The organism is Streptomyces lucensis JCM 4490, assembly GCF_014650035.1.
Lineage (GTDB): Bacteria > Actinomycetota > Actinomycetes > Streptomycetales > Streptomycetaceae > Streptomyces > Streptomyces lucensis.
The window spans coordinates 25186-82046 of the sequence record NZ_BMUE01000018.1; the positions used below are offsets into that span (position 1 = coordinate 25186).

54 protein-coding genes (1 of these 54 running past the window's edge) are annotated in these 56861 nt (G+C 71.9%); 15 read left to right on the forward strand and 39 right to left on the reverse strand.

Annotated features, from left to right (window positions below; translation table 11 throughout):
• Nucleotides 1-728 precede the first annotated feature (728 nt).
• A complete protein-coding gene (locus IE177_RS35280) occupies nt 729-1778 on the reverse strand; it encodes a DUF4190 domain-containing protein (RefSeq protein WP_229816335.1) in 1050 nt (349 codons plus the stop codon).
• A 155-nt stretch (nt 1779-1933) separates the two neighbouring features.
• Here IE177_RS35280 and IE177_RS29870 point away from each other — a divergent pair, with 155 nt between their 5' ends.
• On the forward strand, nt 1934-3004 hold the full coding sequence (locus IE177_RS29870; protein WP_190018603.1) for an adenosine deaminase: 1071 nt from the start codon (nt 1934-1936) through the stop codon (nt 3002-3004).
• Between the two features lie 36 nt (nt 3005-3040).
• A complete protein-coding gene (locus IE177_RS29875; RefSeq protein ID WP_190018604.1) occupies nt 3041-3805 on the forward strand; it encodes a glycerophosphodiester phosphodiesterase in 765 nt (254 codons plus the stop codon).
• Here IE177_RS29875 and IE177_RS29880 read toward each other — a convergent pair.
• Nucleotides 3750-4274: a hypothetical protein gene (locus IE177_RS29880; protein ID WP_190018605.1), complete on the reverse strand. Its 525-nt coding sequence runs from the start codon at nt 4272-4274 to the stop codon at nt 3750-3752. The genes IE177_RS29875 and IE177_RS29880 overlap by 56 nt on opposite strands.
• Nucleotides 4275-4483: 209 nt before the next feature.
• Between IE177_RS29880 and IE177_RS29885 the strand changes: the two genes are divergently transcribed.
• From IE177_RS29885 to IE177_RS29905, 5 genes are read left to right on the forward strand one after another with little or no spacing between them, the layout of a single operon-like run.
• Nucleotides 4484-5677 (forward strand): exo-beta-N-acetylmuramidase NamZ family protein, encoded by a 1194-nt coding sequence (locus IE177_RS29885; protein WP_190018606.1) that lies wholly within the window; start codon nt 4484-4486, stop codon nt 5675-5677.
• A 23-nt stretch (nt 5678-5700) separates the two neighbouring features.
• Nucleotides 5701-6681, forward strand: coding sequence for a GNAT family N-acetyltransferase (locus IE177_RS29890; RefSeq protein WP_190018607.1), 981 nt, complete (start codon nt 5701-5703; stop codon nt 6679-6681).
• Nucleotides 6678-8018: an ABC transporter substrate-binding protein gene (locus IE177_RS29895; RefSeq protein WP_229816336.1), complete on the forward strand. Its 1341-nt coding sequence runs from the start codon at nt 6678-6680 to the stop codon at nt 8016-8018. Before IE177_RS29890 ends, IE177_RS29895 begins: the two co-directional genes overlap by 4 nt.
• A complete protein-coding gene (locus IE177_RS29900) occupies nt 8012-8974 on the forward strand; it encodes a carbohydrate ABC transporter permease (RefSeq protein WP_190018608.1) in 963 nt (320 codons plus the stop codon). Before IE177_RS29895 ends, IE177_RS29900 begins: the two co-directional genes overlap by 7 nt.
• Nucleotides 8971-9840, forward strand: a complete 870-nt coding sequence (locus IE177_RS29905; protein WP_190018609.1) for a carbohydrate ABC transporter permease — start codon at nt 8971-8973, stop codon at nt 9838-9840. The genes IE177_RS29900 and IE177_RS29905 overlap by 4 nt, the downstream gene beginning before the upstream one ends.
• A 9-nt stretch (nt 9841-9849) precedes the next feature.
• Here IE177_RS29905 and IE177_RS29910 read toward each other — a convergent pair whose 3' ends face one another.
• The 3 genes from IE177_RS29910 to IE177_RS29920 all read right to left on the reverse strand — a co-directional run bounded on the left by IE177_RS29910 (nt 9850) and on the right by IE177_RS29920 (nt 13171).
• A complete protein-coding gene (locus IE177_RS29910) occupies nt 9850-10230 on the reverse strand; it encodes a hypothetical protein (RefSeq protein ID WP_190018692.1) in 381 nt (126 codons plus the stop codon).
• Between the two features lie 107 nt (nt 10231-10337).
• Nucleotides 10338-11531, reverse strand: coding sequence for a polyamine ABC transporter substrate-binding protein (locus IE177_RS29915; protein ID WP_190018610.1), 1194 nt, complete (start codon nt 11529-11531; stop codon nt 10338-10340).
• A 200-nt stretch (nt 11532-11731) separates the two neighbouring features.
• Complete coding sequence (locus IE177_RS29920; RefSeq protein ID WP_190018611.1) at nt 11732-13171, reverse strand: gamma-aminobutyraldehyde dehydrogenase; 1440 nt, start codon at nt 13169-13171, stop codon at nt 11732-11734.
• A 206-nt stretch (nt 13172-13377) separates the two neighbouring features.
• Between IE177_RS29920 and IE177_RS29925 the strand changes: the two genes are divergently transcribed.
• From IE177_RS29925 to IE177_RS29955, 6 genes are all read left to right on the forward strand, one after another.
• Complete coding sequence (locus IE177_RS29925; protein ID WP_190018612.1) at nt 13378-13899, forward strand: Lrp/AsnC family transcriptional regulator; 522 nt, start codon at nt 13378-13380, stop codon at nt 13897-13899.
• 19 nt (nt 13900-13918) lie between these two features.
• Complete coding sequence (locus IE177_RS29930) at nt 13919-15283, forward strand: aspartate aminotransferase family protein (protein ID WP_190018613.1); 1365 nt, start codon at nt 13919-13921, stop codon at nt 15281-15283.
• Nucleotides 15284-15480: 197 nt separating this feature from the next.
• Nucleotides 15481-16230 carry an ABC transporter ATP-binding protein gene (locus tag IE177_RS29935; RefSeq protein ID WP_190018614.1) on the forward strand — a complete coding sequence of 250 codons (750 nt, stop codon included), beginning with the start codon at nt 15481-15483 and terminating at the stop codon, nt 16228-16230.
• The gene (locus IE177_RS35285) at nt 16212-17945 is read left to right on the forward strand and encodes a hypothetical protein (protein ID WP_229816337.1); all 1734 of its coding nucleotides are present in this window, start codon (nt 16212-16214) and stop codon (nt 17943-17945) included. The genes IE177_RS29935 and IE177_RS35285 overlap by 19 nt, the downstream gene beginning before the upstream one ends.
• A 128-nt stretch (nt 17946-18073) precedes the next feature.
• A complete protein-coding gene (locus IE177_RS29950; protein ID WP_190018615.1) occupies nt 18074-18481 on the forward strand; it encodes a VOC family protein in 408 nt (135 codons plus the stop codon).
• 213 nt (nt 18482-18694) lie between these two features.
• Nucleotides 18695-19384 carry an LAETG motif-containing sortase-dependent surface protein gene (locus IE177_RS29955; RefSeq protein ID WP_308431599.1) on the forward strand — a complete coding sequence of 230 codons (690 nt, stop codon included), beginning with the start codon at nt 18695-18697 and terminating at the stop codon, nt 19382-19384.
• A 100-nt stretch (nt 19385-19484) separates the two neighbouring features.
• Here IE177_RS29955 and IE177_RS29960 read toward each other — a convergent pair whose 3' ends face one another.
• The 14 genes from IE177_RS29960 to rpsB all read right to left on the reverse strand — a co-directional run bounded on the left by IE177_RS29960 (nt 19485) and on the right by rpsB (nt 35118).
• Entirely contained in the window at nt 19485-20282 is a 798-nt protein-coding gene (locus IE177_RS29960) for a maleylpyruvate isomerase family mycothiol-dependent enzyme (protein WP_190018616.1), read from the reverse strand.
• 24 nt (nt 20283-20306) lie between these two features.
• Nucleotides 20307-21329 (reverse strand): ABC transporter ATP-binding protein, encoded by a 1023-nt coding sequence (locus IE177_RS29965; protein WP_190018617.1) that lies wholly within the window; start codon nt 21327-21329, stop codon nt 20307-20309.
• Nucleotides 21329-22930 carry an ABC transporter permease gene (locus IE177_RS29970; protein WP_190018618.1) on the reverse strand — a complete coding sequence of 534 codons (1602 nt, stop codon included), beginning with the start codon at nt 22928-22930 and terminating at the stop codon, nt 21329-21331. Before IE177_RS29970 ends, IE177_RS29965 begins: the two co-directional genes overlap by 1 nt.
• Before the next feature lie 38 nt (nt 22931-22968).
• Nucleotides 22969-24051 carry a thiamine ABC transporter substrate-binding protein gene (locus IE177_RS29975; protein ID WP_190018619.1) on the reverse strand — a complete coding sequence of 361 codons (1083 nt, stop codon included), beginning with the start codon at nt 24049-24051 and terminating at the stop codon, nt 22969-22971.
• A gap of 225 nt (nt 24052-24276) precedes the next feature.
• Nucleotides 24277-25383, reverse strand: coding sequence for a dual-specificity RNA methyltransferase RlmN (gene rlmN / locus IE177_RS29980; protein WP_190018620.1), 1107 nt, complete (start codon nt 25381-25383; stop codon nt 24277-24279).
• Between the two features lie 106 nt (nt 25384-25489).
• Nucleotides 25490-25873: a DUF6086 family protein gene (locus tag IE177_RS29985; RefSeq protein WP_190018621.1), complete on the reverse strand. Its 384-nt coding sequence runs from the start codon at nt 25871-25873 to the stop codon at nt 25490-25492.
• 98 nt (nt 25874-25971) lie between these two features.
• Nucleotides 25972-27870 (reverse strand): CYTH domain-containing protein, encoded by a 1899-nt coding sequence (locus IE177_RS29990; protein ID WP_190018622.1) that lies wholly within the window; start codon nt 27868-27870, stop codon nt 25972-25974.
• Nucleotides 27871-28038: 168 nt separating this feature from the next.
• A complete protein-coding gene (locus IE177_RS29995) occupies nt 28039-28752 on the reverse strand; it encodes a hypothetical protein (RefSeq protein ID WP_190018623.1) in 714 nt (237 codons plus the stop codon).
• Nucleotides 28753-28958: 206 nt separating this feature from the next.
• Entirely contained in the window at nt 28959-30185 is a 1227-nt protein-coding gene (locus IE177_RS30000; RefSeq protein ID WP_190018624.1) for a cytochrome P450, read from the reverse strand.
• Nucleotides 30186-30390: 205 nt separating this feature from the next.
• Nucleotides 30391-31527: a phosphatidate cytidylyltransferase gene (locus tag IE177_RS30005; protein WP_190018625.1), complete on the reverse strand. Its 1137-nt coding sequence runs from the start codon at nt 31525-31527 to the stop codon at nt 30391-30393.
• Nucleotides 31527-32084 carry a ribosome recycling factor gene (gene frr, locus IE177_RS30010; RefSeq protein WP_190018626.1) on the reverse strand — a complete coding sequence of 186 codons (558 nt, stop codon included), beginning with the start codon at nt 32082-32084 and terminating at the stop codon, nt 31527-31529. The genes IE177_RS30005 and frr overlap by 1 nt, the downstream gene beginning before the upstream one ends.
• Before the next feature lie 181 nt (nt 32085-32265).
• Nucleotides 32266-33024, reverse strand: coding sequence for a UMP kinase (gene pyrH, locus IE177_RS30015; RefSeq protein ID WP_190018627.1), 759 nt, complete (start codon nt 33022-33024; stop codon nt 32266-32268).
• A gap of 203 nt (nt 33025-33227) precedes the next feature.
• Entirely contained in the window at nt 33228-34064 is an 837-nt protein-coding gene (gene tsf / locus IE177_RS30020) for a translation elongation factor Ts (protein ID WP_190018628.1), read from the reverse strand.
• 151 nt (nt 34065-34215) lie between these two features.
• Nucleotides 34216-35118, reverse strand: a complete 903-nt coding sequence (gene rpsB / locus IE177_RS30025) for a 30S ribosomal protein S2 (RefSeq protein ID WP_190018629.1) — start codon at nt 35116-35118, stop codon at nt 34216-34218.
• 275 nt (nt 35119-35393) lie between these two features.
• On the opposite strand from rpsB, the gene IE177_RS30030 reads away from it, so the two are divergent.
• Entirely contained in the window at nt 35394-35990 is a 597-nt protein-coding gene (locus tag IE177_RS30030) for a murein hydrolase activator EnvC family protein (RefSeq protein ID WP_190018630.1), read from the forward strand.
• A 195-nt stretch (nt 35991-36185) separates the two neighbouring features.
• Here IE177_RS30030 and IE177_RS30035 read toward each other — a convergent pair whose 3' ends face one another.
• The 17 genes from IE177_RS30035 to IE177_RS30115 all read right to left on the reverse strand — a co-directional run bounded on the left by IE177_RS30035 (nt 36186) and on the right by IE177_RS30115 (nt 49406).
• Nucleotides 36186-36743 carry a TetR/AcrR family transcriptional regulator gene (locus tag IE177_RS30035; protein ID WP_190018694.1) on the reverse strand — a complete coding sequence of 186 codons (558 nt, stop codon included), beginning with the start codon at nt 36741-36743 and terminating at the stop codon, nt 36186-36188.
• Nucleotides 36744-36806: 63 nt separating this feature from the next.
• Nucleotides 36807-37649, reverse strand: coding sequence for an RNA polymerase sigma factor WhiG (whiG, locus tag IE177_RS30040; RefSeq protein WP_190018631.1), 843 nt, complete (start codon nt 37647-37649; stop codon nt 36807-36809).
• A gap of 312 nt (nt 37650-37961) precedes the next feature.
• A complete protein-coding gene (gene dprA, locus IE177_RS30045) occupies nt 37962-39122 on the reverse strand; it encodes a DNA-processing protein DprA (RefSeq protein WP_190018632.1) in 1161 nt (386 codons plus the stop codon).
• Nucleotides 39119-40744 carry a YifB family Mg chelatase-like AAA ATPase gene (locus IE177_RS30050; RefSeq protein WP_190018633.1) on the reverse strand — a complete coding sequence of 542 codons (1626 nt, stop codon included), beginning with the start codon at nt 40742-40744 and terminating at the stop codon, nt 39119-39121. Before IE177_RS30050 ends, dprA begins: the two co-directional genes overlap by 4 nt.
• Nucleotides 40744-41109 (reverse strand): YraN family protein, encoded by a 366-nt coding sequence (locus IE177_RS30055; protein ID WP_190018634.1) that lies wholly within the window; start codon nt 41107-41109, stop codon nt 40744-40746. Before IE177_RS30055 ends, IE177_RS30050 begins: the two co-directional genes overlap by 1 nt.
• A gap of 109 nt (nt 41110-41218) precedes the next feature.
• Nucleotides 41219-41527, reverse strand: coding sequence for a DUF2469 domain-containing protein (locus tag IE177_RS30060; RefSeq protein WP_003965949.1), 309 nt, complete (start codon nt 41525-41527; stop codon nt 41219-41221).
• A gap of 56 nt (nt 41528-41583) precedes the next feature.
• Complete coding sequence (locus tag IE177_RS30065) at nt 41584-42093, reverse strand: NUDIX hydrolase (RefSeq protein ID WP_190018695.1); 510 nt, start codon at nt 42091-42093, stop codon at nt 41584-41586.
• Between the two features lie 4 nt (nt 42094-42097).
• Nucleotides 42098-42883, reverse strand: coding sequence for a signal peptidase I (lepB, locus tag IE177_RS30070; RefSeq protein WP_190018635.1), 786 nt, complete (start codon nt 42881-42883; stop codon nt 42098-42100).
• Between the two features lie 114 nt (nt 42884-42997).
• Entirely contained in the window at nt 42998-44005 is a 1008-nt protein-coding gene (lepB, locus tag IE177_RS30075) for a signal peptidase I (RefSeq protein WP_190018636.1), read from the reverse strand.
• Nucleotides 43893-44993 (reverse strand): signal peptidase I, encoded by a 1101-nt coding sequence (lepB, locus tag IE177_RS30080; RefSeq protein ID WP_190018637.1) that lies wholly within the window; start codon nt 44991-44993, stop codon nt 43893-43895. The genes lepB (IE177_RS30075) and lepB (IE177_RS30080) overlap by 113 nt, the downstream gene beginning before the upstream one ends.
• The gene (gene lepB / locus IE177_RS30085; protein WP_190018638.1) at nt 44986-45687 is read right to left on the reverse strand and encodes a signal peptidase I; all 702 of its coding nucleotides are present in this window, start codon (nt 45685-45687) and stop codon (nt 44986-44988) included. The genes lepB (IE177_RS30080) and lepB (IE177_RS30085) overlap by 8 nt, the downstream gene beginning before the upstream one ends.
• A 45-nt stretch (nt 45688-45732) precedes the next feature.
• The gene (rplS, locus tag IE177_RS30090; protein ID WP_152784115.1) at nt 45733-46083 is read right to left on the reverse strand and encodes a 50S ribosomal protein L19; all 351 of its coding nucleotides are present in this window, start codon (nt 46081-46083) and stop codon (nt 45733-45735) included.
• Between the two features lie 133 nt (nt 46084-46216).
• Nucleotides 46217-47050 carry a tRNA (guanosine(37)-N1)-methyltransferase TrmD gene (gene trmD, locus IE177_RS30095; RefSeq protein ID WP_190018639.1) on the reverse strand — a complete coding sequence of 278 codons (834 nt, stop codon included), beginning with the start codon at nt 47048-47050 and terminating at the stop codon, nt 46217-46219.
• Entirely contained in the window at nt 47050-47625 is a 576-nt protein-coding gene (gene rimM / locus IE177_RS30100; RefSeq protein ID WP_190018640.1) for a ribosome maturation factor RimM, read from the reverse strand. Before rimM ends, trmD begins: the two co-directional genes overlap by 1 nt.
• Before the next feature lie 83 nt (nt 47626-47708).
• A complete protein-coding gene (locus IE177_RS30105) occupies nt 47709-47948 on the reverse strand; it encodes an RNA-binding protein (RefSeq protein ID WP_005479813.1) in 240 nt (79 codons plus the stop codon).
• Nucleotides 47949-47953: 5 nt separating this feature from the next.
• Nucleotides 47954-48373, reverse strand: coding sequence for a 30S ribosomal protein S16 (gene rpsP / locus IE177_RS30110; protein WP_061925778.1), 420 nt, complete (start codon nt 48371-48373; stop codon nt 47954-47956).
• Between the two features lie 436 nt (nt 48374-48809).
• A complete protein-coding gene (locus IE177_RS30115) occupies nt 48810-49406 on the reverse strand; it encodes a hypothetical protein (protein ID WP_190018641.1) in 597 nt (198 codons plus the stop codon).
• A 520-nt stretch (nt 49407-49926) separates the two neighbouring features.
• Between IE177_RS30115 and IE177_RS30120 the strand changes: the two genes are divergently transcribed.
• Nucleotides 49927-50814, forward strand: coding sequence for a methyltransferase domain-containing protein (locus IE177_RS30120; RefSeq protein WP_190018642.1), 888 nt, complete (start codon nt 49927-49929; stop codon nt 50812-50814).
• Nucleotides 50815-50931: 117 nt separating this feature from the next.
• On the opposite strand, the gene ftsH is transcribed toward IE177_RS30120, so the two are convergent.
• From ftsH to IE177_RS30135, 3 genes are all read right to left on the reverse strand, one after another.
• On the reverse strand, nt 50932-52869 hold the full coding sequence (ftsH, locus tag IE177_RS30125; RefSeq protein ID WP_190018643.1) for an ATP-dependent zinc metalloprotease FtsH: 1938 nt from the start codon (nt 52867-52869) through the stop codon (nt 50932-50934).
• 90 nt (nt 52870-52959) lie between these two features.
• On the reverse strand, nt 52960-54510 hold the full coding sequence (ffh, locus tag IE177_RS30130) for a signal recognition particle protein (RefSeq protein WP_190018644.1): 1551 nt from the start codon (nt 54508-54510) through the stop codon (nt 52960-52962).
• Between the two features lie 117 nt (nt 54511-54627).
• Nucleotides 54628-56861, reverse strand: partial view of a [protein-PII] uridylyltransferase gene (locus IE177_RS30135; RefSeq protein WP_190018645.1) — the 3' portion only. 217 nt of this gene lie beyond the right edge of the window; the window shows 2234 of its 2451 coding nt (coding positions 218-2451); the start codon falls outside the window, past its right edge — the gene reads right to left on this strand; the stop codon is at nt 54628-54630.

Here is a 56861-nt window from a genome sequence, read left to right on the forward strand (position 1 = left end):
GGGGGGGGGGGGGGGGGGGGGGGGGGGGGGGGGGGGGGCTGAGCCGTCGGGCTCGGGACTACTCACCTGGGCGGCGGCCCCAGGGCTGGTGAGCCGAGGCGGCCCACCAGGGGCGGCTCACCGGTATGGCCGGCCTGGAGCCGGCGGGCGGGGACGGCGGGCCGGAGCACCCGGCAGGCTTCGGGCGGCTCACCCAGGCGGCCGCTCAGGGGGGTGGCGGACCCGGGGCGGCCCACCCGGCAGCAGCTCACCGGGTAGCGGGCCCTGAGCCAGCCAGCGGGCTTGGGCGGCTCACCCGGGCGGCGGCTCCTGAGCCGGCGGGCCCGGGGGCGGCCCACCCGGCGGCGGCTCTCCAGGATGGTCAGCCCGGGGTCGGCTCACCCGGCAGCAGCTCACCGGGTAGCGGGCCCGGGGCCGGCTCGCCCGGATAGCGGGCCTGAGTCAGCGGGCCGAAGCACCCTGCGGGCTTGGGGCGACCCACCCGGGCGGCGGCCCCTGCAGCGCCGAACCCGGGGCGGCCCGACCACCGGCGGCTCACCGGGACGGCGGACCCGACGGCGGCCCACCCGCCGGCAGCTCACCGGGCGGCGGGCCTGAGCCGGCGGGCCGAAGCACCCGGCGGGCTTGGGCGGCTCACCCGGGCGGCGGCTCCTGAGGCGGCGGGCCCGGGGTCGGCCCACCCTGCGGCAGCTCACCCGGCCGGCGGGGCGAGGCGGTGGGCTCGGGGCTCAGAGTTCGAATGCGATGACGAACGCGAAGAGTCCGAGGACCAGGACGATGCCGCACGCTCCGCAGATGAGTCCGGCCAGGGCCACGCCCGGATTCGTGGCCTCGCCCCGGTGGGCCTTCCCCCGGCCGATCGCACCGAAGATGATCGCGAGGATGCCGAGCACCAGGGCGACCGGCCACAGCATGAAGCCGATCGCGGACAGGATGCCCAGCACCAGGGAGGCCGTTCCCATCGCGTCGTTCGGCGCCGGCTGCATCCCGGGCCAGCCGTAGCCCTGGGCGGCCGGGTAAGGGCCGGGGTGGGCCGGGTGCGGGCCGCCCGGGTAGCCGTACGCCGCCGGGCCGCCCGGGTAGCCGTATGCCGCCGGGGCGCCCGGATAGCCGTAGGGCACCTGTCCCGGGCCGTCCGGCGCGATGGGCGGCGGGGGCACGGGTTCTACTCCCCCGGTCCGGCCGCCCGCCGGCGGTCCGGGAGGGGCGAAGTGGCCGGCAGCGGCAGGCGGCGCAGTGACCGGGTGCGCGTACGCGGAGGCGGGCGGCGCTCCCGGAGGGGCGTAAGGACCGCCGGCCGACGCGGCCGGTGGAGCGAAGGGGTTGGCGGGGGGCTGAGAGGCCGGTGGGGCGAAGGGGTTGGCGGTGGCCGGTGGCGTCGGCGGCGCGTAGGGGTTCGCGTCCGTCTGGGCGGCGTGCGCGGGCGCGAACGGGTTCGCGGGGGGTGCCGCGGTGTCGGCCGGGCTGGCCCACGGCGCCGGCGCGGCGTGGCCGGACGCGTCCGGGCCGGCGGGCGGGGAGACCAGCGTCCGCTGGTCGTGCACGGAGCCGGGGGCCGGCGCGGCGTCCCGGGGTGCGGCGGGTACCGCGTCCCGCACGGGTGCTGCCGGCCAGGTCGCGTCCGGGTCCTGACCCCGCCCGGGTATCGCGTCGCGCACCGGCGCAGACGCGTCCGCGGCCGGGGCTTCCGCCTGCTTGTCCAGGGACACCCGAGGTGACGTCGCCCCTTCCCCGGCGGTCTGCTCGGGTGGTGTGGGCCGCGGCGCCTCGTCGGACATGGTGGAAGACCCCTCTGCTGGACGTCCCGTCATGCTACGGGCCGCTCCGGACGGCCGCGGTCCGGGGCCTACGATGATCCCGCGTCATCGATCAGCCGATCACCGCGCCCGGACCGGACCTCGCGGCCCGCCGGGCGCCTTCCCGGGGAGGACCCATGACCGACAGCAGCTCCGTACCCGCCGCGGGCACGTCCGACCGCGATCTACGCGAGTTCATCGCGGGACTGCCCAAGGCCGAACTGCACGTCCACCACGTGGGATCCGCCTCCCCGCGCATCGTCTCGGAGCTGGCCGCCCGCCACCCCGACTCCAGGGTCCCCACGGATCCCGAGGCCCTCGCCGACTACTTCACGTTCACCGACTTCGCCCACTTCATCGAGGTGTACCTGTCGGTCGTCGATCTGATCCGCACCCCGGAGGACGTCCGGCTGCTCACCTACGAGGTGGCCCGTGACCTGGCCCGCCAGCAGGTGCGGTACGCCGAGCTGACGATCACGCCGTTCTCCTCCACCCGGCGGGGCATAGACGAGCTGGCCTTCATGGCCGCGATCGAGGACGCCCGCAAGGCGGCCGAGTCCGAGTTCGGCACGGTTCTGCGCTGGTGCTTCGACATTCCGGGCGAGGCCGGACTCCAGTCCGCGGAGGAGACCGCACGGCTGGCCACCGACGACCGCGTCCGTCCGGAGGGCCTGGTCTCGTTCGGGCTCGGCGGGCCCGAGATCGGCGTGCCCCGGCCGCAGTTCAAGCCCTACTTCGACCGGGCCATCGCGGCGGGACTGCACTCCGTCCCGCACGCCGGTGAGACGACCGGCCCGCAGACCGTCTGGGACGCGTTGACCGAACTGCGCGCCGAGCGCATCGGGCACGGCACCAGCTCCGCGCAGGACCCGGCACTGCTCGCCCATCTGGCCGAGCACCGCATCCCGCTGGAGGTCTGCCCGACCTCCAACATCGCCACCCGCGCGGTCCGCGCCCTGGAGGAGCACCCGATCAGGGAGTTCACGCGAGCCGGGGTGCTGGTCACGATCAACTCGGACGACCCGCCGATGTTCGGCACCGACCTCAACAACGAGTACGCGGTGGCCGCCCGCCTCCTCGACCTGGACGAGCGCGGCCTCGCCGACCTCGCCAAGAACGCCGTCGAGGCGTCCTTCCTGGACGCGCCGGGCAAGGCCCGGATCGCCGCCGAGATCGACGCGTACACCGCCGGCCGGCTCGCCTCCTGACCGCCGCGCGAGGGGGCGCACCCCACAATGGGGGCCATGCAGACCGTGACCGCCGTGGCCCACCGCGGCGACCCCTACCGCTTCCGCGAGAACACGATCGGCTCGCTGCGTTCCGCGCTCGACCAGGGCGCGGACGCGGTCGAGGTCGACGTACGGCTCACCCGTGACGGCATCCCCGTACTGCTGCACGACGAGACGCTGGAACGGCTGTGGAAACTGCGCCGGCCGCTGACCGCGCTGTCCGCCGAGGAGGTGCGCGGGATCACGGGGGGCGGTGTGCCGACGCTCGCCGAGGCGCTGGCCGCGACCGGGGACAGCAGGGTGATGGTTGACCTGTGCGGGCGGGTCGGCCGCCGGACCGCGGACCGGGTCGTGGACGTCGTCCGGCGCAGCGGGGCCGGGGACCGCGTGTACTACTGCGCCGGCGCCGAGGCGATGCTCGCCGTCCGCGCGGCCGACCCGGCCGCGGAGATCGCCCTGACCTGGACGACGCACGCACCGCCCCGGCCCGCGCTGCTGGACGCGATCCGCCCCCGCTGGCTCAACTACCGCTTCTCGGTGGTCGACCGGGATCTCGCGGCCCGCGTCCACCGCGACGGCCGCCTCCTGTCCGTCTGGACCCCGGACACCCATCGCTCCATGCGCCGGCTGCTGGACCTGGGCGCCGACTCGATCACGACGAACCGGATCGGCCTTCTGCACGCCCTGCGTTCCCAGGACGCCTACGCGTCGGGGCGTCCGGCCGTCAGGCGGCGGGAGCGGCCACGGCAGCCGGGGTGCCCAGGGCCTCCAGCCGCTTGATCTTGCGGCGTACGACGTAGAGGGGGAGAACTCCGAACACCCCGAACGACATGTCGATCAGGCTCCACCAGAAGGGGATCCCCCGGACCGGACCGCACACCAGGGCGAGCGGGACGATCCCGGCGCAGGCGATCATGCCGAACTCGATCACCCAGATGTTGCGGACCGGGTCCCGGTAGGGGCCGTAGAAGGCGACCGCGATGACGAGGTGCGCGAAGGCCAGCCAGTCCGTCCCGTACAGCACGAACGGGTACTCGGCGTCGACGGTGTCGAGCCCCTCCCGTACCCGGGAGATCCACTCCATGAGCCCCGGCAGCAGGTCGGGCACCGACAAGGCGCGCAACACGCTCTCGGTCCATCGCAGTTCGTGCACCAGAGGGAACGCCGTCGCCCCGCTGAGCACGAGGCACACGACGAAGAAGACCAGCCAGACGCGAATGCCCTTCAGCAGGGCGGCTCTGTCGCTCATGGCAGGAGCGTACGCCTGTATTTGAACGCGTTCAAAACTGCCCCCGGTCCACACCGCCGCGCCGTTCCGGTCGCCGCGCGGAACGACTCGGCCGGTTTCGGAGCGAATTGTGGTAAATCTTCTGAGTTCCTGAGTTCCTGAGTTCCTGAGTTCCCGAGTTCCTGGGTTCCTGAGTTCCTGAGTTCCTGCACCGCGGACGGGGGCGGAGGATGTGTACGGACGACCGCGTCGCGGTGACGACCGGCATCGCGCGGCTGCACGCGTCGCCCGGACTCGCCGGGCCCGGCAGGCTCGGGCTGGTGACCAACCACACCGGCGTCCTCCCCGGCCTGCGCCCGGCCGCCCCCGCGCTGCTCGCGGCCGGCGTGCGGCTGGTCGCCCTGTTCGGCCCCGAGCACGGGCTGCACGGAACCGGCCAGGCCGGTGAGAGCGAAAACCTCCGCAGGGACCCCGCCACCGGCCTGCCGGTCCACGACACCTACCGGTGCGACGGCGCGCGCCTCGACGAACTGCTGCTCCGCAGCGGCGTCGACGCCCTGGTGTACGACCTGCAGGACATCGGGGCCAGGTTCTACACCTACGTGTGGACCATGTTCGACCTGATGGTCTCGGCGGCCCGCACGGGCGTGCGGTTCGTGGTCGCGGACCGCCCGAACCCTCTGGGCGGTCTGGTCAGCGAGGGCCCGCTGCTGGACCCGGCGTGGGCCAGCTTCGTGGGGCGCGCGGCGGTACCCGTCCGGCACGGGCTGACCTGCGGCGAACTCGCCCGGTACCTCAACGCCCGCGCGATTCCCCGGGCGGCGGGCGCCGCCGTCGACCTGACGGTCATCGAGGCCGTGGGCTGGCGGCGCGCGCTGCACGCGGACGCCACCGGCCTGCCGTGGGTGGCACCCTCGCCGAACGTCCCGACGCCCGCCACCGCCACCGTCTACCCCGGCACCTGCCTGTTCGAGGGGACGAACGTCTCGGAGGGCCGCGGCACCACGCAGCCGTTCGAGACCGTCGGGGCCCCGTACGTCGACGAACGGTTCGCGCCCTCGCTCGCCGGACTCGGACTGCCCGGGGTGCGCTTTCGCGAGCTGCGGTACGTGCCGGCCTTCCACAAACACGCCGGACGGCCGCTGCGCGGGGTCCAGCTCCACGTGACCGACCGCGCGGCGTTCGCCCCCGTGCGCACGGCCGTCGCGATGCTCGCCACGCTGCGGCGGCTGTACCCGGACGACTTCGCCTGGCACCCGGTGGACGCGGACACGGCGGAGACCGGCCACCGGCACTTCATCGACCTGCTGTGGGGGTCCGACCGGTTGCGGCGTGCCGTCGACGCGGGCGACGACCCGCTGCCGCTGTGCGATCCGCCCGCCCCGCCCAGCCGGTGGGCCGGCGACGCGCTGCTCTACTCCTGAGACCGGGAAGGACGACCCCGTCGATGACCGATGGCACGACGACACTGCGGACCGCGATCCGCGGCTTCCGCACGGGCGACGGACCCCGGTTGGTGGAGGCCTGGCGCCGCAGCGCGCCGGCCGACCCCATCGCCCCGGACCGCTTCCGCTCCCTGGTGCTGCTCGACGCCAACTTCGATCCGGCGGGGCTGCGGGTCGCCGTCGAGGGCGACCGCCTCGTCGGCGCGGCCTACGCGGTGCGCCGGCTGACGCCGGTGACCGGCACCGGGCTGGAACCGGAACAGGGCTGGATCCCGTTCTTCTTCGTCGACCCGGCCGCCCGCGGGCGCGGCCTCGGCCGCCGGCTGCTGACCGACGCCCTCGACTGGCTGCACGGCCACGGCCGCACCCGGGTGGACTTCGCCTCGTACACCCCGAACTACGTCCTCCCCGGTCTGGACGCCGAGGCGTACCCCGAGGCCGCGCGGCTCCTCGAGTCCCTGGGCTTCCGGACGCTGTACGAGGCGGCGGCGATGGACCGCCGCCTGGTCGGCTACCGCGTCCCGGACGACGTGGTGTGCCTCGCCGGCGAACTGGCGGCGCGGGGGTACCGGTTCGCCACCCCGGCCGACGACGACCTGGTGGAACTGGTCGCGCTCGCCCGGGACCGGTTCACCCCGGACTGGGCGCGCGCCATCCGGGAGTGCCTGGCCGCGGGCACGCCGCTCGACAGGATCGTCGTCGCACGGGACCCGTCGGGCCGCCTGGCCGGCTGGGCGATGCACGGCGCGTACGAGTCGGCGGACGAGCGGTTCGGCCCGTTCGGCGTGCTGGAGGAGATGCGCGGCAGCGGACTCGGCAAGGTCCTGCTCCACCTGGTGCTGGAGCGGATGCGGGCGCGCGGGGCGCACTCTGCGTGGTTCCTGTGGACCGGTGAACGGTCCCCGGCGGGCCACCTGTACCGCAAGGCCGGCTTCACCACGACCCGGGTGTTCCGCGTGCTGCGCCGGGAGGCCGCCCGATGACGGGGTCCCGCCGCCCCGGCGGGCTGAGCCGCCGTCACTTCGCGCTCGCGCTCCCCTCGGCCCTGCTCGCCTCCGGGTGCGCCGCACCGCACCGGGGCACCGGGCGGCCCGGGGATCCGATCGTCCTGACCCTGCTCTCCCACTACGCGAGCGGGGCGCTCAGGGACGCCCTGCAGCGCCCGGTGGACGAGTGGAACGCCACGCACGACCGGGTCAAGGTGCGGACGGAGGCCGTCGAGTTCACGGACCTGCTGACCACGCTGATGGTCCGGCAGGCCGCGGGCCAGGGCGCCGACATCATCCACCCGTACTGCCTGTGGAACGGCCAGCTCGTCCGGGCCGGTGTCCTGCGGCCCGCTCCGGCCGAGCACGCCGAGGAGATCAGGAACGGCTACGGCGCCGCCGCGGTCGGCGCCGCGTCGGTGGGGGGCAGGGTCTACGGCTACCCCACCGAGGTGCAGACGTACGCCCTCTACTACAACAAGCGGCTGCTGCGCGGGGCCGGGATCGACGGCCCGCCACGCACCTGGCGGGAGCTGGAGGAGGCGGCCCACCGCACCGCCCGGCGGGACCGGTACGGCAACACGCTGGTCCAGGGGTTCGGGCTGTCGACGTACGACGACTCCACCACCGTCGGCCAGACCCTCGCCCTGCTCAACGCCGCCGGCGGGAGGTTCGTCTCCGCGGACGGCAGGGGCACCGCCATCGACTCGCCCGCCGGGCGGGCCGTGTTCGGCCTGGAGCACCGGCTCGTCGCGGGGGGTGCCAGCGCCCCGGGAGTCAACGTGTACCAGGCGTTCCCGTCCGGGCAGGTGGCCATGGTGGTCAGCGCCGGCTGGTGGACCGAGAGCCTGAAGGAGCTGATGGGCGCGGACTACCGCGAGGTCGGCGTCGCGCCCGTGCCCCGCCCCGGGGCGGGCTACGCGCACGCCACGCTCTCCACCGGCTTCATGCTCGGGGTCAACGCCGCCGGCGGGCACCCGCGCGAGGCATGGGAGTTCCTGCACTGGCTCAACACGGAGAGGGTGGGCGTCAAGGGTGCCCGCAAGGGTGCCGCGGCGACCCGGATGAGTGCCCTGCAGGTTTCGGTCGGCTCCCTGACCGGCCGCGCCGACGACATGCGGACGCTGCTGGGCGAGGGCGGCGATCCGAACCTGCGACCGTTCCTGGACGCGCTGGCGTACGCGGTGCCGGAACCGAACGTGCCGGGAGCGCAGCAGGCCAAGTCGCTGCTGCGCCGGAACATCGAGGCGCTGTGGACCGGTCAGCAGTCGATCGACGAGGCGCTGCGCACCACCCGCCGTCAGGTCGATCGGGAGGTGTCACGCTCATGGTGAACGCCCTGGCCCCGCAGACGGCCGAGCGGGCGGCGCCCAGCCCGCCGTCCGCCGGCCCGGCCGTCGACGGCCGCCGCCGGGGCCGTCGACGCCAGGTCGTCGTCGCCTACCTCTTCCTGGCGCCGACGCTGCTGTTCTTCGCGGTCTTCCTGTTCCTGCCGCTCGGCTTCGCGCTGCTGCTGTCGATGTCCCGCTGGGCAGGGTTCCACCTGGGCGACATCGATCCCGTCGGCCTGGACAACTTCGCCGGGCTGTTCGCGGACGGGTCGACGTTCCTCACGCCGGTCCTCACCAACACGCTGCTGTTCGCCCTGGGGACCGTGGTCCTCGCGCTCGCCGGTTCCGTGCTCGTGGCCACCTGCGTCGACAGGCTGCGGTTCCAGGGCCTGTGGCGCACCCTGTACTTCCTGCCGATCGTCACGACCGTCGTCGCCGTCGGCAACGTCTGGAAGTACATGTACGAGCCGGGCGGCCTGGTCAACGGCGTCCTCAACGCCGCGGGTCTCGGCTCGGTGGCGTTCCTGCAGGACCCGGACACGGCGCTGCCCTCGGTGGTGGTCGTCCAGGCGTGGGCCTCGGTCGGCACGGCGATCCTCGTCCTGACCGCCGGGCTGAAGTCGATCCCCGAGTCCTACTACGAGGCCGCCGCGCTCGACGGCGCGGGCCAGGTCACCGTCTTCCTCAGGATCACGCTGCCGCTGCTGCGGCCGTCCCTGCTGTTCGTGTGCGTCACCCAGTTCCTCACCGGGCTGCAGTCGTTCGCGCTGATCATCGTGATGACCAAGGGCGGGCCGGGCGACGCGACCGCCGTGGCCGCGCTGGAGATGTACCGGCAGGCCTTCTCCTACGGCGACTGGGGCACCGCGAGCGCCGCCGCCTTCGTGCTGTTCCTGGTGGTCCTCGTGGTCACCCTGGCGCAGTTGTGGTTCTTCCGGCGCAAGGGGGAGGACGCGTGAACCGCCGCCGTTTCCCGTGGCTTTCGTACCTGGTGGTCGTCTCCGGCGCCGTGCTCACCGTGGTGCCGTTCCTCGACATGGTGATGACGTCGTTCAAGGGTCCCGGCGAGGCCGGCACGCTGCCGTACCGGTTCCTGCCCAAGGCGTTCGACCTGTCCAACTACCGGGCGGCGTTCGACCAGCTCGATCTGCCGGTGCTCTTCCGCAACAGCGTCGTCGCCACCGCCCTGATCACCGGCTCGGTGCTGCTGACGTCGTCCCTCGCCGGGTACGCGCTGGCCAAACTCCGTTTCCCGGGGCGGGACTTCGTCTTCCGTCTCGTGCTGTCGACGATGATGTTCCCGCCGTTCCTCTTCTTCATCCCGCACTTCCTGATCCTGGTGCACTGGCCGCTGGCGGGAGGCAACGACCTGCTGGGGCGCGGCGGCGCCGGCCTGACCGTCAGTGTCGTGGCGCTCGCCATGCCGTTCCTGGTCAACGGTTTCGGCATCTTCCTGATGCGCCAGTTCGTCATCGCGATCCCGGACGAGGTCCTGGAGGCGGCGCGCATCGACGGAGCGGGCGAGTTCACCGTGTGGTGGCGGATCGTGGTGCCGCAGACCAAGCCGGTCGTGGTGACGCTCGGGCTGCTCACCTTCGTCGACGCCTGGAACGAGTACATCTGGGCGCTGCTCGTGTCCACCGCGGAGCCGGAGGTGATGACCCTGCCCGTCGGTATCCAGCTCCTGCAGGACCACGTCGACCCGACCCGGACGATGCCCATCGTCATGGCCGGCCTGGTCCTGAGCGTGCTTCCGGTCCTGGTCCTCTTCCTGCTGCTGCAGAAGCACTACGTCCGGGGGATCATGCTCAGCGGCCTGAAGTGACCCGGCCCCTCACGGCAGGTCGTCCCGGCCGAGCCACGCCGGCCTGACCGGCACGCCGTCGGCGTACCGCTCGGTCTCCTCAGCCTGGCCGCCCGGTGCGGCGACCGTCCCGCCGGGCGCCTCCACGGACTGCTCCGGGACGGCGGGCGCGTCGGAGTCCTCCAGCAGCTCCGCCACCGTGAACCGTGTGACGAACGACTGCCACACGCCGTCGACCACCAGCAGGAAACCGTCACTCGCCCGAAGCAGCCGCCGGCGCCGGGGGCTTCTCGGATGCTCGGGCGAGTAGCTCCGGGCCCGCCGCTCCAGCTCCGCGAGCGCCTGGGCCCGGGTTCCGCGGACGTACGCCACCACGTTCGCCTCCGTGTGCTTGCGCTCCCCGGCCCCCATGGTGGTCTCGATGACCAGCCCCCACGTCGCCACTGCCCCACGCCCCCTCTGTCCTCGTACGACCTCCTACGGTAGGGGCACACCCGCGCGGCCATCACGCCGCGGCGTCACAGGCCCACGATGCCGTTCCACCTCTTCGCGAACTCGCCCCGTTCCTCCGACGTGATGTCCCGGGCGACGGCGAGGCGGTCGCGCATGGTGGAGTCCGGGAAGATCAGGGGGTTGTCGGCGAGGGCCGCGGTGTCCTTGTCCTCGGCGGCGGCCAGGACCTCGCGGGCCGCCGGGACCGGGCAGACGTAGTTGACCCAGGCGGCGAGCCGTGCGGCGGTCTCGGGGGCGTAGTAGTAGTCGATCAGGCGCTCGGCGCTGGCCTTGTGCCGGGCGCGGTCGGGGATCATCAGGGAGTCCGACCACAGCTCGGCGCCCTCCTCGGGGACGACGAAGTGGATGTCGGGGTTGTCGGCCTGGAGCTGGATGACGTCGCCCGAGTAGGCCTGACAGGCCAGGACGTCGCCGGTGACCAGGTCCTTGGTGTAGTCGTTGCCGGTGAAGCGGCGGATCTGGCCGTGGTGGACCGCCCGCTCGACCTGGTCGCACATCCGGTGGAAGTCGTCGGCGGTCCACCGGGTGACGTCCACGCCGTTGCCCTGCATCAGCAGCGCGAACGCCTCGTCCAGGCCGGACAGCAGTGTCACCCGGCCCTTGAGGTCGCTCGCCCACAGGTCCTTGACGCGCCGTATCTCGCGGCCGAGCCGGCGGCGGTCGTAGGCGATGCCGGTGATGCCCGACTGCCAGGGCACCGTGAACCGGCGTCCGGGGTCGAAGGCCGGTGAACGGAGCAGGGGGTCGAGGTTCCGGGCGACGTTGGGCTGGTCCGCGCGGTCCATCTCCTGCACCCAGCCGAGCCGGACGTAGCGGGCGCACATCCAGTCACTGATGACGACGAGGTCGCGGCCGGTCGGCTGGTGGTTCATCAGGGCGGGGCTGATCTTGCCGAAGAACTCGTCGTTGTCGTTGATCTCCTCGACGTAGTCGACGGAGATCCCGGTGCGCTTCTCGAAGCCCGCGAGCGTGGGACGCCGGTTCGGGTCGTCGTCGGCGGTGTCGATGTAGAGCGGCCAGTTGGCCCAGGTCAGCTTCCTGTCGGTCGCGGACTCGTCGGCCGCGGCCCGGTCACCGGGCCGGACGTGGGCGGCGGGCACCCCGCAGCCGGCCAGCGCCCCGAGCGCGGCGGCGCCGCCGAGTGCGGCCAGGAGGGAACGGCGGGACGGCACGGACGTACGGGGAGAGGTGTGCGGCACCACGGAAGCATGCCGCGCGCGGCCGCACGGTCACAATCGACGCTGCGTCGAGCGGGGCCGGGCGCGCCCGACACCTCGTCGAGCGGCCCGGCGGCGCCGGACCGCGCCGGGAAACCGGGCGGCCCCGGGCGGGGAGGTGTCCCGCCCGGGGCCGCCCGGCTCGTGCGATCGGCTTCTCGCGTGCTCAGCCGCTCGTGTGATCAGCCGTCCAGCGACGTCATCACGTGCTTGATCCGCGTGTAGTCCTCGAACCCGTACGCCGACAGGTCCTTGCCGTAGCCGGACTTCTTGAAGCCGCCGTGCGGCATCTCCGCGACCAGCGGGATGTGGGTGTTGATCCACACGCAGCCGAAGTCGAGCTTCTTGGACATGCGCATCGCGCGGGCGTGGTCCTTGGTCCACACCGAGGAGGCGAGGGCGTACTCGACGCCGTTGGCCCACTGGACGGCCTGGTCCTCGTCGGCGAAGGACTGCACGGTGATGACCGGGCCGAAGACCTCGTTCTGGATGATCTCGTCGTCCTGCCGGACGCCGGAGACGACGGTCGGGGCGTAGAAGTAGCCCTTGTCGCCGACCTGCTGGCCGCCCGCCTCGACCTTGGCGTGCGCGGGCAGGCGCTCGATGAAGCCGGCGACCTGCTTGAGCTGGTTGGGGTTGTTCAGCGGGCCGAAGAGGACGTCCTCGTCGTCCGGCTGCCCGGTCTTGGTACCGGTGGCGGCCTTGGCCAGCGCGGAGACGAACTCGTCGTGGATCGACTCGTGGACCAGCACGCGGGTGGCGGCGGTGCAGTCCTGGCCGGCGTTGAAGAAGCCGGCGACCGAGATGTCCTCGACGGCCTTGTCGATGTCGGTGTCCTCGAAGACGACGACGGGGGCCTTGCCGCCGAGCTCCAGGTGGACCCTCTTGACGTCCTTGGAGGCGGACTCGGCGACCGAGATGCCCGCGCGGACGGAGCCGGTGATGGAGGCCATCGCCGGGGTCGGGTGCTCGACCATCGCGCGGCCGGTCTCGCGGTCGCCGCAGATGACGTTGAAGACGCCCTTGGGCAGGATCCCGCCGAGGATCTCCGCGATCAGGACGGTGGAGGCCGGGGTGGTGTCGGACGGCTTCAGGACGACCGTGTTGCCCGCCGCGATGGCCGGGGCGAACTTCCACACGGCCATCATCATCGGGTAGTTCCAGGGGGCGACCTGGGCGCAGACGCCGACCGGCTCACGGCGGATGATCGACGTCATGCCCTCCATGTACTCGCCGGCCGAACGGCCCTCGAGCAGCCGGGCCGCACCCGCGAAGAAGCGGATCTGGTCGACCATCGGCGGGATCTCCTCGGAGCGGGTGAGCCCGACGGGCTTGCCCGTGTTCTCCACCTCGGCCGCGATGAGCTCCTCGGCGCGCTCCTCGAACGCGTCCGCGATCTTCAGGAGGGCCTTCTGCCGCTCGGCCGGGGTCGTGTCGCGCCAGGCCGGGAAGGCGCGGGCGGCGGCCTCCATGGCGGCGTCCACGTCCGCCTGCCCGGACAGCGGCGCGGTCGCGTACGCCTCGCCCGTCGCGGGGTTGACCACCTCGGTGGTCCGTCCGTCGGCGGCGTCCCGGAACTCACCGTCGATGTAGTTGCGCAGACGACGCAGCTCGGTGCTCACTGCCGGCCTCCTGATCTGGTTCGAGGGTACGAGCTGTCCAGCGTGGCCGGTCCGCTCGGACTGTCCAATCGCTGAGACACCCCACCCTAATCGGCGCGCCCGCGATTTCAACACCCCCGTCGCCACCGGTTCTGCGAAATCCGCACGAGTGAGAGTCGCAAACAACGAATTTCATCGCCCAGGCCTTGCGAAACTGCCGAGACGTCGTGCACAGTGTGGCCGTGGCCAGTCGAAGCGCAGACCAGAGGGACTCCTCCCGCGAGTCCAGGAACGGCAACAGCCCCCAGCTGGACGCCGTGTCCCTCGCCATCATCAAGCAGCTCCAGGAGGACGGCCGCCGGCCGTACGCCGCGATCGGCAAGGCCGTCGGCCTGTCCGAGGCGGCCGTGCGCCAGCGCGTGCAGAAGCTGCTGGACCAGGGCGTGATGCAGATCGTCGCCGTCACGGACCCGCTCACCGTGGGCTTCCGCCGGCAGGCGATGGTCGGGATCAACGTCGAGGGCGATGTCGAGTCGATCGCGGACGCGCTGACCGCCATGTCGGAGGTCGAGTACGTGGTGATGGCCGCGGGCTCGTTCGACATCCTCGCCGAGATCGTCTGCGAGGACGACGACCACCTGCTGGACGTCATCAACAAGCGTATTCGCGCCCTGCCCGGGGTGCGCTCCACCGAGAGCTTCGTCTACCTGAAGCTGAAGAAGCAGACCTACATGTGGGGAACCCGATAACCGTGAGGACCCGATAACCGTGAGCACCAAGGACCTCAGCCGCACCGCGTACGACCACCTGTGGATGCACTTCACCCGCATGTCCTCGTACGAGAACTCCCCCGTCCCGACCATCGTCCGGGGTGAGGGCACCTACATCTACGACGACAAGGGCAAGCGCTACCTCGACGGTCTCGCGGGTCTGTTCGTGGTCCAGGCCGGTCACGGCCGTACGGAACTCGCCGAGACCGCCTTCAAGCAGGCCCAGGAACTCGCCTTCTTCCCGGTTTGGTCCTACGCCCACCCCAAGGCCGTCGAGCTGGCCGAGCGCCTGGCCGACCAGGCCCCGGGCGATCTGAACAAGGTCTTCTTCACCACAGGCGGCGGCGAGGCGGTCGAGACCGCCTGGAAGCTCGCCAAGCAGTACTTCAAGCTGACGGGCAAGCCCACCAAGTACAAGGTCATCTCGCGTGCGGTCGCCTACCACGGCACCCCGCAGGGCGCCCTGTCCATCACGGGTCTGCCCGGCCTGAAGGCGCCGTTCGAGCCGCTCGTCCCGGGCGCGCACAAGGTGCCGAACACCAACATCTACCGCGCGCCGATCTTCGGCGACGACCCGGAGGCCTTCGGCCGCTGGGCCGCCGACCAGATCGAGCAGCAGATCCTCTTCGAGGGCCCGGACACGGTCGCCGCGGTCTTCCTGGAGCCGGTGCAGAACGCCGGCGGCTGCTTCCCGCCCCCGCCCGGCTACTTCCAGCGCGTGCGCGAGATCTGCGACCAGTACGACGTGCTGCTCGTCTCGGACGAGGTCATCTGCGCCTTCGGCCGCCTGGGCACGACGTTCGCCTGTGACAAGTTCGGCTACGTCCCGGACATGATCACCTGCGCCAAGGGCATGACGTCGGGCTACTCCCCGATCGGCGCCTGCATCGTCTCCGACCGCCTCGCCGAGCCGTTCTACAAGGGCGACAACACCTTCCTGCACGGCTACACCTTCGGCGGTCACCCGGTGTCGGCCGCGGTGGGCGTGGCCAACCTGGACCTGTTCGAGCGCGAGGGCCTCAACCAGCACGTGCTGGACAACGAGGGCGCGTTCCTGTCGACCCTGCAGAAGCTGCACGACCTCCCGATCGTCGGCGACGTCCGCGGCAACGGCTTCTTCTACGGCATCGAGCTGGTGAAGGACAAGAGCACCAAGGAGTCCTTCAACGAGGAGGAGACCGAGCGCGTCCTGTACGGCTTCCTCTCCAAGGCGCTGTTCGAGAACGGCCTGTACTGCCGAGCCGACGACCGCGGCGACCCGGTCATCCAGCTCGCCCCGCCGCTGATCTCCAACCAGGAGACGTTCGACGAGATCGAGCAGATCCTGCGTGCGACGCTGACCGAGGCATGGACCAAGCTCTGATCCCGATCCGTCCGATCAGCTGACCGACACCGGCCCCGGCGCCCCCCGTTCGAGTGAGAACGGCGGCCCGGGGCCGTGTGCTGTCCGGCCTCCTCCTGACGGCTGCCTAGCGTTCCAGTGACCGATCGGCCCTGCCTTCGTTCCCCCGGACGGGGGAACACGCACGGCACAACGGATCAGAACCGAGGTGTACGCCCATGGAGGCCCCGCCGGACAACGACGTGCTCTGGGCACGCTCCCTGCACTTCACGCACCCCGACGGCTCTCCCGGCCTCGGCGGGATCTCCCTCGGTGTGCGGGAGGGCGAGATCCTGGCCGTGAGCGGCCCGCGCGGCAGCGGCAAGACGACCCTGCTGCGCTGCCTCTCCGGCCAGCTGCCGGTACGGCAGGGCGAGGTCTGGTTCAACAGCGCGCCCGTGCACACCCTGGGCCCGGCGGCCCGGGAGCGGCTGCGCCGGGACCGCTTCGGCTGGATCGACCCCGAGCCGGTCCTGATTCCCGAGCTGAACGTCTGGGAGAACGCCGCCCTCCCCCTGATGCTGCGCGGCGCCGGCCGCCGCCGGGCCAAGGCGGCCGCCCTGGAGTGGCTGGAGCGCCTGGACGTCGGCGACAGTTCCCGCAGACGGCCGCACCAGCTGCGGCACGCCGAACGCCAGCGCGTCGCCATCGCCCGCGCCCTCGCCCCCTCGCCGACGGTGCTGTTCGCCGACGAGCCCACGGCCCCGCTGCACCGCGCCGACCGCGGCCACGTCCTGCGCACGCTCACCGCCGCGGCCCGCTCGCACGGCATCACCGTCGTCCTCGCCACGCACGACCCCGGGACCGCCGCCCTCGCCGACCGCACGGTGAGCCTGCTGGACGGCCGGCGCGTGCACACGGTGCATCTGCCGGACAGCCCCGACAGCCCCGACACGGAAGGCCGGGCCGCGTGCTCGCTCTCCGTCTGACGCGCGCCGCGCACCCCGCCGTACAGCTGCGTCGGCTGCTGGTGGCCGCGGCCTCGGCGGGCACCGGTTTCCTGCTGCTGTCCTGCCTCGGTCACGCCCTGCACCACCCCGAGGCGGTGGACGCGTCCGCGCTGCGCCTGGCCTGGTGCACGGTGCCCTTCGCCGCCACGGTGTACTTCGCGCTCGCGGTCGCCCGCACCGACCCCGGCACCCGGCCGCGCCCCGGACTCTCCGCCGTCGGCCTCGGCCCGGCCCGCCTGATGGCGGTCTCGGCACTGACCACGGCCCTGTCCTGCGGCGTCGGCTCCCTGCTGGCCCTGCTGCTCTTCCTCCACCTGCGCGGCGACCTGACCGGCATGCCTCTGAACGGCGCGGCCGCTGACTTCCTGGCCGCGGACCGGCCCCTGCCCGTTCCGGGCACCCTCACCCTGCTGGTCCTGCTCCCGGCGGTCGCCTCGACGACGGTGGCACTCGCCCTGCGCCCGAAGGACCCCCGCCCCACCACCCCGGGCCCCCGTGGATACGGCCGCTTCGGCGCGTACGGTACCGCGGCGGCGAGGGAGACGTTCGGGGCGTACGGCAGGTTCGGGGCGAGACGCGGGACGGCGGACGGCGACCGCCGCGCACCCGCGGGGCGGACCGAGGCTGCGGCGGGAGGGAACGAAGACGCTGCCCGCCTCAGCCCGGCAGGGCGGGCCGAAGACGGCGACCGCCCCATCCCGACGGCGCAGCCCCGGCACGGCACCCGCCGCACCCTGACGGCTCAGGCCGGCGGCGGCGACCACCACACCCCGGCAGGACGGACCCGGGACGGCAACCGCCACAGCCCGGCGGGGCGGGCCGAAGACAGCGGCCCGCTCGCCGGGGCGGCTCAGGCCCGGAACGGCAACCCGCTCACCGGAGGCGGCCCGGGCGAAGACGGCGCCCCCCTGTATCCAGCCGGACAGGCCCGGGACAGCGACTCCCTCATCGCGAGCGGGCAGGCCGGCGACGGCGGCCAGGAGTGGGCTCGGTCCGTGGGTGGGGGTGGCGCGGGCACAGCGGTGGACGGCGTCCCCGGCCCGGAGCTCGCGGCCCCGGACGACGACCGTCCCGGCGCCGTGCCCCCGCCGGGCGACCGTACGCCCGTGGGGCTCCCCTGGGGCATCGCCCTGCTCGCCGTCGGCCTCGCCGCGCAGGCGTACGCCGGGCGCTCCGTCCCCAGGCCCACTCCCGCCACCCTCCCCGGCGAGGCCCTCACCCTCCTGATCGGCTGGCTGCTCACCGCCGTCGGCCTCGTCCTCGCCGCTCCGGGCCTCACCCACCTGTGCGGCCGGCTCCTGCAGTCCGCCGGTCCGGGTGCGCTGCGGCTGCTCGCCGGCCGGGTTCTCATGACCGAGGCCGGCCGGATCGGCCGCCCCCTCGGCGTCCTCTGCGCGGTGGCGTCCGCCGGCTACGCCATGACCGCCCTGTACGGCGCACCCGCCCGCGCCTTCGGCCCGCTGACCACCCTCGGCGCGCTCCTCGTCGCCGGATGTTCGGTCGCGACCCTCCTCACCGCGGCCGTGGAGGCCCGCCAGTGCCGGGCGGCCACCGTCGCGGCGCTGCTCCGGCTGGGCGCGCCGGCCGCCATGCTCCGCGCTGCCGCCGCCCTGCGCGCGGCCACCCTGGTGGCCCTGTTCGGCCCGCTCACCCTGGCGGTCGCCGCACTGGCGGCGCTGCCCACGGCCCGCTGAGCGGCCGGGTCGGAAAAAAGTCGGCGGCCGCCGATGAGTCCGGCGGGGGTCGCCGGTCTACCCATCTGACCGCGCGACCCGCGCGACCCGCGTGACACCGCGGCGAGAACCACGACGGGAGAGCCCCCATGTACCAGCAGATGATCTTCGTGAACCTGCCCGTGAACGACCTCGACGCCTCGAAGAAGTTCTTCACGGAACTCGGCTACTCGATCAACCCCCGGTTCAGCGACGAGAAGGCGGCCTCGGTGGTGATCAGCGACACCATCGTCGCGATGCTGCTCACCAAGCCGTTCTACGCCACGTTCACCAAGAAGGAGATCGCCGACGCGACGACGACCAGCGAGGTGCTGATCGCCCTGAGCGCGGAGAGCCGCGAGAAGGTCGACGAGCTGGTCGACAAGGCCATCGCGGCAGGCGGCACCGCGAGCGGCGCGACCCAGGACCACGGCTTCATGTACGGCCGCGCCTTCGACGACCTCGACGGCCACACGTGGGAGGTCATCTGGATGGACCCGGCCGCGGTCCAGGGCTGACGCCCGCGGTCGCGTCTTCAGAGCCCGGGCGCGCTCAAACGTCGCGGCGAGTAATGGACAGGCAAAGCCAACGGCCCCTGACGGCATATGCATTGACACTGCTTACGGAGCGCTTATAGACCTGTGAGCCTCCTGGGGGTGCTGGGACCTCGCCTCTTCTGTCGTCCCAACTCCTCCACAACCCCCCGCAGTTATGCTCTGTAAAGGACAAACGTGTCCATAACTCGCCGTAGCGCACGCCGTTCCGTGCGCATCCTGGGTGTCGCCTCCGCCTCGACCGCGGTGGTGCTGGGACTGTCCGGCTCCGCCTTCGCGTGCACGATCGGTGACTTCAAGGCCGAGGCCAAGTGCGAAGGCGGCAAGGGCGTCATCGTCGTCACCGACACCGACAAAACCGCCGTCCCCGCCGTCGTCACCGTCTTCCTGAAGGGCGCCGGCGGTATCGAGACGAAGGTCGGCCAGCAGGAGGTGAAGGGTTCGAAGGACGGTACTCCGGTCACCTTCCCGGAGGACTGGAAGCCGAACGCGACCTACCGCGTCCACGTCAAGGCCGGGCACGTCGTCGACGAGGACGTCAAGCCCGACCTGAGCGCCCCGGCCACCGCCTGCAAGGCGGAGGAGAGCAAGTCGCCGACGGCGACGCCCTCCAGGACGCCCGCGCCGTCCGAGTCCGTCCCGGCCAAGACGGCGTCCCCCGCCCCGTCGGCCTCCGAGTCCAGCTCCGCCCCGGCGGGCACGTCGAGCAACGCGCCGTCCCCCGCGGCCGGTGACTCGGACCTCGCCGAGACCGGCGCCAGCTCCAACACCGGTCTGATCGCCGGCATCGCGGGCGCCCTGGTCGTCGTCGGCGGTGGCGCGGTGTTCTTCGGCATGCGCCGCCGCGGTGCGAAGAACGGCGGCTGACGCCGGACCGCGTACACCGTTCGTCCCGTACGGCACCGCGGCCCGTCCCCGTATCCCCGGGGGACGGGCCGCGGTCGCGTTCACCGGCAGCCGGCCCGGCTCACCCGAAGCTGGTCCGCTCCAGCCAGAACTCCAGCAGCTCACGCTCGCCGAGGACTTCGAGGCCCGGGGCGTCCAGCGGAAGGCGCCGGTAGAAGGCGAGCAGCACAGGGGTGAGCGGGCCGCGCAGGGCTACGGTGGCCTTCTCGTGGCCGCGGCGCCAGCTGACGCCCTCCTGGCCCAGCTCCACGATCCACTCGGCGTTCAGGTCCGGGCCGGCGTCCGTTGCGTGCAGGTGGATACTGCGGCCGGAGCCGCGCAGCTCCCCGGCGGCCGGGTGCGCGTCGTTGCGCTGCACCCACTCCACGAGCTCCAGCCACTCGTCCAGCGCGTCGGCGGCGATGTCGGGCGCGACCTCGTAGGGCAGGCCGGCCGCGAGCACGGCGTCGGCGCGGTGCACGGTGATCTCGTGCGCCATGCGGCGGGCCCAGAAGCCGCAGTCGCGGTTGCCCGCCCAGGTCCACACGGCGGTGCCGGGCCCCGCCTCGCGCAGCGCGCCGACGACCAGCTCGCCGCTCTGGGCGAGCCACTTGTCCAGGGCGGCCGCGTCGCCCCGCTCCTCGGGCCCGGCGCCGAACGGCACCCGCTCCTTCGGGATGTTCTCCTGCGCCCGGGCGCGCACCAGGGTGTCCACCCAGCGCAGCGCGCCGCCCATGTGGCGCACGAGGTCTTCGAGCGACCACTCGGGGCAGGTCGGCACGGTGGCGGCCAGGTCGGCGCCGGAGGTCACCACGGCCCTCAACTGCTGTACTTGATGGTCGATTTCATCGCAGTAGCGGTCATGTGCGAGCAACGTCATGACCTCACCCTAAGCGCGCGATGATCAATCGAGCACGACGATTTCGGCCGCGTCGAACGCGACGCCCACCCCGGCTCCCGGCTCCGGTGCGTCCCGCAGCGCGCAGGCCGCCTCCAGGCGCGGGCCGCCGTCCCGGGGCAGCAGTCCGACGGCCACGTGGGTGCCCCTGAAGGTGCGGGTGGTCACCGTGCAGGGCAGGCCCGCTTCGGCCGCCACCAGCCGTACCCCGGCGGGCCGGACGAGGAGGGTGCGGCTGCCCTGCGGCGAGCCGTCGGGCACCGGTACCTTGCCCCAGGGGCTGTCGGCCGCCGTGCCGGCGACGGTGGCCGGGGCCACGTTGTCGAAGCCCAGGAAGCGGGCGACGAACGCGTCGGCGGGCCGCTGCCACACCTCCAGCGGGGTCCCGGACTGCGCGATCCGCCCGTCCCGCATCACCACCACCCGGTCGGCCAGCGCGAACGCCTCGCCCTGGTCGTGCGTCACGGCGAGCACGGTCGTCCCCAACCGGTCGAACAGCTCCCGCAGTTCGACCACCAGCCGTTCGCGCAGGGAGCGGTCGAGCTGGCCGAGCGGCTCGTCCAGCATGAGCAGCCGGGGCCGGGGAGCGAGCGCCCGGGCCAGGGCCACGCGCTGCTGCTCACCGCCGGACAGCCCGGCCACGGCCCGGCGGGCGGCGCCGGGCAGCCCCACCAGCTCCAGCAACTTCCCCACCTCGGCGTCGCGTTCACCCTTGGCGACCCGGTGCATGCGCAGCCCGAAGGCCACGTTCGCGCCGACGTCCCGCTGCGGGAAGAGCTGGTGGTCCTGGAACATCAGGCCGACACCGCGCCGGTGCGCGGGAACGCCCCTGTGGTCACGGCCGTCGAGCAGCACCTGCCCGGAGTCCAGCGGCTGCAGCCCCGCCACCGCCCGCAGCAGCGTCGACTTGCCGCTGCCGCTGGGGCCGAGCACACACACCACCTCGTGCTCGGCGACGTCGAGGTCGACCGCGTCGAGCACGGCACGCCCGCCGAAGCGCACGGTCGCGGCCCGCAGGCTCAGCAGCATCAGAACTCCCCCGTCCGGTCGGTCCGCAGCCGCTCCAGGACGAGCAGCGCGGCGGCGCAGACCACCATGAGAATGGTCGAAAGGGCCATCGCCTGGCCGTAGTTCATCTCGCCGGGGCGGCTGAGCAGCTTGGCCACGGCGACCGGGAGCGTCGGGTTGTCCGGCCGGGCGATGAACACGGTCGCCCCGAACTCGCCGAGCGACACGGCGAACGCGAACCCGGCGGCGACGAGCAGCGCCCGCCGCACCAACGGCAGGTCCACCTCCCGCCACACCCGCCAGGGCGAGGCGCCGAGCACGGCCGCCGCCTCCCGCAGCCGTTCGTCCACCGCCCGCAGCACGGGCAGCATGGTGCGTACGACGAAGGGGGCGCCCACCAGCGCCTGGGCGAGCGGCACCAGGATCCAGGACTGGCGCAGGTCCAGCGGCGGCTCGTCGAGCGCGATCAGGAAGCCGAAGCCGACGGTCACGGCGGACACGCCGAGCGGCAGCATCAGCAGCGCGTCGAAGCCACGCATCATCCGCCCCGCGTCGCGGCGGGCCAGCGCGGCCGCGGCGAGGCCTCCGATCACCACGGCCACGGCGGTGGCGGCGGCGGCGTACTCCAGCGACGTCCACACGGCGTGCACGGGTGCCACGAGGAACGTTCCGCCGTCGGGGTCGGTCAGCGCGCGGTAGTAGCCGAGTCCGGGCGCGTCCAGGGAGCGCCGGACGAGCACGGCGAGCGGCAGCACCAGGAGCAGGGCGATGCTCAGCAGGACCCCGGCGAGCAGGGCCCACTGCCCGGGGCCGTGTGGCCGGCGGGCGGTCACCGCGGGGTCGACGAGGCGCAGCGCGCTCTCCCGCCGCCGTACGGTCCAGGCGTGCACGGCGAGGACGGTGCCGACGGCGGCGAACTGCACCAGCGTGAGGACGGCGGCCGTGGACAGGTCGAAGACCTCGGAGGTCTGCCGGTAGATCTCGACTTCGACGGTGGAGAAGGTGGGGCCGCCGAGGATCTGCACCACGCCGAAGGAGGTGAAGGTGAACAGGAACACCATGAGCGCGGCGGCGGCCACGGCGGGCGCGAGCGCGGGCAGGCAGATCTTCCGCCAGGCGCGCAGCGGGGAGGCTCCCAGCATCCGGGCGGCCTCCTCCTGCCGGGGGTCGAGCTGGGCCCACAGCCCGCCGACCGTGCGGACGACGACCGCGTAGTTGAAGAAGACGTGGGCCAGCAGGATCGCCCACACCGTGGTGTCCAGCCGTACCCCCCACAGCTCGTCCAGCAGTCCGCCCCGCCCGACCAGGGCCAGGAAGGCGCTGCCGGCGACGACGGTCGGCAGCACGAACGGCACCGTGACGACGGCCCGCAGCAGGTGTCTGCCGGGGAAGTCGAGGCGGGCGAAGACGTAGGCGGCGGGCAGCGCGAGCAGCAGGGTGAGCGCGGTGGAGGCGAGCGCCTGCCAGGTGGTGAACCACAGCACGTGCCGGATGTCCGGCTGCGCCACGACGTCCGCGATCCGCCCGAACCGCCAGGCGCCGTCCACCTCGAGCCCGCGCGCCACGATCGCGGCCACGGGCCAGGCGAAGAACAGCGCGAAGAACGCGACGGGCAGGGTCATGAGCCCGAGCCGCGCCGCGTTCGCCCGCCGGGACGCCCTCACTTCAGTACGAGTGACGTCCACGACTTGACCCACTGATCACGGTTGGCGGCGATCTCGGCGGGGGCCGGCGTCTCCGGATGCTCGGCCTGCCGGCCGTACTTCACGAACTCCGGCGGCACCTGGACGCCCTTGCGCACCGGGTAGACGAACATGTTCAGCGGCATGTCCGCCTGGAACTCCTTGGTGAGCAGGAAGTCGAGGAACGCCTTGCCGCCCTTGGTGTTCTTCGCGTTGCTCAGCAGCCCCGCGTACTCCACCTGCCGGAAGCAGGTGCCGTAGGCCACCCCGGTCGGGGCGGTGCCGGGCCGCTTCTTGGCGTAGATGACCTCGGCGGGCGGCGAGGAGGCGTAGGAGACCACGAGCGGCCGGTCGCCGCCGGCCTTCCTGCCCTCCGACGACCCGGAGAACTCCTGGCGGTAGGCCTGGTCCCAGCCGTCGACCACCTTGACGCCGTTGGCCTTGAGCTTCTTCCAGTAGTCCTGCCACCCCTCGTCGCCGAACTTCGCGGCGCTGCCCAGCAGGAAGCCGAGGCCCGGCGAAGAGGTGGCGGCGTTCTCGGTGACCAAGAGGTTCTTGTACTGCGGCTTGGCGAGGTCGGCGAAGGACTGCGGCGGGGTCAGCTTGTGCTCGCTGAAGTAGGCCTTGTCGTAGTTGACGCAGATGTCGCCGGTGTCGACAGGCGTGACGCGGTGCTTGTCCTGGTCGACGCGGTACTGCGGCAGGACGAGGCCGGAGCCCTTCGCCTCGTACGGCTGGAACAGCCCGTTGTCGAGGGCCCGGGACAGCAGGGTGTTGTCGACGCCGAAGAAGACGTCGCCCTGCGGATTGCCCTTGGTCAGGATGGCCTTGTTGACGGCCTGTCCGGCGTCGCCGTCGTTGAGCACCCTGACCTTGTAGCCGGACCGCTTCTCGAAGTCCTTGATGACGCTCTTGGACGCGGCCCACGAGTTGTGGCTGACCAGCGTCACGGTCTTCGAGTCCGCGGACCCGTCGGCGCCGGACGACCCGCACCCGGTCAGCGCGGGCAGGGCGAGCAGGCCGAGCCCGGCCGCCGCGGCCATGAAGGTCTTGTTGTGCACTGGATGTCCTCCTGGGGTTGGCCAGGAAGAGACGCGGCCCCGCCCGGGCTCCGCGGGGGCGGCCCGGGCAGGGCGCAACAGCTTGAGTGGTGACCGAACTTCCTACCCAGAATGACCTGGGCGAGGTTCAGAGGGTCTGCGGCCCGGTGCCGCACTCTCAGCGCTGTGGCGCTCCCCTGTCGGAATATGCAGATGTGTGGGTGCCGCCGGAGCGACGTGGCCAGATTATCGCTCCGTGGCCGCCAGCTGACCACAGGCCCCGTCGATCTCCTGACCACGGGTGTCCCGGATCGTCACCGGCACACCGTGGGCCGCGATGGCCTCCACGAACGCCTTCTCGTCCTCGGGCCGCGAGGCGGTCCACTTCGACCCGGGCGTCGGGTTGAGCGGGATGAGGTTGACGTGCACCGGCTTGCCCTTGAGCAGCCTGCCGAGCCGGTCACCGCGCCAGGCCTGGTCGTTGATGTCCCGGATGAGGGCGTACTCGATGGACAGCCTGCGCCCGGACCTCTCCGCGTACTCGAACCCGGCGTCCAGCACCTCGCGCACCTTCCACCGGGTGTTCACCGGCACGAGGGTGTCGCGCAGCTCGTCGTCCGGGGCGTGTAGGGAGATCGCGAGCCGGCACTTGAAGCCCTCGTCGGCGAACCGGTGGATGGCCGGCACGAGCCCGACCGTCGACACGGTGATCCCGCGCTGCGAGAGCCCGAGCCCGTCGGGGGTGGGGTCGGTGAGGGCCCGGATGGCGCCCACGACCCGCTTGTAGTTGGCGAGCGGCTCCCCCATGCCCATGAAGACGATGTTGGAAAGCCGGGCCGGCCCCCCGGGCACCTCTCCGTCGCGCAGCGCCCGCATCCCGTCGACGATCTGGTGGACGATCTCGGCGGTGGACAGGTTCCGGTCGAGCCCCGCCTGGCCGGTGGCGCAGAACGGGCAGTTCATCCCGCAGCCCGCCTGCGAGCTGATGCACATGGTGACCCGGTCCGGGTACCGCATCAGCACGGACTCCACGAGCGTCCCGTCGAACAGCCGCCACAACGTCTTGCGCGTGGTCCCCTGGTCGGTGGACAGGTGCCGCACGACGGTCATCAGCTCCGGGAACAGCGCTTCCCGCAGCTTGCCGCGGGCCCCGGCCGGAATGTCCGTCCACTGCTCGGGGTCGGGCGCGTACCGCGCGAAGTAGTGCTGCGAGAGCTGCCTGGCACGGAACGGCTTCTCCCCGGCCTCGGCCACCGCGTCCTTGCGCTCGGCGGGCGAGAGATCGGCGAGATGCCGCGGCGGCTTCTGAGCTCCGCGCGGCGCTACGAAAATGAGTTCTCCGGGCTTGGGCATGGTGGTACCAGTGTCGCAGATCCAATCGGGTGACCTGCGGCTGTCGGTCACCACGACTGTCGTCCGTGATCGTCCGTGGAGCGGTGCCTTCGTCCGGGTCGAGGGCCTAGCCGAGACTCCGGCCCTGCTCCCCGTCCCCCATGGCATGCGCGAAGGCGGTCTTCTCCTCACCGAGGGCTTCTTCGTGTTCGGGCTTCAGCGTGAGCGGAGCCCCCGCGCGTTCCAGGAGGACCAGCGAGGTGACCAGCAGGCCGCGCGCCAGGCCGTGTGTCACCGGGTGTGAGGTCGAGGAGTAGCGCGCGTACAGGCCCTGCACGAAGGCCCGGAACGTCGGCAGGTCTATGTCACAGCTGCCGTGCGGGGTCTCGGTCAGGCCGGTCGGCAGGCCCACGGACTCCGCCGCGCCCCGGGCAAGGGAGGCGTACAGCCTTCCACTGTGGTAACCCGCGTCCCACAGTGCTTCTCCGCCCAGTTCGTAGGGGTAGCTCACTCTGCGATCTCCGCACTCCGAGGCCGATCTCGGGGCCTGGTGGCCCAGAGTCCCAGCACCGTATATCCGAAGCCGCACCCGGGCTGCCGGCGGCGGGTTCATCCCCGCATGCCACTCCTCGACAGGGAGATCACGAGTGGCAGAACACCGAGGAACGCTGTCGCGTCCGCAGCGTTGCCTCGTCCCATCGAGGGGATCGTGATCGCGACGGCAGCGATGACCGTGCAGGCGATGATCGCCACCCGACGGACCATCGAGACCGGGCCAGGGGGATCCCTGAACAGGAAGAACGATCCGGCGACCAGGGCCACGAAGCCGAACGTCTGCATCGCTATCGAGACAAGACTCGGTGAACCCTTCGCCAGAAGGCCGTCGCCTTCGCCGACACTGAGGGCGAACAACCCCGCGATCAGAGTCGCGAGCGCACTCCAGAATCGCATGAGACCGGTGTTACGGGTCAGTGTCTCTTTCGGTGCGATCTCACGAGCGAGTAGTTGCACGGAAAGCCGCCCGTCGGCGAGCCATTCGGGTTTGTCAACGATACCGAGCTCCGTCAGGCCATAGAAGTACTTCGCGCTCGTACGTCTGTCGACGAGGCCGCCGTTCGTCCTGTCCGCGCAGACTTCCACGAAGTCCCCCAGGAAGGCCTGGAAGGAATCACGCCGCAGCGAGTTCGGAGCGGCGTCCTCGTCCTCCACGCCGGTCACCTCGAACTCGAAGTGGGAGAGGGGGTTCGAAGTGCCGGGGTGCCGGTAGGTGACGCGGTCGTACTTCACCTTGGCGATTCTGTTCCTGAAGTCCGGCACGGAGAACACGTCGATTCCGCTGGCACGGTCGACGATCCAGGAAGACCGGCTTACATCCACTTCGAGGCTTTCCTGGAGGCCCGATTCGACGAGTGACTCCCGAAGGTGCCCGAAATCGGCCGGGGCTTCCACCCGTGAAAGCCCGCGAATACCGGACAGCCAGCCCCGGATCGCGGACCACGCCTCTTCGAGGTCACTTGACGACCGCACCACTATTTCTTGCTGCATGGCCGTTCCGTACCGCTGCTCTCCGCGCTCCTTCAGGCGCCGGAAGGTGTACTCCTCGGTGTCCTGCTCCCGACGGAGTCGCAGGTACCAGCCCAGTTTGAAGAGTTCGTACTTCTTCGTGTCGAAATAGACGTCGGCGATACGGCGATCCGCCAGCCGGTGGAACCTGTACCCCCGAACGAACTCACCGGAGCCGTCGATCTGGGCAGCGACATTGTCGTAACTCGCGATGTCCTGCAGGGTCACCTTGGCCTCGAGCTTGTCGCGGAGATGCTGCGAAGCGTGATGAATCAGCGCCTGCTGGAACTTGGAGTTGCGCACATCGCGCGCGTTGAAACGCTCCTTGATGTGGCGCCGTATCTCCGCCAGCTTCGCGGCCTGTGCGGGATCGTAGATCTCGACCTCGATCCTCCCCTCACGCACACTCCCCTGCACGGCGTCGAGGTACTCGGTCTCGTCGATGGCAAGCTCCGCGACGTCTCCGCTCGCATCGACGACCTTCCAGACATCCCGGCTCGTCCTCACAGGATAGGTGTTGACGAGATCGAGTCGGCGCAACGCCGCGATGGCACCATGTCGATGGACGAGGCTTTCGACAGTGCAGGGAGGGACGGGAATGATCCCCTCACCGCACAGTATGGCCACGATTCGATCGAGTACCTCGACCAGGGTCCCATCCTGCGGATTCTCCAACTCCTCGCGATGGGTGGCCGAACTCCCTCCGCTTGCCGGCTGCGGCCGCTTCAACGTCACGGAGATACCGGCATTCTTTTCCCGTACACGCAGGGACCAGTTTCGTGAGTTGATTTCACCGTTGACGTCGAAATACGTGTCGAGGTTGGACACTTTCCGCAGATAGGAGACGGTGAAGTTCCCCAGAGAGGCGTCGTTCCGCAGACTCTCGGTGATCACCGAGATGCTTCCGACCGGAACCTCGAATTTCTGTTCTATCTCGGTGCCCACTATCGCCCCCCGACGACGGCCGAACAAGGAGACGGAGCCTACTGCAAAAATTCTCGGCCGTACATACCGGGCGAACGGTCATATTACCGCTGTCACGGAGACCCGTACCCGACGGCCCCTGTCCTGGTTGACCGTCCAGGGGCCGTCGGTCACCGGGGACTTCCCACGTCAGGGCTGGGGGCTCACCGCCGTCCACTGGGACTGCGGTGTCGTCCCCTGCGCCGGGGCGGGGCATACGAGAGTGGTGCCGTTGGCCGCGCAGCGCAGCGTGTAGACCGAGCCGCCCTGAGTGATGATCTTGTAGAAGGCGTCACTGCCCTGGGCGTCGACCGAGACACCACAGACCGGGGAGTCGGTGGGGTAGCCGGCGATCGTGCTGAGATCGATCCAGCCGGCCGCGTTGGCCGGGCCCGAGACGATGTTCGGGTTGTCGGGGTTGATGTTGGTGTTGGGGCGCCTGCCGGCGTACGGCACCCCGTCGGCCAGGGCGGCGAGGAACTGCTCATTGCCGTTCGGCTTCGTCGAGTCGACGCCGGTGCCGCACGCCGTCGCGGTCGCGGTCACCGTCGCGGTCGCCGTGGTGGTCGCGGTCGCCGTGGTCGTCGCGGTCACCGTCGCCGTTGCGGTCGCCGTCTTCGTGACCGTGACGGTGGGCTTCGGGTGACGGGTGCCGTCGCAGCCGCCACCCGCCCGCTGGTGAAGCCTGTCGGAATCGTCGTGGCGGCAGCCGGAATCGGCGGCGTACGCCACTCCCGCCTGGGACGTCACGCCGACGGCCACCGCCACCGCGGGGGTCCCCACCGCGACCGTCACCGCGGTCGTGATCGCCGCGAGTCTGCGGACCCTGCTGGATCCGCCGTGTGCCCTGTTCTCATGACCCATATGGATGCTCCTTGTCCTTGAGGCCCGAGTGGTTCCCGAGGCCACATGCGGAGCTTGACCTGGGCACGTCGAAGCATCGGTACGATGATGATGAAACACGCTTGCAGATCAATAAATCGGACTAACGAGGGCCTTCCGGACGAACATCCAGGGCCTTCCCGGGCGGTTCAGCGCGGCGTGGGCTCCTTGGTCCCCGGCCCCCGCCGTCACCACGTCACGGGCAGCGTCCTCGGCCCGCGGATCAGGCCCTGGCGCTGGAACTCGACCTCCTCGGGCGGTACGGCCAGCCTGATGCCCGGGAAGCGCGCGAGTACGGCGCCGATCATGACCTCGGCCTCCATGCGGGCCATGATGGCGGCCAGACAGTGGTGCGGTCCGTGCCCGAACGCCAGGTGGGGGCCGTCCTCGCGGTCGAAGTCGAGGGCGTCGGGGTCGGGGAAGACGTCGGGGTCCCGGTTGGCGGCGACGTACGCGTTGTAGATCACGTCGCCGGCCCGGACCAGATGTCCGCCGACCTCGACGTCCTCGACGGCGACCCGGGGGATGCCGACGCCGTTGCGGTGGGGGACGTAGCGGAACAGTTCGTCCACCGCCCGGGGCAGCAGTTCCGGCTCGCGGCGCAGCCGGTCCAGGTGTCCGGGGTGGGTCAGCAGCGCGTACATCATCGAACCGCTGTTGTTGCGGACCGCGTGCCCGCCGCTGACCTGGATCGCGGTGGCCAGGGAGACCGCCTCGTCGTCGGTGATCTCGCCCGCCGCGGCGGCCTGTGCCAGCACCCCGGCCAGGTCCTCGCGGGGGTCCTCGCGGCGCTGCTGGAGCAGTTCGACGATGCGGGCCCGGGTGGCCTGGGCGGCCTCCTTGGCCCGCTCCTTCGACTCGGCGCCCGCCGACAGCAGGGCCTCACCGGTGGCCGCCCAGCGGTGCCAGTCCTTCTCCTCGACGCCCAGGAAGTCGCGGATCACGGCGATCGGGAAGGGGCCGTGCAGGTGTTCCATGAGGTCGGCCGGTGCGCCGGCGCGTGCCATGCCGTCGAGCAGTTCGGCGGCCCTGCGCTCGGCCAGCGGCCTCAGGCGCTGCATGCTCCTGCCGGTGAACGCCCGGGCGACGACCCGGCGCAGCCGGTTGTGCCGGGGCGGGTCGATGTACTGCAGGCCGGCCGTCTGCGAGGCCACCGGCACCGGACGCATGGTGGTGACGTCGCGGCCGACGACCTGCTCGCGGGAGAAGCGCGGGTCGGAGGTGACGAACCGGACGTCCTCGTACCGGGTGACCAGCCAGGCCTGTCCGGCACCGTGCGGCAGCTTGATCCGGGTGACCGGCTCGTCTCGCAGCAGCCCGTCCAGGAACGGGTCGGGGTCGAGCGCGGGCAGGTCGTCGACGGGCCAGAACCGCACCGGCGGGTCGGGCGGGGCGGGGGCTGGGTCGAGGGGCATCGGCACACTCCCTGCGGTGGCGAAGGCGGGGCGGCGGCGGACTCGCCGTCCTCTCAGGGAGTCTGCCGCCGACCGCCTCCGCCCGCCGATTTGTGCTGCGGCATCCGGGTGCGGCGGGTGCTGGGCCGGGGCGCGTCCGGAACACGGCGGCGGGCCCCCGTCCTGCGGTCAGGACGGGGGCCCGTGAAGCCGTGTGCCGCTCGGCTCACGTGGAGCCGACGAAGATCACCATCAGCAGCCAGACAACCGGCGCCGTGGGCAGCAGCGAGTCCAGTCGGTCCATGATGCCGCCGTGGCCGGGAAGCAGGGTGCCCATGTCCTTGATGCCCAGGTCCCGCTTGATCATGGACTCCCCGAGGTCGCCCAGCGTGGCGCTGGCCGCGACCGCGAGGCCCAGCAGCAGACCTTGCCACCAGGTGCCGTCGTCGATCAGGAACTGCATGCACAACGCGCCCGCGACCATGGCGAACAGCACCGCGCCGAGCAGGCCCTCGCGGGTCTTGCCGGGGCTGATGCGCGGGGCGAGCTTGTGCTTGCCGAAGCGCCAGCCGACCGCGTACGCGCCCGTGTCGCTGACGACGGTCAGGAGCAGGAAGGTGAGGACCCGCCAGGGACCGTCGTCGGCGGTGAGCATCATCGCGACGAACGTGGCGAGGAACGGCACGTAGAACGCCGCGAAGACACCGGCCGTGACGTCCTTGAGGTAGCCCTCCGGTGGCTCGGTCATGCGCCAGACCAGCGTGGCCAGGGCCGTCAGGGCCATGGCGACCCACGCCCCCTCGGCGCCGCGCACGTACCCGGCGACCACCATCGCGGCACCGCCGAGCGCCAGCGGCACGAGCGGCGCCTTGATGCCCTTGCGCTCCCGCAGCCTGCTGGTCAGCTCCCACAGGCCGACGACGACGGCGACCGCTATGACGCCGACGAAGACGGCCTTGACGACGAACAGCGACGCGACGATCACCACACCGAGTCCGACGCCGACCCCTATGGCCGCGCTCAGGTCACGGCCCGCGCTCTTCTTCGGCGGCGCCGGCGGCGGCTGCGGGGCGTCGGGCATGGGCTCCGGATTCTGGGTCACGGCCGGGGCGGGCCGGTCCTGGAAGGTGTCGTCTCGGAACAGGGGGCCGCCCAGCCGAGCGGCCCCCCGGTCGTCGTCCTGGTCTGCGCCGTACGAGGGTGGGTCGGGCACGATGGGCATGGGGCGAGTGTGCTGCGCCTCAGGCGCATCGTATGCGGGACCCGCCGTGGCGGCCCCCTGGACAGGTCCACCCTCGGTGGACCCCCAGTACCCGGCCTGCCCCACCAGTGGCGGCGACGCCCCCCAGGAAGAGTCGCTCATCAGACTTCGAGCAGCTCCGCTTCCTTGTGCTTGAGAAGCTCGTCCACCTGGGCGACGTACTTCGCCGTCAGGTCGTCGAGTTCCTTCTCCGCACGGCGGCCCTCGTCCTCACCGACCTCGCCGTCCTTGATCAGCTTGTCGATGGCGTCCTTGGCCTTGCGGCGGACGGAGCGGATGGACACCTTGGCGTCCTCGCCCTTGCCCTTGGCGACCTTGATGTAGTCGCGGCGGCGCTCCTCGGTCAGCTCCGGGAACACCACCCGGATGATGTTGCCGTCGTTGCTGGGGTTGACGCCCAGGTCGGAGTCGCGGATCGCCTGCTCGATGTTGCGCAGCGCGCTCTTGTCGAACGGGGTCACGACCGCCATGCGCGGCTCCGGCACGGAGAACGAGGCCAGCTGGTTGATCGGCGTCGGGGCACCGTAGTAGTCGGCCACGATCTTGTTGAACATCGCCGGGTGCGCACGGCCGGTGCGGATCGCGGCGAAGTCCTCCTTGGCGACCACGACGGCCTTCTCCATCTTCTCCTCGGCCTCGAGGAGGGTCTCTTCGATCACCACTTGCTCCTGCGTGTCTTGAGTAAGGCCCGGCTGCGGTTCCTCGTTCGGGGCGGCGGCCGGCTTCGTCGCGTCTTCTTCCTGCACGGTTCCCGACCGGCAGGACATTGTCCATCCCCCGGCCAGGGTGCGTCCCGTCCGTCCCCCGGACAGGTGTCGTACCCGGTGGCGGGGGCGCCGGTCAGTCCCGGCTGCCCTGGTCGCCCACCAGGGTGCCGATCTTCTCACCCTTGACGGCGCGGGCGATATTGCCCTCCGCGAGAAGCTCGAAGACGAGGATCGGGAGCTTGTTGTCGCGGCACAGCGTGATGGCGGTGGCGTCGGCGACCTTGAGGTCGCGGGTGATGACCTCGCCGTAGCCGAGGGCGTCGAACTTGACGGCGTCGGCGTTGGTCTTGGGGTCGGAGTCGTAGACCCCGTCCACCCCGTTCTTGCCCATGAGCAGCGCCTCGGCGTCGATCTCGAGGGCGCGCTGGGCGGCGGTGGTGTCGGTGGAGAAGTAGGGCATGCCCATACCGGCGCCGAAGATGACCACGCGGCCCTTCTCCAGGTGCCGCACGGCGCGCAGCGGGATGTACGGCTCGGCGACCTGGCCCATGGTGATGGCGGTCTGCACCCGGCTGTCGATGCCCTCCTTCTCCAGGAAGTCCTGGAGGGCGAGGCAGTTCATCACGGTGCCGAGCATGCCCATGTAGTCGGAGCGGGCGCGGTCCATGCCGCGCTGCTGGAGTTCGGCGCCGCGGAAGAAGTTGCCGCCGCCGATGACGACCGCGATCTCCGCTCCGTCGCGGACGACGGCGGCGATCTCGCGGGCGATCTTGTGCACCACGTCCGGGTCGACTCCCAGGCCCCCGCCACCGGAGAAGGCCTCTCCGGACAGCTTCAGCAGAAACCGGCCGCGTACTTTGCCGTCGTCGCTCTTCTGGGCCTTGGTGGTCATGGAGATCCCGCCTCTTTCACGTGTTGCACATGCGAAGAAGGCCATTGCCGATGGGGTCGCTTTTCGCTCCCATGCGCGGCAATGGCCTCCTCGTCAGATCTGCTGCCGTCCGCCCCACAGCCAAGTGTGGCGGCGTGCGCGGACGACTGCTGTCGACCCTATCGGGAATTCCCGCCGGGTCGCGCGTCGATCGCGGTACGGACTCAGATGCCGACCTTGATGCGCGAGAAGCGCTTCAGGGTGACACCGGCCTCGTCCAGCACCTTCTGGACCGACTTCTTGTTGTCGAGCGCGTACGGCTGGCCGAGCAGCGTGGCGTCCTTGAAGAAGCCGTTGACACGACCCTCGACGATCTTGGCGATCGCGGCCTCGGGCTTGCCCTCGGCGCGGGTGGTCTCCTCGGCGATGCGGCGCTCGGACTCGACGACCTCGGCCGGGACGTCCTCCTGGGAGAGGTACTTCGGCGCGAAGGCGGCGATGTGCTGGGCGATGCCCTTGGCGACCTCGGCGTTCGGCTTGTCGAACTCGACCAGGACACCGATCTGCGGGGGCAGGTCGGGCATGGTGCGGTGCATGTAGGCCAGGACGTAGCCGTCGGAGAACTGCGCGAAGCGGTCCAGGACGATCTTCTCGCCGAGGTTGGCGTTGGCCTCGTCCACGTACGCCTGGACGGTCTTGCCGGCCTCGATCTCGGAGGCGAGCAGCGCCTCGAGGTCGGCCGGGTTCGTCTTGGCGACGTGCTCGGCGATGGCCTGGGCCACGGCCTGGAACTTCTCGCCCTTGGCGACGAAGTCCGTCTCGCACTTCAGCTCGACGAGGACGCCGGAGGAGTTGTCGTCGGCGATGATGGAGACCACGGCGCCGTTCTCGGCGGAGCGGCCCTCGCGCTTGGCGACGCCCTTCTGGCCCTTGATGCGCAGGGCCTCGACGGCCTTGTCGACGTTGCCCTCGGCCTCGTCCAGCGCCTTCTTGCAGTCCATCATGCCGGCGCCCGTGAGCTCACGGAGCTTCTTGACGTCGGCGGCGGTGTAGTTCGCCATGAGTCTGTGAGTCTTTCTCGAAGTCTGGGAGATCTTCAGATCCGCACGGTCCGTGATCCACATGTAGCCGCGGATCCCGTACGCGGTGCCGACCTACGGGTGAACAGCGGGGGCGGACTTGATGTCACCGCCCCCGCCGTCAACGCTGACGTCAGGCCTGCTCGCCCTCGGCGGCCTTCTCGCCCTCGGCCGGGGCGGCCTCGGCGGCGGGGGCGGCCTCCGCGGCGGGGGCGGCCTCGGCGGCGGGGGCGGCCTCGGCAGCCGGAGCCTCGTCCTTCTTCTCACCCTCGAGCAGGTCGCGCTCCCACTCGGCGAGCGGCTCGGCGGCGGCGGCCTTCTCGCCCTTGTCGCCGGTGGCGACACGGGAGCGGGAGATGAGGCCCTCGGCGACGGCGTCGGCGATCACACGGGTGAGCAGGGTGACGGAGCGGATCGCGTCGTCGTTGCCCGGGATCTTGTAGTCGACCTCGTCGGGGTCGCAGTTGGTGTCGAGGATCGCGACGACCGGAATGTTGAGCTTCCGGGCCTCACCGACGGCGATGTGCTCCTTCTTGGTGTCCACGATCCAGACGGCGCTGGGCACCTTCTGCATCTCGCGGATACCACCGAGGGTCTTCTCCAGCTTGGCCTTCTCGCGGGAGAGGACCAGCAGCTCCTTCTTGGTCAGACCGGAGGACGCGACGTCCTCGAAGTCGATCTGCTCAAGCTCCTTCAGGCGCTGCAGACGCTTGTAGACGGTCGAGAAGTTGGTGAGCATGCCGCCCAGCCAGCGCTGGTTGACGTAGGGCATGCCGACGCGGGTGGCCTGCTCGGCGATGGCCTCCTGCGCCTGCTTCTTCGTGCCGACGAACATGACCGTGCCGCCGTGGGCGACGGTCTCCTTGACGAACTCGTAGGCGCGGTCGATGTACGACAGCGACTGGAGCAGGTCGATGATGTAGATGCCGTTGCGCTCGGTGAAGATGAAGCGCTTCATCTTCGGGTTCCAGCGACGGGTCTGGTGACCGAAGTGGACGCCGCTCTCCAGCAGCTCCCGCATCGTGACGACGGCCATGGCCGTATCTCCTTGAGTTTCTCGGTTGTGCCGCGTCCGCCGGACGGCGGACGCGCCTGACGCCCACGACGCGCCGTGCCGCGAAGGACCGAGGGGCGCTTGGTACGAACCGTTACCGGGTGCCGTACCGGGGCGTGCGAAGTCGACCCGGTGACCCGGATCGCCAGAAGAAGTGTACGGGACCGGCGGGGCCCCGGGTGACGCCGCTCTCCACAACCGGGGGGTGATCCACAGGGTCCGGCCGTGACCGGCCGTGGTACGGGACGGTTTGCGGCATGCGACGAGTGATGCGATGCGTTCCGGTCTGGGCGGCCGTGGCGCTGGGTGCGGCCGCCGCCGCGCTCGCCCCCGCGGCGTGGGCGGACGGCCCGGTACCGGCGCCGCCTGCCGCCCCACGAGGCCCGGCTCCGCCTCCCGGCCCGCAGGGCCCGGTGCCGGCGATCGGCCGAGCCTGGCCGGTGGGCGTGCGGCCGGTGGTGCTGCGCGGCTGGGAGCCTCCGGCGACGGTGTACGGCCCCGGGCACCGGGGCGTGGACCTGGCGGCCCCGCCGGGTTCCCCGGTGCGGGCGGTGGCGCCGGGCCGGGTGTCCTTCGCGGGCCGGGTCGCCGGGCGGGGCGTGGTCTCCGTGGAGCTGGCGGGAACGGACCTGCGCACCACGTACGAGCCGGTGAGCCCTTCGGTCGGCGAGGGGGACCGGGTGGGGGCGGGTGAGGTGGTGGGGACGGTGGAACCGGCGGGCGCCCACTGCGGTACGACGGCGTGCGTCCACTGGGGCCTGCTGCGGGGCGGGACCTACCTGAACCCGCTGTCCCTGCTCCCGCCGTGGCTGCTGAACGGGGGGCCGTCGAGACTGCTGCCGGTGTACGGATAGCCCCGGCAGCCCCACCGGCGGCCATGCGCCACCGCGGCTGCGGACCGCCCTGCACGGCAGCGGCAGCGGCAGCGGCAGCGGACAGTCGTACGCCGCCCGCAGCCGCACGCGGTCGTGACGCCGGGGCGTGCGGGTGGCAGCCGGGGCGTGCGGGTGGGGCGCCCGGCCCCTCCTCAGCCCCTCACGCCCAGCGGCTCAGCCCTCCACGCCCCGCAGTGCCATGGCCACCGCGGCGTCCGTCACCACGGACGGGTCCTCGGCCGCGCCGAGCTCGATCCGCCGGACCGCCGCGTCCACGACCCCCTGCAACAGCATCGCGGCCAGGCGGGGCTGCGCATGGCCCAGCTCCCCCAGCGCCTCGACGATCATGGCGACCAGCCCGCCGTGGGCCGCCCGGATCTTCTCCCGCGCTCCCGCGTCCAGCTCGCTCGCGGAGATGGCGACGACCGCCCGGTGCCGCCGGTCCCCCACCAGCGCGAGCTGCCGCCGCACATACGCCTCGACCTTGCCCTCGGGCGACTTGGCGCGCTCCATGGCAGCGGCCACCTCTGCCGCCCACACCGGGAAGTCGACCTCGCACAGCTCCTCGACGACGGCCGCCCGCGACCGGAAGTACTCGTACACGGACGACCGCGCGAGCCCCGTCCGCTCGGCCATCGCGGGGAAGGTCAGCGCCTCCGTCCCGCCCTCGGACAGCAGGGACCGCGCGGCGTCCAGCAGGGCGGCTCGCTGCATCGACCGGTGCTCGGCCACGGAGGCCGCTCGAATCCTTGGCACGTCGACAACTGTACGGAAACGTCCCCCCGTGGGAGGCGCTCAGCGCCCGAAGCTCGCCAGCTTGGCCCGCAGCTGCAGCACCGACTTGGTGTGGATCTGGCTCACCCGGCTCTCGGTGACGCCGAGCACGTTGCCGATCTCCGCGAGGGTGAGCCCCTCGTAGTAGTAGAGCGTGACGACGGTCTTCTCCCGCTCGGGCAGTGTGTTGATGGCCCGCGCGAGGAAACGCCGCAGCTCCCGGTCCTCGGCCACCTCCACCGGATTGTCGGCGGCGGTGTCCTCCAGCGTGTCCATGAGGCTGAGCCGGTCACCGCCCTCGCCGCCGACGTGCAGCATCTCCTCCAGGGCGACCACGTTGGCCAGCGACAGCTGGCTGAACACGGCATGGAGGTCGTCGACCTCCATGTCCAGCTCGGCGGCGACCTCGCCCTCGGTCGGGGTGCGCCGCAGCCGGGCCTCCAGGGTGGCGTAGGCCCGCTCGACGTTGCGGGCCTTCTGCCGGACGGAGCGGGGGATCCAGTCCAGTGCCCGCAGTTCGTCGATCATCGCGCCGCGAATCCGGGTGATCGCGTACGTCTCGAACTTGATCTCCCGGTCGATGTCGAACTTCTCGATCGCGTCGATCAGCCCGAAGACCCCGGAGGAGACGAAGTCCGCCTGCTCGACGTTGGGCGGCAGGCCGACGCTCACCCGGCCGGCCACGTACTTCACCAGCGGCGAGTAGTGCAGGATCAGTTGTTCCCGCAGCCGGTCGTCCCCCGTCGCCTTGTACGACCGCCACAGCTCGTCGAGCGTCGAGGGAGCGGGCGGCCGCACGCTGCCACCGTCGCGGGAGGCTGGGGGAAGCGCCGCCCGGTCGGGCCCGGAGGTGTGCTGGGGCATTCGTCGCCTTGTGCCGTTCTGCCGTGAAGTGCCGTGAGTGGGGTGAGGTGGGGGTTGGTGGGGCGAAGTGGGCTGCCTGGGTGAGCTGTCGGTCTGGTGTCGAGATGGCGCGGTCTGCGCCGACGCCTCCGTGAGCGTAGCGTGACTGAGCTGTCGCGGTGTGCGAACGGCTTGGCACCACCCGTGCGCGGGGCTTTCGGCCCGGCCCGGTGACCCGATCCGGGGAATCGCTCTGCGTGATCGGCCGGAGGGATCAACTCCGGGAAACGTCAAGGGCGTCGGGCATTCCCCCGGACGGCCGAACACGCTCGGTCAGCGGCCGCGGTGGGCCGTCCGGACCGAGATCATCGCCTGGCGTGTCAACTTCCAGCCGTCGCCGTGTCGTTCGACGTAACCAAGTGCTCGGAGTTCGTACAGTCTCGCGATCGCGTCGTCGCGCGTGGTCCGGGCGCCGAGCGCGATCTCCTCTGCGGGGGCCGCCCGGTCGCCGGGCAGGGCGGCGAGGACGGCGCGGGCGCCGGGTTCCAGCAGGTCACGTGGCAGCACGGGTCCCCGCCGGAGCGGCGCCAGCTCACCCATGCCGCCGACGAGTTCGACGACTTCCGCGGCGTCGGTGACCAGGGTGGCCTCACCGCGCAGCAGTTCGTGCACACCGGCGGAGAGGGCGCTGGTGACCGGCCCGGGGACGCCCATCGTGAACCGTCCGAGGCGCTGCGCGGCCCGCGCGGTGGCCAGCGAGCCGCTGCGGCAGGCGGCCTCCACGACGACGGTTCCCCTGGTCAGCGCGGCGATGACCCGGTTGCGCAGGATGAACCGGCTCGGCGTCGGATGGTCGCCCGGGGGCAACTCGCCCACGACGAGTCCCTGTTCCGCGATCCTGGCGATGAGCGCGGCGTGACCGCGGGGGTAGGGCCGGTCGACACCGCAGGCTAGGACGGCGACCGTGGCCCCGCGGGCGGCGAGGGCGCCCCGGTGGGCGGCGCCGTCGATGCCGTAGGCGCCGCCGGAGACGACGACCCACCCGCGCTCGGCGAGACCCGCGGCGAGGGTGGCCGCCGCATGGGTGCCGTACTCGGTGCAGGACCGGGCGCCCACCACGGCGACCGATCTGAGCGCCCACATCCGCAGACCGGCCCGCCCGCGCACCCACAGCCCGATGGGCCGGCCGTCCCCGAGGTCGTCGAGCTGGCGGGGCCACTCGGCGTTCCCCGGGCACACGAACCGTGCCCCGGCGGCCCGCGCCACGGCGAGGTCGCACTCCGGGTCGGCCCGGGCGGCCCGCGCCACGAGCCCGGCCCAGCGCACCTCGCTCACGCCCGGCAGCGGCTCCCCGCCCGCCCGCAGTCGCCGCACCACCTCCGCCACCCCGCGCTCCCGGACCCACCGTCCGCCGGCCTCGTCCCCGGGCTCGAGCACCCGGGACAGGAAGACCCGGCCGAGCGGTTCACCGTCGTCGCTCCCGTCCCCGGTCACGTCAGCGCCCCGATGGCCATCGGCGCTCCCCGGGGCACGCCGGTGCGCAGTTGGAGGGCGAGCGCGACGTCGGTGGCGTCCGGACGGTCGTGGCCGACGAGGTCGGCGACCGTCCAGGCGACCCGCAGCACCCGGTCGACCCCGCGAGCCGTGAGCAGGCCTCGTTCGAGGCTGCGTTCCGCCTCGTCCATCGCCCCGGTGACGGCGTGGTACCGGCTGCGCAGTTCCCGCCCCGGCACTTCGCTGTTGGTGCGCCACGGGGTCTCGGCGAGGCGGGCGGCCGCCCGCTCCCGGGCCTGGCGCACCCGCTCGGCCACGGTCGCGGTGGACTCACCCCGGGCCCCGGGTTCGGTGAGCTGGGCCCTGCTGACGGGGTCGACCTCGACCCGCAGGTCCACCCGGTCCAGCAGCGGGCCGGACAACCGCGACTGGTAGCGGCGGACGGCCGACGGAGGGCATTCGCACAGCGCGTCGCGCTGCGAGAAGCGCCCGCACGGGCAGGGATTGGCCGCGAGGACCATCAGGAAGCGCGCCGGGAAGCGGACGACGCCCGCGCTGCGGGCGATCACCACGTGTCCCGACTCCAGCGGCTGCCGCAGGGCGTCGAGGGTCCGGCTGTGGAACTCGGGGGCCTCGTCCAGGAAGAGCACGCCACGGTGGGCGAGGGACACGGCCCCGGGGCGGGCCATGCCGGGGCCGCCGCCGACGAGCGACTGCATCGTCGCCGAGTGGTGCGGGGCGCAGTAGGGGGCGGTGTCGATGAGCGGTTTGCCCGGCGGCAGCAGCCCGGCGACCGAGTGCACGGCCGTGACCTCCAGCGACGCCTCCCTGGTCAGCGGGGGAAGCACGGCGGGCAGGCGCTCGGCGAGCATCGTCTTGCCCGCGCCCGGCGGTCCCTCCAGGAAGAGGTGGTGCCCGCCGGCGGCCGCCACCTCCACGGCCGTACGGGCCGAGGTCTGGCCCACGACGTCCGCGAGGTCGTGACCGTGGTCGTGCTGTGCGGCGCCGAGCGTCCGCATGCCGGTGGCCGCGCCCGTGCCCGGCACGCGCAGACCGGCCAGCAGGGGGTCCGGGCGTTCCTGCTGGTCGGGTGTCTCCTCGGGGACGGGTTCGTCGGTCAGGAGGGCGACGAGCTGCCGCAGGGTGCGCACTCCCAGCACCGACACTCCGGGGACCAGCGACGCCTCGGCGGCGGCGCACTGCGGTACGACGACCTGTTCGTAGCCCGCGTCGGCCGCCGCCAGGACCGCGGGCAGGATGCCCCGCACCGGACGTACACGGCCGTCCAGGCCCAGCTCGCCGATCATGAGGACGTCGGCCAGGACCCGGGGGTCGATCCGCTCGGCGGCGCCGAGCACCGCACAGGCGACGGCCAGGTCGAAGCCGGAGCCGGCCTTGGGCACCGACGCGGGGCTGAGCCCTACGGTGAGCTTCTTCTGCGGCCACTCACCGCCCGAGTTGACCACCGCCGCCCGGACCCGGTCGCGGCTTTCCGTGAGGCTCTTGTCGGGCAGTCCCACCAGGGTGAAGGCGGCGACGCCGGGTTCGAGGTCGGCCTGGACCTCGACGACCACTCCCTCGACGCCGACCAGGGCCACCGCGCACGTACGGGCGAATCCCATCAGGACACCCCCCGCACGTGCTCCACGGTCGGGGCGCCCCGGCGGGGCAGGAGGACGCCGACCAGGTCGATGCGCACGCCTCCCGGCGGGGCGCCTCCGTGGGCATGGATCCAGCGTTCCGCGAGGCTCCGCAGCCGCTCGGCCCGGCGGGGGGAGATCGCGGCCATCGGATGCTCGTAGGCACCGACCCTGCGGGTCTTCACCTCGCAGACGACGAGCGAACCGCCGTCGCGCGCCACGATGTCGATCTCACCGGACCGTCCGCAGCGCCAGTTGCGCTCCAGGATCGTCATCCCGGTCCGGGTCAGCCAGCGCACGGCCAGGTCCTCGCCGTACCTGCCGAGCGCGTTGCGTGCCTTGCTCATGTCGGCACCACCTCCGGCGCCAACGGTCACGCATGCCGCTCACCCCTGTTGATCTTGGTGAGCTACTCGCCGGTTGTGGAGAACCCCGTCACCCGTACAGGGGGCCGTGTCAGCCGCCCGGCAGCTCCAGGTCGCTCTTGTTCAGCTCCTCGATATTCACGTCCTTGAACGTGAGCACCCGGACCTGCTTGACGAAACGGGCCGGCCGGTACATGTCCCAGACCCAGGCGTCGGCCATGGACACCTCGAAGAACACCTCACCCTGGACCGAGTGCACCTGCATCTCGTAGTCGTTGGTGAGGTAGAAACGCCGCTCGGTCTCGATCACGTATTTGAACAGACCGACGACGTCTCGGTACTCCCGGTAGAGCTTCAGCTCCATCTCGGTCTCGTACTTCTCGAGGTCCTCGGCGCTCATGGCATGTTCCCCTTCAGCCGTGCGATCCCCCCATTGTGCGCCAGTACCGGGAACCCTCAGACGATTTCCGTGTCGAGGGTCACGGGGCTGGCCGGGGGACCTTCGTCGAGCAGCGTCCGCAGCAGCTCGGCGAGTCTGGTCGGATACACCGTCTCATGTGCGCGGGCGAGTTCCCGACACGTCCACCAGCGCGCTCCGGCGACACTGCGCCGCTCCAGCTCCGTCAGCCCCGTCGCCGCCGTGGCCGTCTGGGTCGTACGGGCCAGGTAGTACCACTCGTCCTGGTCCCAGCGGCGGCCCGCGAACGGGAAGGAACACCTGCGCCGCCACAGCACCGGGCCGAGATCGACGTCGGTGATGCCGGTCTCCTCGGCGAGTTCCCGCAGCGCCGCCTCCTCGCGCGTCTCGGCGCCCTCCAGACCGCCGCCCGGGGTGAACCACCAGTCGTCGGCGAGGTCGTCCGGTTCATGGCCGTGCAGCAGGAGGATCCGGTCATCGGGGTCCAGCAGCACCACCCGGGCCACCCTGCGCGGGCCGCCCCCCTGCGGCTCCTCGCCGGTGTGCATGGCCTCAGCGGGCACCGGCCGCCTCCGGGCGGGCGGCACGGGCGCGGGAGCGGCTCACGCGCGCCGCGATCGGGCCGTACGCGCCGCCGCCGAGGACCAGGACCATTCCGGCGACGACCATCACCTCGATCGTGCGCAGCGGGCCGGGCTGGGAGAGGGCGCCGAGCGACTCGAAACCGGTGGGGCGCTTGAGCATGCCCTTCCAGGGCCACACGACGGCGTCCACGCGGGCGGACACGGCACCGCGCGAGACCGTGCCCTTGCCGGCGTCCGTGAGGTGGGCGGTGGAGTCCAGGGAGCCCTGGCGTTCGTCACCGAGCAGGAAGAGCCGGCCTTCGGGGACGGTCACGGTCGGGAAGTCCTTGATCTCGGCCAGGCTGCCCTTGGGCAGGTACGGCTCGTCGATCTGCTTGCCGTTGACGGTCAGCTTGCCGTCGGTGCAGCAGGAGACGGTGTCCCCGCCGACCGCGACGACGCGCTTGACCACCTTCGCGTTGCTGACCCAGGACTTGTCCTCGAAGACGACCACGTCACCGCGGCGCACCTCGTCGCCGTCGACGCGCTGGGCGAGCACGCGGTCGCCGGCGTCGATGGTCGGGGTCATGGAGCTGGTCGGCACCGTGTACGGCCGGTAGATGAACGCGCCCCAGGCGAAACCGCCGAGGAACAGCACCAGGCCCAGCGCCACGGCCAGCCCGGACAGCCGCTGCCCGATCCGGCTGCCGCCGGCCCCTGCCGTCCCTGCGCCACCGCTGTGCGGGGCCGTACGCGTCGTGCTCTCGCCACCCATGGACCCGCACCCTACCCGGCGGTACCGAATCGGGGCAGCCCCTGTTTCACGACCGGTATGACCAGCGCGGGGCCATGCGTTCCGGTTGGTCCCGGCCCCGCCGGGACCGCGGGCTCAGCGCGGCCCGGGGGACGTCGTCCGCACGGCCCCGGCCGCCGGGCGGCTCGCACGCCGGCGCCGCCACAGCGCCAGCGGCAGCACCGCCGCGAACGCCACGCCATCGGGGGCGACCGTCAGGGACGCGGACGCGGAGGACTGCTGGCCGAGGCCGGGCTGGTCGAAGGTGTCCGGAACCGGCAGGGTGCCCCAGCGGTTGATCGGCCAGGCCTTGACGATGGCGCGGCCGACGACCTTGTCGACGGGGACCATGCCGTGGTTCTTGTCCGACTGGTTGTAGCGGGAGTCGCGGGAGTTCTGGCGGTGGTCGCCCATCACCCAGATGTAGCCCTTGGGGACCTTCACCTTGAACTGGCCGCCGATGTCGTCCTGGGTGCACGGCGTGTTGCCGGGGTACACGTACGGCTCGTCGAGCGCCTTGCCGTTGACCGTCAAGGGGCCGGTCTTCTTGCACTCGACCGTGTCGCCACCGACGCCGATCACCCGCTTGATCAGGTCCTTCTCCTCGGCGGACGGCATCAGGCCGATCCAGCTGAGCACCTTCTGCACGGCGTTGGGGGTCGGCGCGGGCTCACCGGCCAGCCAGTTGTCCGGGTCGTGGAAGACGACGACCTCGCCCCGCTCGGGCTCGGAGCCGAACCACGGGGTGAGCTTGTCGACCAGGACGCGGTCACCCTGCTGGAGGGTGTTCTGCATCGAGTCGGACGGGATCGAGAAGGCCTGCACCAGGAACGTCTTGATCAGCAGTGCCAGGACCAGCGCGATGACGATCAGGATCGGCAGCTCCTTCAGGAAGGAGCGCTGCTTCTTCGGCCGGCGCGCGTCCTCGCCCGCGTCCGCGTCGTCCGCGCGCGGCTGGTGCCCGGGCGTGCCGTCGCCGCCGGCCGCCGGGTCACTCCCGGAGGTCATGGCGCCTTCCGGTGCGGGGCCGTTCCCGTCCACGGGGTGCCCGCGGTGATCTTCGCCGTCGTGTCCCGACCGTGCGCCAACCGCCACATCCCCCACGCCAACTCCTCACGCCGTGCCGCCGCCTGCCCCGGATACGGTGCAGGCCCACTACTCCCATAACGAGCGGGAGTTCCGCAGGGGTCGGGAGCTGGGTCATTCCGTTCTGGTTCTCGGAGGCAACCCTATGCGACGGCCGGCCACCAGCGGTCGCACCCGACACGGAGTCGGTGACGCTTGCAAAGGTTTTAGGTTCCGGAAGGCGGGTCCAGTGGCCGACCGGCCAGCCGATGACCATGGCCCGGCCCACCACCGAGTCCTCGGAGACCGTGCCCCCGTAGGGCGTGTTCTGGTGGACGCGGGAGTCGGCGGAGTTGCCCCGGTGGTCGCCCATCACCCACAGCCGTCCCTCGGGGACGGTGATGTCGAAGGGCGTGGCGGAGGGGACGTCCCCGGGGAAGATGTAGTCGGCCTCGGTGAGCGGTACGCCGTTGACGGTGACCCGGCCCTGCGCGTCGCAGCACTTGACGTGGTCGCCGCCGACCCCGATGACCCGTTTGATCAGGTCTTTCTCGTTGTCGGAGGGCAGCAGGCCGATGAAGGTGAGGCCCTCCTTGAGCTGCTTGACGACGACGGGGTCGTGCTTCTTGGTGGTCTGTTCGTCCGCCAGCCAGCCGCCGGGGTCGTGGAAGACGACGACGTCCCCGCGCTGCGGCTTGGAACCGAACCACGGGGTCAGCTTGTCGACCAGCACGCGGTCGCCGATCCGGATCGTCTGCTCCATGGAGCCGGACGGGATCACGAACGCCTGCACCAGGAAGGTCTTCAGCACCAGCGCTATGAGGACGGCGACACCGACGAGGAGGGGGATCTCACGGACGGCTGAACGCCGGCGCTTGCGCTTGACCTTGCGCTGCAGCTTGCGGCGCTCCGCACGCGTGCGGCCGCCGCTGGGCGCGGGGGCCGAGGTACGGCGCGAGCCGGTGGGCAGGAGGTCCTCGGCGGGCGTGCCGGACGCCGCGCCGCGCGGTTTGCCGCGGTTACCCATGGGCGTCCCCCGCCGGGGCCGCGGGCACGCGCGCGTACGCGGACGGCCGGGTCAGACGCGTCCAGTGGTCGTACGGCCAGACGATCCAGTCGGCCCGGCCGATGACGTCGCCGACGGGGACCATGCCGCCGCCCGGCGAGCCGAGGTGGTCGCGGGAGTCACTGGAGTCGCTGCGGTGGTCGCCGAGGACGAAGAGGCGGCCCGCGGGCACGACGACGTCGAAGGGCACACTGGAGGCGCTGTCCCCGGGATAGAGGAACGCCGTCTCGTCGACCGCCCGGCCGTTCACCTCGATCCTTCCCTCCTTGTCGCAGCAGACCACGTGGTCTCCCCCTACCCCCGCAACGCGCTTGATGTAGTCCGCGTCCCCGAAATACCCGGTGCCGTCGAACACAACCACGTCACCGCGGCGCGGCTGGGCACCGAAACGGTACGCCAACTTATTTACGAGAACCCGGTCCCCGATCCTCAACCGCTGTTCCATGGATCCGCTCGGAATCTCGAACGGCTGCACCACGAAGGCGTTGAGGAGCAGCAGGAACGCCAGGCAGACGAGGACGGTCAGGGTGATCCTGCCGCCCGGCAGCCACTCGGCGACCCGCGCCGTGAACGCGGAACGCGACCGGCCCTCCGCCCCGGAGGAGTCCGGGTGGGAGGAGCGGTCGCGTTCCGTCGGCTGTGCTTCGGTGTCCATCGGAGCAGGATGCTATCCCGCCCGGCCGTGAACCCCGCAGAGCACTCAGTTCTCGCGCTTCTCCTTGATCTTCGCGGCCTTGCCGCGCAGCTCACGGAGGTAGTACAGCTTGGCGCGGCGCACGTCACCGCGGGTGACCAGCTCGATCTTCTCGACGATCGGGGTGTGCACCGGGAAGGTGCGCTCGACGCCGACGGAGAACGAGACCTTGCGGACCGTGAAGGTCTCGCGGACACCGGCGCCCTGGCGGCGGATCACGACGCCCTTGAACTGCTGCACACGGGAGCGGTTGCCCTCGATGACGCGGACGTGGACGTTGACGGTGTCACCCGGGCGGAAGGCCGGGACGTCGCTGCGCAGCGACGCGGCGTCGACGGTGTCGAGCAGGTGAGACATTTCGTCTGCTTTCTTCGCTGATGCCACAGGTCATCAACGGGAGTAGAGGTACGGAGGTCTGCCGTGCGGGTCGGGGCGGGCGTCGTGTCCCCCTGTGGCAGGGGCGCGCGCCGGACGGACGCACAGCAGCGGCCTATTCTTCCATGCCGTCGGCCCGGCGCCAAAATCGGCCGTACGGCTCCCCCTCGGGGTCCGGTTCCCAGCCCAGGATGGAGAGCATCTCGCGGTCCTTCTTGTCGAAGGCCTTCGGGTCGCATCGGGCGATCAGGTCCGGCCGGTTGGCCGTCGTGCGCCGCAGGGCCTCGTCGCGGCGCCAGCGGGCGATCTTCCCGTGGTGCCCACTGAGCAGCACGTCCGGGATGTCCCGGCCGCGCCACAGGGGCGGCTTGGTGTAGACGGGGCCCTCCAGCAGGCCGGCCATCGCGCCGGGTGCGAAGGAGTCGTCACGGTGGGACTCGGCGTTGCCGAGGACGCCGGGCAGCAGCCGGGCGACGGCCTCGGTGATGACGAGCACGGCCGCCTCGCCGCCGGCGAGGACGTAGTCGCCGATGGACACCTCGTGCACGGGCATGCGGGTCGCGTACTCGTCCATGACGCGCCGGTCGATGCCCTCGTAGCGGGCCGGGGTGAAGATCAGCCAGGGGCGCTCGGAGAGTTCGACCGCCAGTTCCTGGGTGAAGGGCCGGCCGCTCGGGGTGGGGACGATCAGCGTGGGGGTACGGGCCCCGGTGTCGTAGCCGTCGGCGAGGACCGTGTCCAGGGCGTCGCCCCAGGGATCGGTCTTCATGACCATGCCGGGGCCGCCGCCGTAGGGCGTGTCGTCGACGGTGTTGTGCCGGTCGTACGTCCAGTCGCGCAGGTCGTGGACGTGCACCTGCAGCCGGCCGCGCGCGCGTGCCTTGCCGACGAGGGAGACGTTCAGGGGTTCCAGGTACTCGGGGAAGATCGTGACGACGTCGAGGCGCATTACGACTCTTCTCCGGACTCTTCCCGGCCTTCTCCGGACTGCTCGCGGGCGGAGGCGATCTCGGCGCGGTCGTCGATCAGGCCCGGCGGGGGCGCGATGACCGCCTTCTGCTCCTCCAGGTCGATGCCGGTGACGATCTCCTCCACGAAGGGGATCATCACCTCGCTGCCGTCGGGGCGCTCCACGATGAACAGGTCCTGGGAGGGCAGGTGCGAGATCTCGGTGATCCGCCCGACCTCCGTGCCGTCCTCGGTGACCACGTCGAGGTCGATGAGCTGGTGGTCGTAGTACTCGTCCTCGCCCTCGGGGAGTTCCTCGGGGTCGATCTCGGCGATCAGCAGGGTGTTGCGCAGGGCCTCGGCCGCGGTGCGGTCGGCGACGCCCTCGAAGCGCAGCAGCAGGCGGCCGCTGTGCACGCGGCCCGTGGCGATGGTGAGGGGTCCGGCGGAGGCCGGATCGGTGGCCAGGACGGCGCCCGGGGCGAGCCGCAGCTCGGGCTCGTCGGTACGTACCTCGACGGTGACCTCGCCCTTGATGCCGTGGGCGCGGCCGATCCGTGCGACTACCAGCTGCACTGTGCTTGATCTCCTGTCGTACGACTACGGGCCGGGGACGGCCCAGTGGCCCTCCCCGGCCCGAGCCGGTGCTGCGATAAGCGTCAGCGGACGTGGTCCACGTCGACGAGGTCGACGCGGACACCGCGACCGCCGATGGCGCCCACGACGGTACGCAGAGCACGCGCGGTGCGGCCGTTGCGGCCGATCACCTTGCCGAGGTCGTCGGGGTGGACCCGGACCTCCAGCACGCGTCCGCGGCGCAGGTCGCGCGAGGCGACCTGCACATCGTCAGGGTTGTCGACGATGCCCTTCACGAGGTGCTCAAGCGCCTCTTCGAGCATGCTGCTCAGGCCTCGGTCGACTCGGACTCGGCAGCGGCCTCGTCCTTCTTCTCAGCCTTCTTCTTCTGGGTGATGGCCTCACCCTTGCCCTCGTCGTCACCGCCGAGAGCCTCGAACGACGGACGCGTGGCCTTCGGCTCGGCGACGAGCAGCGGCGCGGGAGCCGGCTCGCCCTTGAACTTCTGCCAGTCGCCGGTCTTCTTCAGGATGGCGAGGACGGGCTCGGTCGGCTGGGCGCCGACGCCGAGCCAGTACGCCACACGCTCGGCGTCCACCTCGATGACCGACGGGTTGTAGGTCGGGTGGTACTTGCCGATCTCCTCGATGGCCCGGCCGTCACGGCGGGTACGGGAGTCGGCGACGACGATGCGGTAGTGAGGCGAACGGATCTTGCCCAGACGCTTCAGCTTGATCTTGACTGCCACGGGAGTGGGTTCTCCTGGTTTTGACGTGGTTGGGCACGGCGAGCTGCCGCGTGGGGTTGCGGTACCCGAATGCCCGATGGACGCGTCAGCCGGAGGAGAGAGGGGTCCTGTGCGACTGTCGAGTACAGCTAGCCATTGTGCCATACGCGGCGGGCCGCTCCCGGCCGAGGGGCGTGCCCGCGCCCGGGCATGCCTGAGCGGCACCCGGCGTGGGGGCGAGTCACGTCGGGTGCGCGCCGCTCGGCGCCAAGGCCGTCTCCCCCGGAGGAACACGACCAGCGCCCACCTCGTGCCATGCGTGCCGCCCTGCGGAGCGACCGTCTGCGGCCATGGACGGCGACGGTCATGGACGGCAGCGGTCATGGACGCAGCGGCAGCCGCGCGGTGACGAGCCCCTTTCCGGCACCCACGAGATGCCGGTGTTCGCGGCTCGTGCTCAGGCGGCTCCCGCGACCTCCGGGATGCGGAACGGCTTGCCGCAGCCGCCGCACACGATCGGGGCCTGGGCCAGGACCGACGGGACCACCCGGACGTTGCGGCCGCAGTCGCAGACCGCCTTGACGCGGACGCCGCCGCCGGAGGAACCGTGCCGGGCGGCCGGGCCGCGGAAGGTACGGGAGGTGTCGGACGAGGTGGCGGCCATGTGGGCCTTCAGCGCGCGCTGCAGCCGCTCGATGGTCGGGCGGTACCGCCGCTTCGCCTCGGGGTTGAGGGTGACCAGCGAGAAACCGCTGCTCGGATGCGGCTCCTCGGGGTGGTCCAGGCCCAGTTCCTCGGCGATCGCGAGGAAACGGCGGTTGTGGTAGCGGCCGGCCCGGGAGGTGTCGCGGATTCCGCGGGCGGCGGCGATGCCGTGGACTGCCTCGTGCAGCAGTCGCTCGAAGGAGAGCTCGTGCCCGCACGCGGACGACGACTCTCCGATCAGGGATTCCGGCGCGGCGAGGTCAGGCAGCTCGGGGTGGTACCGCTGAATGTCGGCCCACGCCTGCGCCAGCTCTGCGGCGAGAACAGGTGGTGTCTGTGTCGTGCTCACGTAATGACAACGAGCGGGGGTGCCGCTGTGTTCCTATTCCGGGGCATCCCAAATAATTTGCACGTACCCGTCAGTTGCGACCGATGCGTCCTGACGAGGGCGGGTGCGCTGATCTGCGGAGAAGCCTCACAGCTCGTACCAAGCCGGTGCGTAGTCGGCGGTACGGCCGACATCCTGAACGCCAGTGCGACGCCGAAGGGGAATACGCAAGACGTGTTTCGGTCGCTCACGGCCGAGCCTCACGGTGGTCAGCGTCCGTGCCGGCCGTGACGTTACAGCGTGCGCCGGCCCCCTCCGGCACCGGCCCCGTCCCCCGGAGCCGACACGGTAGGGGCACCCGGATTGCCGGGATGTGAAATCTCGCCACACTCGCGCCCAGGCGCCAAGCGGGGACCCACGACCCCTGGACGGGGCCGCGAGCCGGGAGTTACCTGGCATACGTGGGAAGTGCGCGCGCACGGCACGGGGGCCACACAACCGGGCACAGCGGCGAACTGTCGGCGGATTGGGGCGCTTACCTATGACACCTACGCTCGTGCGACAGCACCGGTCCCACGCGGAGTCGGCACTTCGCGTGAACCCGTGCGCACGCGCGCGTGACTGGTCGGAGATTCAGGAACGGATGCTGGTCCCGCTCTACGAAGCGGTCTACGAGCGACTCGAAGTGGGCCCTGCCACCCGGCTGCTGGGCCTGGGCTGCGGCACCGGGCTCGCCCTGCTGATGGCCGCCGCCAGAGGGGCGTCGGTCACCGGTGTCGACTCCTGCCCCGAACGGCTCGCCCTCGCCCGGGAGCGCCTGCTGCCGGACGCCGCGTGCGACGGCACGCGCGCGCGTACGACCGCGGGCACGCGTACGACCGCGGGCACGCGACTCGTCGACGGCGCCCCCGGCGACGTGGCGGCCGTCGCGGAGACGGCCGCGTACACCCTGGTGACCGTCTTCGAACCGGTCGGCTGCCTCGCGGGCGACTCCGAGGGGCTGGACGGGCAACTGGCGGCGGCGCTGCGGCTGGCCGGACACGGGGCCGCCGTGGTGCTGACCGGCTGGGGGCCGCCGGAGCGCTGCGCCACCTCCTCGGTGCTGCGGGTGGCCACGAAACTGGCCGAACCCATGCGCAGCGCGCGCAGTTGGCGGCCCGCCCGCCGGGACGACCTGGAGGAGGTCGCGCAGCGGGCCGGGCTCAAGCCGGACGGCTCGGGGCGGGTCGCCTGCCCGTTCGGTTACGCGGGGCTCGGCAGCGCCGTGCGCGGGCTGCTGTCCACCGGAGTGTTCGACGCGGCGATCGCGGCGACCGACGCCAAGCAGGTGGACAAGGAGCTGGCGGAGGCCCTGCACCCGTACCGGCGGGAGGACGGGACGGTCTGGATGCCGAACGTCTTCCGCTACCTCGTCGCCCGGGTTCCCTAGGTGTGGCCGCGTCGTTCGCCCGCGGGGCGGGCGTCGCGGCGCGGGCGCGACTTCGCGGACACGGCCCGGCCGTGCGTGCCGGACGCAGCCGGGCGGGCGGGAACCGCCGGGCGGGCTTCAGGCGTCGCCGTCCTTGCTGAGGCGGGTGATCCCGGCGATCCGGTAGGCGTCCGCCTCCTCCAGCGTCTCGTTGTCCAGGAGTGCCTGGGCGAGGGCGTCCAGCCTGCCGCGGTGGTCGCGCAGCTTGTGGCACGCCTCCTCGTAGCACTCGTCGACGATCCGGCGCATCTCGGCGTCGATCACGTCGAGGGTCTGCGGGGCGGCCGACAGCCCGTACGCCTGCTGGGCGTCGCTCGGGAGCGCGGAGAGCCGGCCGACGCGCTCGCTCATGCCCCAGCGGGCCACCATCCCGCGGGCGATGTTGGTGACCTGTTCGAGGTCGCTCTCGGCGCCCGTGGTGACGACGCCGTAGACGACCTCCTCCGCCGCCATTCCGCCGAGCGCGCCGATGATGCGCCCGCGCAGATAGCCCTCCGAGTGCGCGTACCGCTCCACCTCGGGCGTGGACATCGTGACGCCGAGGGCCCGGCCGCGGGGCACGATGGTGATCTTGCGGACGGGGTCGGCACCGGGTTGCAGCATGCCGAGCAGGGCGTGGCCGCTCTCGTGGTAGGCGGTGCGGCGGCGGTCCTCCTCGGGCATCACCAGGGTGCGCTCGGCGCCCAGCTGGACCTTCTCCAGGGCCTCCGACAGGTCCGCCTGCGTCACCTGGTCCCGCTTGCCCTTGACCGCGAGCAGGGCGGCCTCGTTGGCGAGATTGGCCAGATCCGCACCCGTCATGCCGGGCGTCACCCGCGCCAGCTGGGTCACGTCCACGTCGGCCGCCAGGGGCATCTCCCGGGTGTGGATGCGCAGGATCGCCTCGCGTCCGCCGCGGTCGGGCGGGGCCACGCTGACCACCCGGTCGAAACGGCCGGGCCGGGTGAGGGCCGGGTCCAGGATGTCCGCGCGGTTGGTCGCCGCGATGACGATCACGCCCTCGGAGCCGGAGAAGCCGTCCATCTCGGTGAGGATCTGGTTCAGCGTCTGCTCGCGCTCGTCGTGGCCGCTCATCGAGGCGCCGCCGCCGCGCACCCGCCCGATGGTGTCGATCTCGTCGATGAAGATGATCGACGGGGCCACCTTGCGGGCCTCGGCGAACAGCTCGCGGACGCGGGAGGCGCCCACGCCGACGATCATCTCGATGAACTCGGACGCCGAGGCGGAGAAGAACGGCACACCGGCCTCGCCGGCGACCGCACGGGCGAGCAGGGTCTTGCCGGTGCCCGGGGACCCGGCGAGCAGCACGCCCCGGGGCAGTTTCGCGCCCATCCTGCGGTAGGTGTCGGGGTACTTCAGGAAGTCGACGACGTCGTCCAGCTCGCCCTTGACCTCGTCGATGCCGGCCACGTCCGCGAACGTGGTGCGGCCGGTGCCCGGCCGCAGCTCGACCGGTCTGGGCGGCGTCTTGCGCCCGAACATGCCGCCCGCACCGCCGAGGCCCGCGCCCATGCGCCGCGCGAAGAAGACCCACACGGCGACCAGGAGCACGATCGGGATAAGGGAGATCAGCACGTTGGACAGCAGGCCGCGCTCCTGCACGACCGGGCGTGCCGTCACCGTGACGCCGTGGCTGCTCAGGTTCTGCCACAGCCTGTCGTCGGCGAAGGCCGGCCGCTGGGTGCGGAACTTGGTGTACTCGCCGCCGCCGTCGGGATTGGCACGGGGGCTCTTGAGCTGCCCCTGGATGGCGTCGCCCTTGGAGTAGATCTTGGCGACGTTGCCGTCGCCGACCTCCTTGCTGAACTCCGTGTACGAGATCGTCGGCTCGTTGCCCTGGCCCAGGTAGTTGAGGCCGACGTAGGCCAGCAGGAAGACGACCACGGCGGTGACGAGCAGGCCCCACCACTTGCCGCCCCGCAGCCTGCCGCCGGGCCGCCGGGGCGACTCGTCCGGCGTGCCCTCGGCGCGCCACGGCTGGTCAGGGGCCTTGCGGGGTGGCGCCGCATTGCTCATACCTGGACGTTACGACACCGGGCCGTGCTCGGCATGCGCTGAGGGCGCCCCCCTGCTCGGGGGACGCCCTCAGGCACGTACCGGCTGGGATCAGCCCATGAACTTCTTGAACTCGTCCGGCAGCTCGAACTCCTGGCCGCCCTGCTGCGGCAGCCCGAAGGCGCCGCCGGCCTGGGCCGCGGCGGCGCGGCGGGCCGCCTCCTCCTGCTCCTGCTGCTTGCGCTTCATCGGGTTGCCGGAGCGCTGCTTGCCCTTGGCCTTCTTCGGCTGCTTCTTGGCCCGGCCGGGGCCGCCGCCCATGCCCGGGATCCCCGGCATGCCCGGCATGCCGCCGCCCTGGGCCATGCGGGACATCATCTTGCGGGCCTCGAAGAACCGCTCGACCAGGTTCTTCACCGCGCTGACCTCGACGCCGGAACCCTTGGCGATACGGGCGCGGCGGGAGCCGTTGATGATCGTCGGGTCCTGGCGCTCGCCCGGGGTCATCGACTTGATGATCGCGGCGGTGCGGTCGACGTCCCGCTCGTCCAGGTTGTTGATCTGGTCCTTGATCTGCCCCATGCCGGGCAGCATGCCGAGCAGCTTGGAGATGGAGCCCATCTTGCGGACCTGCTCCATCTGGGCCAGGAAGTCGTCCAGGGTGAAGTCCTGGCCCTTCTTGGACGCCAGCTTCGAGGCCATCTTGGCGGCCTCTTCCTGGCTGAAGGTCTTCTCCGCCTGCTCGATCAGGGTGAGCAGGTCACCCATGTCGAGGATGCGGGAGGCCATCCGGTCCGGGTGGAACGCGTCGAAGTCGTCCAGCTTCTCGCCGTTCGACGCGAACATGATCGGCTTGCCGGTGATCTGCCGGATCGAGAGGGCCGCGCCACCGCGGGCGTCGCCGTCGAGCTTGGAGAGCACCACGCCGTCGAAGCCGACGCCGTCGCGGAAGGCCTCGGCGGTGTTGACCGCGTCCTGGCCGATCATCGCGTCGACGACGAAGAGGATCTCGTCCGGGGAGACGGCGTCGCGGATGTCCGCGGCCTGCTGCATCATCTCCTGGTCGATGCCGAGACGGCCGGCGGTGTCGACGATCACGATGTCGTGGACCTTCGACTTCGCGAAGTCGATGGAGTCCTTGGCGACCTTCACCGGGTCGCCGACGCCGTTGCCCGGCTCCGGGGCGTAGACGGCGATGCCCGCGCGGTCGGCGACGACGCTCAGCTGGTTGACGGCGTTGGGGCGCTGGAGGTCACAGGCGACCAGCAGCGGGGAGTGGCCCTGCTCCTTCAGCCAGCGGCCGAGCTTGCCCGCGAGGGTGGTCTTACCGGCACCCTGCAGACCCGCGAGCATGATCACGGTCGGGGGCTGCTTGGCGAAGCGGAGCCGGCGGGTCTCGCCGCCGAGGATGGTCACCAGCTCGTCGTTGACGATCTTGAGGACCTGCTGGGCGGGGTTCAGCGCCTTGGAGACCTCGGCGCCGAGCGCACGCTCCTTGACGTTCTTGATGAACGTCCGGACGACGGGCAGGGCCACGTCGGCTTCGAGGAGCGCGATGCGGATCTCGCGCGCCGTGGCGTCGATGTCCGCCTCGGACAACCTGCCCTTGCCGCGGAGATTTTTGAACGTCGCGCTGAGGCGGTCGGAGAGGGTATCGAACACGGTGGCGTCGGTCCTCGAAGTCGGAGTCGTTTTGGGCTGCCCTCCAGGGTATCCGGCCCCGCGAGCAAATCGTTCCCGCCCGCCGCATCCGGCGGGCGGCGCCCCGCGGCCGCCGGCTCACGCCCGCAGCGTCTCCTCCAGCACCTCGGCCGTCGACGCCGCGTCCTGCGGTGGCAGCGGCGCGCCCGTGCCCGTCGTCACGTAGAAGGCGTCCACCGCGTTGGAGCCCAGCGTGCTGACGTGCATGCTGCGCACTCTCACCCCGGCCTTCTCCAGCGCCGTCCCGATCCGGTGCAGCAGTCCGGGCGCGTCCTGGGCGCGGACCTCGATCACCGTGGCGTGGCGGGAGGCCGCCGGGGCCACCGTCACCCGCGGTGGCGGGGCCGTCCAGCCGCGGCGGCGCGGGTAGGCCGCGTCCCGCTCGGCGAGGCGCCCGGCGATGTCCAGGGAGCCGTCCAGGGCGCGGACGAGGTCGGCGCGCAGGCGGGCCGCCTGGGGCAGTGAGCCGTACTCGGCGGCCACCCGCCAGTCGAGCAGCAGGACCGAGCCTTCGTCGACGTCGTCGGGCAGGCGCAGCACGCGCAGCCCGGCCGTGCGGACGGTGAGCCGGTGCACGGCGAGGACGCCGGCGACCGCGGGCAGCACGCCGGGCTGGTCGGGCACGGCGATGAGCAGCTCGACGCCGAGGGGCTCGGGTTCCCCGGCGGGCTCGCCGTCCGTCACCGTCACGGTCTGCGCGCGCAGCGCGAGGACCGGGCCGCCGGTGCGGAAGGCCTCGATGGCGAGGCGTTCCTGCTCGGCCGTGGGCGCGGTGGGCTCGGGTTCGTCGAAGGCGTCTCCGGCGAGGACGGCGGCCACGCGCCGCACCAGGTCGGCGACGAGGGAACCGCGCCAGGAGGACCAGGCGGCCGGGCCGGTCGCGAGCGCGTCGGCCTCCGTCAGGGCGTGCAGCAGCTCCAGGGTGCTCTGCGTGCCGACGGCGTCGGCGACCGAGCGGACGGTGGCCGGGTCGTCGAGGTCGCGCCGGGTGGCCGTCTCGATCAGCAGCAGGTGGTGCCGTACGAGTGCCGAGAGCACGCCGACGTCGGCGCGGTCGAAGCCGATCCGGGCGGCCACGTCCTTGACGATGATCTCGCCGGCCAGCGAGTGGTCGCCGGGCCAGCCCTTGCCGATGTCGTGCAGCAGGGCGGCGACCAGGAGGAGGTCGGGGCGGCTGACGCGGCGGGTGAGTTCGGAGGCGCGGACCGCGGTCTCGATCAGGTGCCGGTCCACGGTCCAGACGTGGACCGCGTTGCGCTGCGGCCGGCAGCGGACCCGCTCCCAGTCCGGCAGCAGGCGGCTGACCATGCCTTCCGCCTCCAGGGCCTCCCAGACGTCCACGGTGGGGCGGCCGGAGCCGAGCAGGGTCACCAGCTGCTCGCGGGCCTCGGCGGGCCAGGGCGTGGGCAGGGGGCGTGTGGTGGCGGCCATGCGCCGTACGGCGTGCAGGGAGAGCGGGAGACCGGCCTGCGCCGCGGCGGCCGCGGCACGCAGCGGGAGCACGGGGTCGCGCTCGGGGCGTGCGGCGCGGGCGAGCACCGCCTCGCCGTCCTGTTCCACGACGCCCTCGGCCAGCGGGGAGCGCTCGGTGGCCGGTTTTCCCCCGCCCAGCAGGGCGCGCAGGCGTGGCCGGACGGCGCGCGAGCGCAGTACGCGCCCCACCTCGCGCCAGGTGACGTCGCTGGCGTACGAGATCACGCGCGCCGCCTCGTACACCTGCCGCAGCAGTGTGTCGGCGTCCAGCAGGCCCAGCTCGGCCGCGACCTGGTCCTGTTCCTGGAGCGCGAGCCGGTCGGTGGCGCGTCCGGTGGCCAGGTGCAGGGCGTCCCGGACGTCGAGCAGACGCCGGCGCGCGTCCGCGAGTCCCTCGCGGGGGGCGTCGGCCAGCCAGGACGCGGCGACGGCGCGCAGGGCGGTGGCGTCCCGCAGCCCGCCGCGCGCCTCCTTCAGCTCGGGTTCCAGCAGGTACCGCAGCTCGCCCTGCCGCTCGGCGCGCTCGGCGCACAGTTCCTGGAGCTCGGGGAGGCGCCTGGGGGCCTGGTTGCGCCAGTCGGCCAGCACGGCGGTGCGCAGTCCGGTGGTGAGGCCGAGGTCGCCGGCGAGGTGCCGGGCGTCCAGGAGGCCCAGGTGGACCTTGAGATCCTCGCCGGCCGTCCCGCGGGCTTCCGCCACGGTGCGCACGGAGTGGTCCAGGGCGAGGCCGAGGTCCCAGACCGGGTACCACAGGCGGTCGGCCAGGGCGGCGACCCCGCCGGGGTCGGAGCCGTCGTGGAGCAGCAGCAGGTCGAGGTCGCTGCGCGGGGACAGCTCGC

Bases quoted from the DNA above. Each gene is read 5' to 3' on its own strand.
- IE177_RS29900 (WP_190018608.1), top strand. From the start codon at position 8,012: ATGGTGAACGCCCTGGCCCCGCAGACGGCCGAGCGGGCGGCGCCCAGC.
- IE177_RS35280 (WP_229816335.1), bottom strand. From the start codon at position 1,778: ATGTCCGACGAGGCGCCGCGGCCCACACCACCCGAGCAGACCGCCGGG.
- IE177_RS30060 (WP_003965949.1), bottom strand. From the start codon at position 41,527: ATGAGCGCCGAGGACCTCGAGAAGTACGAGACCGAGATGGAGCTGAAG.
- IE177_RS29880 (WP_190018605.1), bottom strand. From the start codon at position 4,274: ATGAGCGACAGAGCCGCCCTGCTGAAGGGCATTCGCGTCTGGCTGGTC.
- IE177_RS29950 (WP_190018615.1), top strand. From the start codon at position 18,074: ATGTACCAGCAGATGATCTTCGTGAACCTGCCCGTGAACGACCTCGAC.
- rlmN (WP_190018620.1), bottom strand. From the start codon at position 25,383: ATGCCCAAGCCCGGAGAACTCATTTTCGTAGCGCCGCGCGGAGCTCAG.
- IE177_RS29895 (WP_229816336.1), top strand. From the start codon at position 6,678: ATGACGGGGTCCCGCCGCCCCGGCGGGCTGAGCCGCCGTCACTTCGCG.
- IE177_RS29960 (WP_190018616.1), bottom strand. From the start codon at position 20,282: ATGACGTTGCTCGCACATGACCGCTACTGCGATGAAATCGACCATCAA.
- IE177_RS29965 (WP_190018617.1), bottom strand. From the start codon at position 21,329: ATGCTGCTGAGCCTGCGGGCCGCGACCGTGCGCTTCGGCGGGCGTGCC.
- tsf (WP_190018628.1), bottom strand. From the start codon at position 34,064: ATGGCGAACTACACCGCCGCCGACGTCAAGAAGCTCCGTGAGCTCACG.
- IE177_RS30030 (WP_190018630.1), top strand. From the start codon at position 35,394: ATGCGACGAGTGATGCGATGCGTTCCGGTCTGGGCGGCCGTGGCGCTG.
- rpsB (WP_190018629.1), bottom strand. From the start codon at position 35,118: ATGGCCGTCGTCACGATGCGGGAGCTGCTGGAGAGCGGCGTCCACTTC.
- IE177_RS29870 (WP_190018603.1), top strand. From the start codon at position 1,934: ATGACCGACAGCAGCTCCGTACCCGCCGCGGGCACGTCCGACCGCGAT.
- IE177_RS30000 (WP_190018624.1), bottom strand. From the start codon at position 30,185: ATGCCCCTCGACCCAGCCCCCGCCCCGCCCGACCCGCCGGTGCGGTTC.
- IE177_RS30120 (WP_190018642.1), top strand. From the start codon at position 49,927: ATGACACCTACGCTCGTGCGACAGCACCGGTCCCACGCGGAGTCGGCA.
- IE177_RS30065 (WP_190018695.1), bottom strand. From the start codon at position 42,093: ATGCACACCGGCGAGGAGCCGCAGGGGGGCGGCCCGCGCAGGGTGGCC.
- IE177_RS29890 (WP_190018607.1), top strand. From the start codon at position 5,701: ATGACCGATGGCACGACGACACTGCGGACCGCGATCCGCGGCTTCCGC.
- ftsH (WP_190018643.1), bottom strand. From the start codon at position 52,869: ATGAGCAATGCGGCGCCACCCCGCAAGGCCCCTGACCAGCCGTGGCGC.
- IE177_RS30050 (WP_190018633.1), bottom strand. From the start codon at position 40,744: ATGGGATTCGCCCGTACGTGCGCGGTGGCCCTGGTCGGCGTCGAGGGA.
- lepB (WP_190018637.1), bottom strand. From the start codon at position 44,993: ATGGGTAACCGCGGCAAACCGCGCGGCGCGGCGTCCGGCACGCCCGCC.
- IE177_RS29970 (WP_190018618.1), bottom strand. From the start codon at position 22,930: ATGACCCTGCCCGTCGCGTTCTTCGCGCTGTTCTTCGCCTGGCCCGTG.
- pyrH (WP_190018627.1), bottom strand. From the start codon at position 33,024: ATGACCACCAAGGCCCAGAAGAGCGACGACGGCAAAGTACGCGGCCGG.
- IE177_RS29995 (WP_190018623.1), bottom strand. From the start codon at position 28,752: ATGGGTCATGAGAACAGGGCACACGGCGGATCCAGCAGGGTCCGCAGA.
- IE177_RS30055 (WP_190018634.1), bottom strand. From the start codon at position 41,109: ATGAGCAAGGCACGCAACGCGCTCGGCAGGTACGGCGAGGACCTGGCC.
- IE177_RS29910 (WP_190018692.1), bottom strand. From the start codon at position 10,230: ATGGGGGCCGGGGAGCGCAAGCACACGGAGGCGAACGTGGTGGCGTAC.
- rplS (WP_152784115.1), bottom strand. From the start codon at position 46,083: ATGTCTCACCTGCTCGACACCGTCGACGCCGCGTCGCTGCGCAGCGAC.
- IE177_RS29885 (WP_190018606.1), top strand. From the start codon at position 4,484: ATGTGTACGGACGACCGCGTCGCGGTGACGACCGGCATCGCGCGGCTG.
- IE177_RS29875 (WP_190018604.1), top strand. From the start codon at position 3,041: ATGCAGACCGTGACCGCCGTGGCCCACCGCGGCGACCCCTACCGCTTC.
- IE177_RS30005 (WP_190018625.1), bottom strand. From the start codon at position 31,527: ATGAGCGACTCTTCCTGGGGGGCGTCGCCGCCACTGGTGGGGCAGGCC.
- IE177_RS29935 (WP_190018614.1), top strand. From the start codon at position 15,481: ATGGAGGCCCCGCCGGACAACGACGTGCTCTGGGCACGCTCCCTGCAC.
- lepB (WP_190018638.1), bottom strand. From the start codon at position 45,687: ATGGACACCGAAGCACAGCCGACGGAACGCGACCGCTCCTCCCACCCG.
- whiG (WP_190018631.1), bottom strand. From the start codon at position 37,649: ATGCCCCAGCACACCTCCGGGCCCGACCGGGCGGCGCTTCCCCCAGCC.
- IE177_RS30105 (WP_005479813.1), bottom strand. From the start codon at position 47,948: ATGCTCGAAGAGGCGCTTGAGCACCTCGTGAAGGGCATCGTCGACAAC.
- lepB (WP_190018635.1), bottom strand. From the start codon at position 42,883: ATGGGTGGCGAGAGCACGACGCGTACGGCCCCGCACAGCGGTGGCGCA.
- trmD (WP_190018639.1), bottom strand. From the start codon at position 47,050: ATGCGCCTCGACGTCGTCACGATCTTCCCCGAGTACCTGGAACCCCTG.